Annotated in this window: 56 protein-coding genes and 1 tRNA gene (2 of these 57 running past the window's edge); 27 read left to right on the top strand and 30 right to left on the bottom strand. The window is 55.1% G+C overall.

Translation table 11 applies throughout. The features are described from left to right. On the bottom strand, positions 1-533 hold the 5' portion of the coding sequence (locus H6815_03005) for a hypothetical protein (GenBank protein ID MCB9859396.1). It extends 511 nt beyond the left edge of the window; 533 of the gene's 1,044 nt are visible here — the first part of the coding sequence; the start codon lies at positions 531-533; its stop codon lies beyond the left edge, outside the window. A gap of 562 nt (positions 534-1,095) precedes the next feature. On the opposite strand from H6815_03005, the gene H6815_03000 reads away from it, so the two are divergent. Both H6815_03000 and H6815_02995 read left to right on the top strand, forming a co-directional pair. Further along, positions 1,096-2,871, top strand: coding sequence for a DUF11 domain-containing protein (locus H6815_03000; GenBank protein ID MCB9859395.1), 1,776 nt, complete (start codon positions 1,096-1,098; stop codon positions 2,869-2,871). Between the two features lie 108 nt (positions 2,872-2,979). Further along, the gene (locus H6815_02995) at positions 2,980-3,582 is read left to right on the top strand and encodes a hypothetical protein (protein ID MCB9859394.1); all 603 of its coding nucleotides are present in this window, start codon (positions 2,980-2,982) and stop codon (positions 3,580-3,582) included. On the opposite strand, the gene H6815_02990 is transcribed toward H6815_02995, so the two are convergent. Then, positions 3,574-3,867, bottom strand: a complete 294-nt coding sequence (locus H6815_02990) for a TfoX/Sxy family DNA transformation protein (GenBank protein MCB9859393.1) — start codon at positions 3,865-3,867, stop codon at positions 3,574-3,576. The two genes, H6815_02995 and H6815_02990, sit on opposite strands and share 9 nt — an antisense overlap. 79 nt (positions 3,868-3,946) lie before the next feature. Here H6815_02990 and H6815_02985 point away from each other — a divergent pair, with 79 nt between their 5' ends. The 3 genes from H6815_02985 to H6815_02975 all read left to right on the top strand — a co-directional run bounded on the left by H6815_02985 (position 3,947) and on the right by H6815_02975 (position 5,374). Next, the gene (locus H6815_02985) at positions 3,947-4,324 is read left to right on the top strand and encodes a helix-turn-helix transcriptional regulator (protein MCB9859392.1); all 378 of its coding nucleotides are present in this window, start codon (positions 3,947-3,949) and stop codon (positions 4,322-4,324) included. Further along, entirely contained in the window at positions 4,317-4,853 is a 537-nt protein-coding gene (locus tag H6815_02980; protein ID MCB9859391.1) for an SRPBCC domain-containing protein, read from the top strand. Before H6815_02985 ends, H6815_02980 begins: the two co-directional genes overlap by 8 nt. A 143-nt stretch (positions 4,854-4,996) precedes the next feature. Beyond that, positions 4,997-5,374 (top strand): hypothetical protein, encoded by a 378-nt coding sequence (locus H6815_02975; GenBank protein MCB9859390.1) that lies wholly within the window; start codon positions 4,997-4,999, stop codon positions 5,372-5,374. Positions 5,375-5,419: 45 nt separating this feature from the next. Here the strand turns inward: H6815_02975 and H6815_02970 are convergent, their stop codons facing one another. The 4 genes from H6815_02970 to sucD form a co-directional block, all read right to left on the bottom strand. Next, complete coding sequence (locus H6815_02970; GenBank protein MCB9859389.1) at positions 5,420-6,616, bottom strand: bifunctional methionine sulfoxide reductase B/A protein; 1,197 nt, start codon at positions 6,614-6,616, stop codon at positions 5,420-5,422. Between the two features lie 178 nt (positions 6,617-6,794). Next, entirely contained in the window at positions 6,795-6,950 is a 156-nt protein-coding gene (locus H6815_02965) for a hypothetical protein (protein ID MCB9859388.1), read from the bottom strand. A 291-nt stretch (positions 6,951-7,241) separates the two neighbouring features. Next, a complete protein-coding gene (locus H6815_02960; protein ID MCB9859387.1) occupies positions 7,242-8,240 on the bottom strand; it encodes a hypothetical protein in 999 nt (332 codons plus the stop codon). A 29-nt stretch (positions 8,241-8,269) separates the two neighbouring features. After that, positions 8,270-9,283, bottom strand: coding sequence for a succinate--CoA ligase subunit alpha (sucD, locus tag H6815_02955; GenBank protein MCB9859386.1), 1,014 nt, complete (start codon positions 9,281-9,283; stop codon positions 8,270-8,272). A gap of 176 nt (positions 9,284-9,459) precedes the next feature. On the opposite strand from sucD, the gene H6815_02950 reads away from it, so the two are divergent. Further along, entirely contained in the window at positions 9,460-9,969 is a 510-nt protein-coding gene (locus tag H6815_02950) for a hypothetical protein (GenBank protein MCB9859385.1), read from the top strand. On the opposite strand, the gene H6815_02945 is transcribed toward H6815_02950, so the two are convergent. The 3 genes from H6815_02945 to H6815_02935 all read right to left on the bottom strand — a co-directional run bounded on the left by H6815_02945 (position 9,966) and on the right by H6815_02935 (position 13,085). Beyond that, a complete protein-coding gene (locus tag H6815_02945) occupies positions 9,966-11,186 on the bottom strand; it encodes a hypothetical protein (protein MCB9859384.1) in 1,221 nt (406 codons plus the stop codon). The genes H6815_02950 and H6815_02945 overlap by 4 nt on opposite strands. Further along, positions 11,183-12,616 (bottom strand): O-antigen ligase family protein, encoded by a 1,434-nt coding sequence (locus H6815_02940; GenBank protein MCB9859383.1) that lies wholly within the window; start codon positions 12,614-12,616, stop codon positions 11,183-11,185. Before H6815_02940 ends, H6815_02945 begins: the two co-directional genes overlap by 4 nt. 133 nt (positions 12,617-12,749) lie before the next feature. Next, on the bottom strand, positions 12,750-13,085 hold the full coding sequence (locus tag H6815_02935) for an HU family DNA-binding protein (GenBank protein ID MCB9859382.1): 336 nt from the start codon (positions 13,083-13,085) through the stop codon (positions 12,750-12,752). A 293-nt stretch (positions 13,086-13,378) separates the two neighbouring features. Between H6815_02935 and H6815_02930 the strand changes: the two genes are divergently transcribed. Beyond that, positions 13,379-14,353 carry a hypothetical protein gene (locus tag H6815_02930; GenBank protein ID MCB9859381.1) on the top strand — a complete coding sequence of 325 codons (975 nt, stop codon included), beginning with the start codon at positions 13,379-13,381 and terminating at the stop codon, positions 14,351-14,353. Positions 14,354-14,359: 6 nt separating this feature from the next. Here the strand turns inward: H6815_02930 and H6815_02925 are convergent, their stop codons facing one another. Next, positions 14,360-14,932 carry an HIT domain-containing protein gene (locus H6815_02925; GenBank protein ID MCB9859380.1) on the bottom strand — a complete coding sequence of 191 codons (573 nt, stop codon included), beginning with the start codon at positions 14,930-14,932 and terminating at the stop codon, positions 14,360-14,362. Between the two features lie 129 nt (positions 14,933-15,061). Here H6815_02925 and H6815_02920 point away from each other — a divergent pair, with 129 nt between their 5' ends. After that, positions 15,062-15,613, top strand: a complete 552-nt coding sequence (locus H6815_02920) for a CBS domain-containing protein (protein MCB9859379.1) — start codon at positions 15,062-15,064, stop codon at positions 15,611-15,613. A gap of 1 nt (position 15,614) precedes the next feature. On the opposite strand, the gene H6815_02915 is transcribed toward H6815_02920, so the two are convergent. Further along, positions 15,615-16,328 carry a hypothetical protein gene (locus H6815_02915; GenBank protein ID MCB9859378.1) on the bottom strand — a complete coding sequence of 238 codons (714 nt, stop codon included), beginning with the start codon at positions 16,326-16,328 and terminating at the stop codon, positions 15,615-15,617. 57 nt (positions 16,329-16,385) lie between these two features. Next, a complete protein-coding gene (locus tag H6815_02910) occupies positions 16,386-17,117 on the bottom strand; it encodes a sigma-70 family RNA polymerase sigma factor (GenBank protein MCB9859377.1) in 732 nt (243 codons plus the stop codon). Positions 17,118-17,367: 250 nt separating this feature from the next. Between H6815_02910 and H6815_02905 the strand changes: the two genes are divergently transcribed. Continuing rightward, positions 17,368-18,441, top strand: a complete 1,074-nt coding sequence (locus H6815_02905) for a twin-arginine translocase subunit TatC (protein ID MCB9859376.1) — start codon at positions 17,368-17,370, stop codon at positions 18,439-18,441. 98 nt (positions 18,442-18,539) lie between these two features. Further along, complete coding sequence (locus H6815_02900) at positions 18,540-18,992, top strand: nucleoside deaminase (GenBank protein ID MCB9859375.1); 453 nt, start codon at positions 18,540-18,542, stop codon at positions 18,990-18,992. Here the strand turns inward: H6815_02900 and H6815_02895 are convergent. Together H6815_02895 and H6815_02890 are read right to left on the bottom strand one after the other, a co-directional pair. Continuing rightward, entirely contained in the window at positions 18,984-19,961 is a 978-nt protein-coding gene (locus H6815_02895) for an ROK family protein (GenBank protein MCB9859374.1), read from the bottom strand. The two genes, H6815_02900 and H6815_02895, sit on opposite strands and share 9 nt — an antisense overlap. A gap of 32 nt (positions 19,962-19,993) precedes the next feature. Beyond that, complete coding sequence (locus H6815_02890) at positions 19,994-20,986, bottom strand: hypothetical protein (protein ID MCB9859373.1); 993 nt, start codon at positions 20,984-20,986, stop codon at positions 19,994-19,996. An 87-nt stretch (positions 20,987-21,073) separates the two neighbouring features. Here H6815_02890 and H6815_02885 point away from each other — a divergent pair, with 87 nt between their 5' ends. Then, positions 21,074-22,876: an SLC13 family permease gene (locus H6815_02885; protein ID MCB9859372.1), complete on the top strand. Its 1,803-nt coding sequence runs from the start codon at positions 21,074-21,076 to the stop codon at positions 22,874-22,876. A gap of 16 nt (positions 22,877-22,892) precedes the next feature. Here H6815_02885 and H6815_02880 read toward each other — a convergent pair whose 3' ends face one another. The 4 genes from H6815_02880 to H6815_02865 form a co-directional block, all read right to left on the bottom strand. Continuing rightward, on the bottom strand, positions 22,893-24,467 hold the full coding sequence (locus H6815_02880) for a hypothetical protein (GenBank protein MCB9859371.1): 1,575 nt from the start codon (positions 24,465-24,467) through the stop codon (positions 22,893-22,895). A gap of 189 nt (positions 24,468-24,656) precedes the next feature. Beyond that, positions 24,657-25,463, bottom strand: a complete 807-nt coding sequence (locus H6815_02875) for a hypothetical protein (GenBank protein MCB9859370.1) — start codon at positions 25,461-25,463, stop codon at positions 24,657-24,659. Then, positions 25,460-26,176: an ATP-binding cassette domain-containing protein gene (locus tag H6815_02870; GenBank protein ID MCB9859369.1), complete on the bottom strand. Its 717-nt coding sequence runs from the start codon at positions 26,174-26,176 to the stop codon at positions 25,460-25,462. Before H6815_02870 ends, H6815_02875 begins: the two co-directional genes overlap by 4 nt. Before the next feature lie 71 nt (positions 26,177-26,247). Continuing rightward, on the bottom strand, positions 26,248-26,889 hold the full coding sequence (locus H6815_02865; GenBank protein ID MCB9859368.1) for a sigma-70 family RNA polymerase sigma factor: 642 nt from the start codon (positions 26,887-26,889) through the stop codon (positions 26,248-26,250). A 300-nt stretch (positions 26,890-27,189) separates the two neighbouring features. Between H6815_02865 and H6815_02860 the strand changes: the two genes are divergently transcribed. Next, on the top strand, positions 27,190-28,155 hold the full coding sequence (locus tag H6815_02860) for a helix-turn-helix domain-containing protein (protein MCB9859367.1): 966 nt from the start codon (positions 27,190-27,192) through the stop codon (positions 28,153-28,155). Here H6815_02860 and H6815_02855 read toward each other — a convergent pair. The 7 genes from H6815_02855 to H6815_02825 all read right to left on the bottom strand — a co-directional run bounded on the left by H6815_02855 (position 28,148) and on the right by H6815_02825 (position 34,750). Beyond that, positions 28,148-28,726: a PEP-CTERM sorting domain-containing protein gene (locus H6815_02855; protein MCB9859366.1), complete on the bottom strand. Its 579-nt coding sequence runs from the start codon at positions 28,724-28,726 to the stop codon at positions 28,148-28,150. The genes H6815_02860 and H6815_02855 overlap by 8 nt on opposite strands. A gap of 57 nt (positions 28,727-28,783) precedes the next feature. Continuing rightward, positions 28,784-29,362, bottom strand: coding sequence for a hypothetical protein (locus H6815_02850; protein MCB9859365.1), 579 nt, complete (start codon positions 29,360-29,362; stop codon positions 28,784-28,786). A gap of 75 nt (positions 29,363-29,437) precedes the next feature. Continuing rightward, positions 29,438-30,013 carry a hypothetical protein gene (locus H6815_02845; protein MCB9859364.1) on the bottom strand — a complete coding sequence of 192 codons (576 nt, stop codon included), beginning with the start codon at positions 30,011-30,013 and terminating at the stop codon, positions 29,438-29,440. Positions 30,014-30,070: 57 nt separating this feature from the next. Further along, entirely contained in the window at positions 30,071-30,667 is a 597-nt protein-coding gene (locus H6815_02840) for a PEP-CTERM sorting domain-containing protein (protein ID MCB9859363.1), read from the bottom strand. Next, a complete protein-coding gene (locus tag H6815_02835; GenBank protein MCB9859362.1) occupies positions 30,668-31,897 on the bottom strand; it encodes a PEP-CTERM sorting domain-containing protein in 1,230 nt (409 codons plus the stop codon). 57 nt (positions 31,898-31,954) lie between these two features. After that, complete coding sequence (locus H6815_02830) at positions 31,955-32,554, bottom strand: PEP-CTERM sorting domain-containing protein (protein MCB9859361.1); 600 nt, start codon at positions 32,552-32,554, stop codon at positions 31,955-31,957. 132 nt (positions 32,555-32,686) lie between these two features. Continuing rightward, a complete protein-coding gene (locus H6815_02825) occupies positions 32,687-34,750 on the bottom strand; it encodes an elongation factor G (GenBank protein ID MCB9859360.1) in 2,064 nt (687 codons plus the stop codon). 263 nt (positions 34,751-35,013) lie between these two features. Between H6815_02825 and ilvE the strand changes: the two genes are divergently transcribed. The 4 genes from ilvE (at position 35,014) to H6815_02805 (ending at position 39,668) form a co-directional block, all read left to right on the top strand. Then, a complete protein-coding gene (ilvE, locus tag H6815_02820; protein MCB9859359.1) occupies positions 35,014-35,979 on the top strand; it encodes a branched-chain-amino-acid transaminase in 966 nt (321 codons plus the stop codon). A 130-nt stretch (positions 35,980-36,109) separates the two neighbouring features. Continuing rightward, entirely contained in the window at positions 36,110-38,131 is a 2,022-nt protein-coding gene (locus H6815_02815; protein MCB9859358.1) for a S9 family peptidase, read from the top strand. A gap of 78 nt (positions 38,132-38,209) precedes the next feature. After that, positions 38,210-39,154: a fructosamine kinase family protein gene (locus H6815_02810; GenBank protein MCB9859357.1), complete on the top strand. Its 945-nt coding sequence runs from the start codon at positions 38,210-38,212 to the stop codon at positions 39,152-39,154. 19 nt (positions 39,155-39,173) lie between these two features. Next, positions 39,174-39,668 (top strand): ATP-binding protein, encoded by a 495-nt coding sequence (locus tag H6815_02805; GenBank protein ID MCB9859356.1) that lies wholly within the window; start codon positions 39,174-39,176, stop codon positions 39,666-39,668. 39 nt (positions 39,669-39,707) lie between these two features. Here H6815_02805 and H6815_02800 read toward each other — a convergent pair. Beyond that, a tRNA-His gene (locus H6815_02800) sits at positions 39,708-39,781 on the bottom strand. Positions 39,782-40,066: 285 nt separating this feature from the next. On the opposite strand from H6815_02800, the gene pckA reads away from it, so the two are divergent. The 3 genes from pckA to H6815_02785 all read left to right on the top strand — a co-directional run bounded on the left by pckA (position 40,067) and on the right by H6815_02785 (position 42,996). Beyond that, the gene (pckA, locus tag H6815_02795; protein MCB9859355.1) at positions 40,067-41,662 is read left to right on the top strand and encodes a phosphoenolpyruvate carboxykinase (ATP); all 1,596 of its coding nucleotides are present in this window, start codon (positions 40,067-40,069) and stop codon (positions 41,660-41,662) included. Between the two features lie 73 nt (positions 41,663-41,735). Further along, entirely contained in the window at positions 41,736-42,185 is a 450-nt protein-coding gene (locus H6815_02790; protein ID MCB9859354.1) for a hypothetical protein, read from the top strand. A 22-nt stretch (positions 42,186-42,207) separates the two neighbouring features. Continuing rightward, a complete protein-coding gene (locus H6815_02785) occupies positions 42,208-42,996 on the top strand; it encodes a retroviral-like aspartic protease family protein (protein MCB9859353.1) in 789 nt (262 codons plus the stop codon). Positions 42,997-43,056: 60 nt separating this feature from the next. Here the strand turns inward: H6815_02785 and H6815_02780 are convergent, their stop codons facing one another. After that, the gene (locus H6815_02780; protein ID MCB9859352.1) at positions 43,057-44,931 is read right to left on the bottom strand and encodes a hypothetical protein; all 1,875 of its coding nucleotides are present in this window, start codon (positions 44,929-44,931) and stop codon (positions 43,057-43,059) included. Between the two features lie 286 nt (positions 44,932-45,217). Continuing rightward, complete coding sequence (locus H6815_02775) at positions 45,218-46,258, bottom strand: FAD:protein FMN transferase (protein MCB9859351.1); 1,041 nt, start codon at positions 46,256-46,258, stop codon at positions 45,218-45,220. Between H6815_02775 and H6815_02770 the strand changes: the two genes are divergently transcribed. The 5 genes from H6815_02770 (at position 46,257) to H6815_02750 (ending at position 52,914) form a co-directional block, all read left to right on the top strand. Then, positions 46,257-47,147, top strand: a complete 891-nt coding sequence (locus tag H6815_02770; GenBank protein ID MCB9859350.1) for an SUMF1/EgtB/PvdO family nonheme iron enzyme — start codon at positions 46,257-46,259, stop codon at positions 47,145-47,147. The two genes, H6815_02775 and H6815_02770, sit on opposite strands and share 2 nt — an antisense overlap. 78 nt (positions 47,148-47,225) lie before the next feature. Then, positions 47,226-48,584 (top strand): Gfo/Idh/MocA family oxidoreductase, encoded by a 1,359-nt coding sequence (locus tag H6815_02765; protein MCB9859349.1) that lies wholly within the window; start codon positions 47,226-47,228, stop codon positions 48,582-48,584. Between the two features lie 13 nt (positions 48,585-48,597). Then, positions 48,598-49,605, top strand: coding sequence for a sugar phosphate isomerase/epimerase (locus H6815_02760; GenBank protein ID MCB9859348.1), 1,008 nt, complete (start codon positions 48,598-48,600; stop codon positions 49,603-49,605). A 218-nt stretch (positions 49,606-49,823) separates the two neighbouring features. Further along, entirely contained in the window at positions 49,824-52,220 is a 2,397-nt protein-coding gene (locus H6815_02755) for a VCBS repeat-containing protein (GenBank protein MCB9859347.1), read from the top strand. A 103-nt stretch (positions 52,221-52,323) separates the two neighbouring features. Continuing rightward, entirely contained in the window at positions 52,324-52,914 is a 591-nt protein-coding gene (locus tag H6815_02750; GenBank protein MCB9859346.1) for a hypothetical protein, read from the top strand. Positions 52,915-52,919: 5 nt separating this feature from the next. On the opposite strand, the gene H6815_02745 is transcribed toward H6815_02750, so the two are convergent. Further along, positions 52,920-53,390: a MerC domain-containing protein gene (locus tag H6815_02745; GenBank protein MCB9859345.1), complete on the bottom strand. Its 471-nt coding sequence runs from the start codon at positions 53,388-53,390 to the stop codon at positions 52,920-52,922. 343 nt (positions 53,391-53,733) lie between these two features. On the opposite strand from H6815_02745, the gene H6815_02740 reads away from it, so the two are divergent. From H6815_02740 to H6815_02730, 3 genes are all read left to right on the top strand, one after another. Then, complete coding sequence (locus tag H6815_02740; GenBank protein MCB9859344.1) at positions 53,734-54,924, top strand: transcriptional repressor; 1,191 nt, start codon at positions 53,734-53,736, stop codon at positions 54,922-54,924. A gap of 124 nt (positions 54,925-55,048) precedes the next feature. Further along, a complete protein-coding gene (locus H6815_02735) occupies positions 55,049-55,756 on the top strand; it encodes a hypothetical protein (GenBank protein MCB9859343.1) in 708 nt (235 codons plus the stop codon). Next, a complete protein-coding gene (locus tag H6815_02730; protein ID MCB9859342.1) occupies positions 55,753-56,529 on the top strand; it encodes a hypothetical protein in 777 nt (258 codons plus the stop codon). The genes H6815_02735 and H6815_02730 overlap by 4 nt, the downstream gene beginning before the upstream one ends. A 102-nt stretch (positions 56,530-56,631) precedes the next feature. Here the strand turns inward: H6815_02730 and H6815_02725 are convergent, their stop codons facing one another. Continuing rightward, positions 56,632-57,671, bottom strand: partial view of a methyl-accepting chemotaxis protein gene (locus tag H6815_02725; protein MCB9859341.1) — the 3' portion only. The gene runs 742 nt beyond the window's last position; only the last 1,040 of its 1,782 coding nucleotides appear in the window; its start codon lies beyond the right edge, outside the window; its stop codon occupies positions 56,632-56,634.

The raw sequence follows: 57,671 nt of genomic DNA, 5'->3' as shown, positions 1-57,671 counted from the left end.
CTGGTGCTGTTCAGCACGCAGATGGTGATGTTCGAGTTGCTGCCGCCAAAGTCACTCCAGCTTGTCGTGGTGCCGTTGAAGATATTCTGCAACTGCTCCTGGCTGAAGTTCTGAACGGGGTTTGTGCTGTTGACGATGGGTGTCAGGCCATCCCATGCAAAGAGTGTGAATGACACGTTGCTGGAACTGCCATCAAATGCTGATGAGAATGGGCGATTTGAGAATGCAACCGTTGCCTTGCCAGTGCTTGTCCAGTTGAACCCTTCTGATGTGTTGTTCTGCTTGATGGACACGCTGGATGCACCGGTGCGCTCGAACGCACTGGCGAAGTTTGGTGCATATGTGGTTGCGATGGGGCTCGGCGCGCTGATCACGAACGTGCCGTTCGTATCAAGTCCGCCACCCAGTGCAACCGTTGACGCGAGCATAAAACCGGTAACCATGATCGATCCGTCCTCCGTCTTGGCCTCTTTGCCATTGATGTCGTGCTGAGCGGTGCCGGATGGGCACAGACCACACAGCTGGTTCAGCATTGGGATCGGATCAACGTGGGACAGACCCAAGTGAGTGTTGTAAATGGAACCGAGATCCGCTGTTATCTGGCGTGGAAAGCCGAAAAAACAGCCATACATGCGCGTGGAAAACAAGGGGCAATAACTGACGAAATGAACGAGTGATTCGCTTGATTCTGGCATCACGCTGAAACCAGTGAGCGGTTTTTTCCTTATGGAAAAGCCCCTGGAATCGACGAAACCCCCTTCATTGGCTAGGCTTACAAGTCGTAACGAACGCGCTTCAGCACGGATGGGGGTTGATTTCTTCGGAATCAACAGCGTTCGCGTTTGGTCCAACAATCTGTTATTATGCGTCGATCCTGGTGTGGAATTCATCCTGAGTGCAAGGTGCGCAAAGGCTGAATCCGGGAGAAACCCAGATGTTTGGGGCAGGTTGGTGGTTTGAGTGGGGGGCTGTTGCAGGAGTGTGTATCTCCATGCACCAGATCCTTTGGGTGGGCTCTGCGTTCGCGTAGACCTGACCTTTCCCTCGTGTGGTCGATGGTCTTGCATCGTCAGCAGTTATAAGGAGATAATAAGTATGAAACGTATAGGGGCAACAGGCGCTTCGGCTGTCGTCATGGGAGTTACAGCACTCCTCATGTTCGCCGGATGTGCACAGCAGGGGACGTATACAAACACAGCGGCAGTCGGAACACCGCGAGACGGGATGGCACGCACATCCAACGGTGGCGAGACAAACATTCGTACTGGTTCGACTGTTGCGCGTCCGGTCGTTCGGACAAACACATCGGCTGCGAACACCAGCACAAGCACTGCTTCGAAACCGGCTGCAACAACCACAACAGAGTCAAAGCCTGTTGCAGCAAAGCCTGCCCAGACAAACTCGAACATCAATACCTCACGTCCGACTTCAAACGTGGCAACAAACACGTCACGTCCCACGGTCAATGGCGAAGGCATGGCTCGCGCAGTGCTCGCGTATCCAACTGGCGATGAGCGCACCAGCGCGCTGCTCGTTGAAAAGTTCATGCCTGTTGAGGTTCGCTCAGGCCAGCCGTTCACATACGAGCTGCGTACAACCAACCTCACCAACATGGAACTCCAGAACGTTGTTGTGAATGACGCACCGACTGGTGCTCTCACAATCCGTGAGTCAGAGCCGACATTCAACCGCGACGCGTCGGGTGGAATGGCGTGGGCACTTGGCAACCTTTCGCCGCGTGAAACACGCACCGTTCGCGTGACAGCAGTGGCTGGCGGTACGGGTTCTGTTGGTTCCTGCACCACAGCGTCGTACAACACCTCCATGTGCATGACAACAAACGTGGTCGAGCCCGCACTCGAGTTGACGAAGACCGTCAGTCCCGATGCTGGCACACCGTGCGACACATTTGAAGTTGTCTACCGTGTCTGCAACACGGGTACCGGCACGATCGACAACGTGATCGTTCGTGACCAACTCCCCGCGGGCTTCACAATCGACGGGCGCACCGCCTTTGAGGGCAATGCTGGCTCGATCCCAGCTGGTGAGTGCAGAACCTTCACCGTCGCTGGCAAGGCTTCAGGCTCGGGCTCATACTGCTCGACAGCAACAGCTTCCGGCGAAGGTCTCACAGCTGAATCCGCAAATCCGTGCATCACTGTCCGTCAGCCCGAACTTCAGGTCGCGGTGGACTGCGCTGGTGAGCGTTACTTCGGCGCACCCGCAACATTCAAGGTCGTTGTCCGCAATACAGGTGAAGCACCAGCAGAGAACGTTGTTCTTTCCGCTCCGGTCCCAGCAGGCACGGCATTTGCTTCAGCATCTGATAATGGTCGCGTGACCGGCAACTCCATCGGCTGGAACATCGGTACACTCGCTCCGGGCGCATCCCGCGAGATCAACTTCGGCATCAACCCCAACGGTGCAGAGTCAGTCACCGGCACAGTCCGTGTCTCGGGCGCATGTGCGAACGAAGCAACCGCAACATGCTCGACCAGGTTCCGCGGTATCCCCGCTGTGCTCCTCGAAGTGGTTGACGGTCCAGACCCGGTCCTCGTTGGTGAGCAGACAACCTACGTCATCACTGTGACCAACCAGGGCACAGCCCAGGACAGCGACATCCAGATCCGTGCAACACTGCCCACAGGCGCAGAGTTTGTCTCGGCTGCAGGTGACACACGCGGCACATTCGCCAATGGCACAGTCACCTTTGCTGCACTCCCAGTGCTTGCTCCGAAGCAGCAGGCCCAGTGGCGTATCGTCGTCAAGGCTGCTGGAACGGGCGACGTCCGCTTCCGCGTCGAGATGGACACCAAGGAACTCGACTCCAACGTTGTCGAGACAGAAGCAACCCGCTTCTACAACTTCTGATCGATTGATCAGAACACACGACACGATCGTGTGAAGTGAGAGTTCAGACCCCGGGGATTTCGCTCCCCGGGGTTTTTCGTTGGACACCCCAGTGAACTACACTTGCCCATGGGCTCATTCGAACTGGTTGATACGCCGTTGAGTAACGAGATGGATACCGCCCTTCAGCAAACGCTGAAGGAGGGTGAATCTGTTGTCTGGGCAGGTCCAAGGCTCGCAGCTGCGGCAAAGAAACAGTCGATCACTGCCGTGCTCTTTGGTCTTACTTTTACACTGTTCTCTGCGTTGATTCTGTACTCGCTTTACTCAAGAGCAAGCACAAGTGGGAAGCCGCTGCCGGTTGTTCCAATGCTCATCGTCTTTCCGTTTTTATTTGTTGGGTTGCTGTTTCTCTTCTCGCCAGTCTTGATCAGCCAGCGCACAAAGCGCACGTTCTATGCAGTGACAAACAAGCGAGCACTCGTGATGTATCTGAAAAAGGACGGCGAGACAGTCGTACACGAATACACGCCCGAGCGACTTGGGAATCTCACGGTTCGCACAGGACCACACGGTGCGGGCGATATCATCTTTCAGGTGATCCGCAGGCGCGTGCAGGGCTCGGGTGACTGGCCTGAGCAGCGTATCTTCAAAGGTTTTCTTGGTGTTGCTAACGTGCGCGAGGTTGAGGGGCATCTCAATGCGCTGGTTGCGTCAGTCCCTTCAAACTGATGTCCCGGCTTTTCGTTGCTTCGACCAGTACCACCAGTCGCACTGCTCCGCCGGCAGGTTCGGGTTCTTTGCCTGTGCGATCGCGCACTCAAACACGTCGAGCACGCACATGTCTTGTTGCACGCCGGTCTTTCTGCAGAGCCTGTCGTAGAGCGTCTTCGCGTCCTGCTTTGCCAGATCTTCAACGGTGGTGATGCCGAGCAGATGGAAATCGCCGACGGTTGCTTTCCCGACAGAGCGGAGATCGATGAGGTTGCGGGATGCGGGCTTTGTTGTGGCTTTCATAAAACATAATCCTAACAAAAACTCAAACTCTTTGCAAGGGTTGACAGGGCGGCGAAAATAGGTAACAATATTGTTACTTATGTCGTCCGCGCCACGCCAAAATGAAACCCAGCTTACCGAAATCGACGCGGTCTTTGCTGCGTTTGCCCACCCGGTGCGTCGGCGGATCCTCGATCTGCTCCAGACCTCGCCAGGGATGACCGTCAAAGCGGTCTCATCCCACTTTGACATCTCGCGTATCGCGGTGATGAAGCACATCACGACATTGGAGAACGCAAACCTCGTGCTGTCAGAGCCTCACGGGCGTGAGCGCCGGCTGTTCTTCAACGTCGTGCCCATCCAGATGATCTACGACCGCTGGACCGACCAGTACAGCCAGTTCTGGGCTGGTCATCTCGCGGATATTCAGTTTCGTGTCGAGTCTGCTGCAAACGCAAGGAACACAAAGCATGCCTGACATTACCATCGCCAACGAAGGTCCGACGATCGCCAAGTTCAACGTGAAGATCAAAGGCACGATCGAGGACGTGTGGCGCGAGATCACTCGCACCGATGGCAAGCCCATCCCCGCGTTCTTTAACTCTGTCATGCACGCGAAATCACTCACCCCTGGATCAAAGATCGCGATGCGCACGCCCGATGGCAAGTACACGGGCGTGGTTGGTGAGATTACAGAGTTCGATCCGCCGAAGCGGTTCGCGCACACATTCAAGTTTACAAACTACAACGACCCCGAGTGCGTTGTCGTCTACGACCTTGAGTCAGTGAGTGACGGCGTGTCGTTCACACTGACCATCAGGGATATCCCAGTGAACACCAAGACCGCCAAGCAGATGCTGATGGGCGGCAAGATGATCGTTGGCACGCTCAAGAGTGTCATCGAAACAGGGAAGCCCAGCACGGGGACGCGCATGCTGTTTGTCATGTTCAAGGTCATGGGGTTGTTCACGCCCAAGAAGTGTTTGAGTGAGCACTGGCCCGTGTAGGCGTGTCTGAGAAACGGTCTGCGGTCAGAAAGTCCGCTCCAGAGAGAAACATTGCAAGAAATGGGTGTTGAGTAATATAGCCATATGAATGGTGCGCTGTCGGTGCGCGCATGAAAAGGGAACAAACAACAAAGGAGATCGATATGGCACGAGCAATCATCGGAGTCATCGTCGGGTACGCGATCTGGACATGCATCTGGCTCGGGGGCAATGCCGTCCTGCTTCCCGATGCAGCGAAGGTTGTTGGTGAGGGTCAGTTCTATGGCGATGCTGGTCCGCTCGCTATTGCTCTCGTACTGAGTGTTGTCTGCTCACTTGCTGCGGGTATTGTGACAACATCCATTGCCAGGCCAATGCATCGGATGCGCTGCGGAATCGTGCTCTCCATTGCACTGCTATTGACCGGGATCGGTGTGCAGACAGGGGTGTGGAACCTTATGCCTGCGTGGTATCACATCTCATTTCTGGTGCTGTTGGTACCAATGACACTCGTTGGCGCGAAGTTACGTGGTACGAGGTGAGAAAGAACACAGCCCACGGTTTGCAATCCGTGGACTTGAATATGTTTATCTCGCTGCACGCGCCTTTTCGTCCGCAGTCCACGGATCGGCAATGTGACACGCGCGTCCGGTCTTCGCGATGTAGTCCTGGTGGTACTCCTCGGCAGGCCAGAATGTCTCTGCCTTTTCAATCTGTGTGACAATGGGATTTCGAAGAACACCGGATTCATTCAGTATCTTCACGAACTCCTTGGCAGCATCGCGCTGCTGATCGTTCACGTACCAGATGCCGGAGCGATACTGCTCGCCAACATCCGGACCTTGGCGGTTCAACGTTGTGGGATCATGCATGGTGAAGAATGCCTGCAATAGTCGTGCGTATGTGATCTGCGTTGGGTCGTAGACGACCTTCACTGTCTCGGCGTGGCCTGTGTTGGTGTAGCAGACATCCTTGTACGACGGTGCTTCGGTTTTTCCCTGCATGTAACCGGATTCTGCGGAGATCACGCCGGGGCCAGCCTGAAAGAAGTGCTCTATGCCCCAGAAGCACCCGCCCGCGAAGTACGCGGTCTCAGTTGGTATTGGCTTGCTGCGATCCGGAAACTCCTCGCCCTTCTCGATGAATGTCAATGACGCTGAGTTTAAGCAATGGCGCACGCCAGTTTCGGTTGGACCATCTGGGAACGCGTGTCCGAGGTGTGAGCCGCAACGCGCGCAGTTGATCTCGACGCGCGTCATGCCGTACGACGTATCGACCTTCTTGGCGACGTGCTGCGGATCGAACTCGCGATCGAAGCTCGGCCAGCCTGTGCCCGATGTGAACTTGTGCTCGCTGGAGAACAGTGGAAGTCCACACACCACGCAGACATACGTGCCATCCTTGTGGTTATCAAGCAGATTGCCACAGAACGCAGCTTCGGTTCCAGCGTTCTGTGTGATGCGGTACGTCTCCTCGTCAAGCACAGACGCGAGTTCGGCAACGCGATCTTTGGAGAGTGGCGTAATGTTATATGCACTGCGAGAGACAATGCGTCGCTGGGTTGATGTTTCTGATGTTGTTGTCATGGTCTGGTCTGGTTGTGCATGCAGTGGATCGTGCGGTGATGGCTGCTGTTCCGGCTGGAGCATGTCAAGGAGCACACGCTGCGGTGTCTGGTCGATTCTTTGCTCGCCGGTAGGCAATCCCAGTCCTGCGAAGGCGAGAATGCCAGCCATACCGAGAGCGGTGATGCCTGCAAGCGTTGTGGTGATGTGCGATTTCATAGGAGGTCCAATCAAAGAACGGCACATACTATTCCGTCTGCCAGTTCGTGGGTGCTGATGCATCTGATGAGTGACGCGATCAAACCGTGACATCACTGGATTTTCTTCATGTCACAGAACGTCCCAAAGACTGGGACGTTCTATATAGAGATTCATTCTTTGTCAGGTATTACTGCGTTTATTTGCATCCAGTTGCGAACTCATTGCCGAAGCAGATGTAATCAAAGATATTCAATGGGCCAGAGCCGTCGTAATCGGCGTAGCACGATGCGCCAAGGTGTACAACAAAGCTGCCGATTGGGCCTGATCCATCACACCTCCATCCAGCGATCAACGAACTATCGGATGAGATCGCTGATGCCCTCCATCAGTCCCCCGCTGAGTGCAAAGAAAGGAGGTTGAGCGTTACAAGTGAGTACCAACGCGTATGTACCGACAATAATCAGAGATTCCCGTCCGTGTGCTCGTACCATGGCATTGTTTCTTGCATAATGTGGTTGCCCGCTTCAATGCACCTGCACTCACCACTATTGTAACTCAGATCAACCGCGCATGAGGTGCTAATAGAGATGATCTTCAGTCCGCGGTTGTCCCGAACGACACAACTTTGATGTTCGAACAGTGCTTACTTTGCGAGCACAAGTGTCGCAGCCATTGTGCGCAGTGTGGTGAGCGTGTACCCACGAAAGCGATCGACAAGATGCTCCTCATCGATGGTATTGGAGTCGGCAAGTACACAGTCCTTGATCTCGAACATTGCGCCCGTTTTCTTGGCAGCATCGGCAAGGTCCGACACACGGAGCAGGTTGCATCCGCATGGCACACCATCACGATAAAATCCGAAAGGGACGAGCTCAGGCTTCCACTGCCTGTGGTCTGTAAAGTCAACACGGTTGATCGATATGCCTCCGGGCCGAAGCGATGTCAGATGATTCTGGATCTCATTGTCAAAGCTGCTGACGTGCTCGAAGACAGAGGTCGAAAGGATCATATCAAAGGAAGACGCATAGCTTTGAAAGTCGAGATGTTTGCAGAGCCTGATAGGGCCGAGATTGATCTCGTCCTGATTGATCGCCTCGAACGAGAGTTCAGCAAGCCGTCGTTTGAGAAGTCGAGCATCATTATGCCCTGCGAAGTTGTATGTATCTGGTTGCACATGAATATCGGAGATCAACTCGCGTATCGAGACCGGTGTTGTATCGGGAAACCATCCCGCGGGCTCAAATGCTGTTACTGTCTCCGCACCATTTATGTAGAGCAGGATCGCGATTGATAATGGACTGTACTGTCCAGCACCAAAGTCGAGAACATGTGAACCTCGCAATCCATCAACTGAAAAATAGGACGGGGAGGCTTGAGCGTACCGCTTGATCGATGCGAGTGATTGCGTTGGGCGAAACTTTGAGTAGTCTGCAACACGCATCCACTCGTCAAGACGAACCTTTACCGGCGCGAGCATCTCGTACATCTTTCGGTACGAGTACATCCCGTCAGAGAGAAACTCCGCAAGACATCCCGCGGTTTCTTTATTCAGGATCCCCAAATCGATGAGTTGCTTGATCCCACTTTCGCGTGAAATAGGATAAAACACTTCGCTGAGCGCTCTGAGCACATTGGGTTTCATCTGATCCTCTCAAACATCCTGATGAGTTATTACACTCCCGCGACGACCTCAAGCTTCATGGCCTTTGCCATCGCTTTGCCCATATCAGCGGGGCTCATTGCGACCTCGACACCGGCTGCTTGCAGCGCCTCGATTTTGGAATCTGCTGTGCCGGTGGGCTTCCCGCCCGAGCCGGATTCGATGATCGCGCCAGCATGTCCCATGCGCTTGCCGGGAGGTGCGGTGCGGCCCGCGATGAACGCAGCGCACGGCTTGGTCACGTTTGCCTTGATAAATGCTGCTGCCTCTTCCTCGTCGGTGCCACCGATTTCGCCGATCATCAGAATCGCGTCGGTGTCCGGGTCGTTCTGGAAGAGTGTGATCGCGTCGATGTGGTTCATGCCGCGCACAGGGTCGCCGCCGATACCGATGCACGTCGATTGTGCGAGCCCGACGTTGGATGTCTGCCAGACTGCTTCATATGTGAGTGTGCCGGAACGCGAGACGATGCCAACAGATTTGCCCGTGGTGCACGCAGCTTCTGAGATGTGCGTGTTGATATATCCGGGCATGATACCGATCTTGCATCCCGCGTTTGTATATGGGTTCGATGGTGAATCGCCCTCGCCGGTTTTCGGTCCGGGTGTGATGATGCCGGGGCAGTTCGGACCGATGAGCACGTACGGGTCTTCACCATTCAGACGTGTGTTGGCGTTCAACTCATCAAGCACAGCGCGGACCTTGATCATGTCCTGCACGGGCACGCCCTCGGTAATCGCGCACACCAGTTTCAACCCCGCGTCGAATGCTTCAAGAATCGCGTCGCCAGTGAACGCGGGCGGGACGAATATCATCGTCGCGTGCGCGCCGGTCTCGCGGACAGCCTGATCCACCGTGTTGAAGATGGGCAGACCGTTGGCATCCTTCTGCCCGCCCTTGCCGGGTGTCACGCCGCCGACCATCTTCGTGCCGTAGTTGTAACATCCCTTCGTGTGCACTGCACCGAACGAGCCCGTGATGCCTTGGCAGATGACGCGGGTATCGGCATTGATGAGAACAGCCATGGCACTCTCCTGCAGGAAACAATCGTCGCGGAAACAGCGGATATGAGCGGGTAGGGTACGCACGAAGCCCGGGTTTTCACGGCTTGCGGGCCTGATTCGTATGCTTGTAGGGGCTAAAGAGCCCGATTCGATTGAAATCAAGCCCCATCATCCGGGCTGGCATATGGGGGATCTCCTTGGACACGTCTTCCGACATGATCATCTGCCCCGGTTGCAGCGCGATAGTTGCATTTTCTACCGGCCCAACGCATCAGCACATGGACGCAGCGCCTGCGTGCTGGGCAACATTCACACGTGTGCTCAGTACTGCGTTCGATAGCGCGCCATCACCAGACGTTCGCCAACTTGTGCTTGATGCGTACGCTGTCCAGCATCCAGGACCTGAGTCTGCACAAAGAGCACGAGAGATGCTCGGGCATCTCATCGGATTGCATTGTGCACTGGATCACAATATGTCAGCGAGAGAAATCGTGCAGATGATTCGTGAGTGCAGGAAGATCGCGGGTACGATCTCGTGGATGGCCCCACCCGCGCAGAGAGCATCGCTGACTATCCATGATGTGATCGATGCGCAGACCGAAGCGGACCACCATCAGCGTGTGCGCATCTGGGCGACCAGCGTGTGGAAATCGTGGGATGAGCATCATGAGACGATCGCGCAGATTGTTGGAAGAGTGATGAACTAGATTCGACTAAGAGTGAGTTTCAAGACGTTTCTGAGATAGTGTTCAATAGCAGGCGCTGTCTGGCAGACCGACACATCTGCGGAACCCGGTTTCAGATGCGTTGCTTTGTGCAGGGCACTTGCGATTGCATCTCTCCATGCGCCCGGTTCATGAGCATCGACCAGCACGCCATGATTCTCTGCGAGTTCTCGTCCCGATGCATTCGGGCCCGCGATGATAGATGTGTGCGTGAACGTTGCGTCCGCGAGGAAGCGCCCTAACGGTGCTCGCGGCGGAGCGATGCTCCCCGGATGTAATGCAGCGTGCGACCCCAGCAGCACCAGTTCCATGTGGTTCGTCGGCCCGATCAATCTGACATGATCTGAAATACCGTGCTTGCACGCAAGTGCATCAATGGAACCAGCCATGCTTCCTGTAATGACTAGTATCGGTCTTGCTTCCGGTTCGATCAAGGCAACACCAGCAAACACACTATCAATCGCATTAAGATCGTGCGAGTTGAGCGACATCGCGAGGAGCGTCGCGTCCTGTGCCAGTGAAAGCATGGCCCGAAGCCGTGCTCGTGCCGTTTGTCGCATCTCAACCAGCTCATCACGATTCAATCGTGATGACAACGGGCTGATAAACCCGACTCCTGCGACGCTATCCTTGTCATTACCAATGCGCAATCGTGAACACTGTGTCTTGTGCTCTGCGCCGATCGGCAGCGCATGCAGGATGCGCCCGGCACGATACGCTCGCATCGCTTCTGTGCAAGCGATGGATGCAACAAACTCGCTGCGCTCTCGCGCAAGCTCCATCCCCATCGACAACGGGTTCGGTGACTGGAGTACACGTGTGAGCGCGCCGCGGGGGTCGCGGGCAATCGGCAGCCACACCTGTCCGCACACGGTGGGAGTGAGCGAGATGACAACAGGAGTTTCAATGCCGGATATTTCGGCGTCGTGTCCGATCTGCTGTACGACAGTGCGTGCCCACCACGCGAACGACCGTGCGCGGCCGTCGTTGCGTTTTCGGTTCGGTCTGTGCATTCGGACAGTCAATGAACCTGCCGATTCGATCGATCGCTGCTCCAGTACAGACGTATCCTCAATCGCATCGCATAGAAGGGTGACGTGATGTCCGCGTGCAACCAAAGCGAGAACAAGATCGATTGCCAGTTGCTCCTTGCGCCACTGCTGTGCTCGCACATACTCGACAACTGCGATGATGTTCATGTGTCACCATCCCGCACAGGTTCGTGCTGGCACAGCGCGACAAGTGTGAAGACCCACGCGCTTGTCTGCGCATTGATGTGGATGGAGTCGAACAATCCGGCAACCATGATCGCAAGCAGCGCGCATGCAGGGGCAATCGCATAGATGTGGGACGGCGTAAGCTGCAATCCATTGTTTCTCTGGTTGGGTCCGGGCAGTACACTGAAAGCGTTGCCGATTGCGAACACGATCATGCACGCTCCAGACAAGGCCGACAATATCCCGCCGGTGGCGAGCGTGTGGACGTATGTGTTGTGGGCGTGATTGTGAATGACCCGGTTGACATCGATCTCGGGATCGGACGACTGCGCAAGTTGTGTGCGTGACCACGACGCAAACCCACCCTCGCCGACACCAAGGACTGCATGGTGTGTGAAGCACTGCCATCCCATGACCAGCATGGCCATTCGTGCGCCGGTATCTGTCGAGTAGTTCTGCTGATCGATCGCCTGCGTAATCTCATTTCTGGCAAGCTCATACCGTGCGCTGATCGATGTGCCAAAGAGCATCCACGCAGCGCCACATACGAGCACGATCACTGTTGCAAAGCCTCCAAACACCAGCCATATCCGTCTACCTGCAGCAATCTGGACCAGACGAACGAACACAGCGAGTGCGATCATGCTCAGGACAGCAGCACCCTCTATCCAGGCGCCTCGGCTGCCGGTTGCCATGATCGCAACACACGCGCACAGAATCAGGGTGATTGCGAGCATCCGATTCCTGCCAGTTGTGCATATCGCAATCGGCGCATGGAGACCGAGAGAAGCGACGAGGATCGTTCCCGCGATGACAGGATGCCACCATCCGGAAAACCGATCTTCTGCTCGTATCCAGATTGGGTCATACAGATTGAGTGCCGGACCAATCCAGTTGACAAGTTGTGCCAGCATCCCCAGCGCAACGCCAGCGGACAGTGCGCTGACAAGTGCCCTGCGCTGATCGAGTACAGGCGCGAGCATGGGGATTGCCCACAGCCATCGCAATGACGCGAGATGATCAAGGCCCAGCACGACATCGGGGGACCATGTCAGCGAGAGAAACCGGAACGCTGTCCATGCGATAATGACGAGCGAAATTGGGCTGACAATGGACCACAGCATCAACTTGTAGGTGTGGCGCAAGCCAATGACTGCGCAGATCCAGAGTGGGATGCCAGCAATCTCGACAATCGAGACAGGTGAAGAGACCAGCACCAGGAATACGCAGGAGAGTGCGAGATGAACCTTTGCGTTCAGTGGGTCTCGTGCACGCCATCGAGCTCGCTCTGCCCTGATCTGATCAGAACTGGGCCATACCCGTTGGTTCCATCCTGCTTGCAGTTTCACCGGCGTACCCGCACTCTCGTGCGCAGTAGAGTGGAGGAGTTGGTGCAGGACAGAACGCGACATGCTGAGAGTTTAGGTGTGGATGTGCTGATCAAAAAGCACAACGCGCGTCCGGCTGGGAGGAACGCGCGTTGGCGGTTGGGGTCGAGCGAGCGGAGGCATGGGCCGCGTCAGCCCGATGGTGGGAACTGGTTGATCACATCGCGTGCGCGTGCTCACGAGGTCGTGCAATGATGTGCGGTGCAGGTATTTCCTTCTTCGGCTCCAGTGAATCACGAAGTGCCGGAGCAGCACGGAACGCGCATGTGCGTGACGCCTCAATGGTCATGGGTTCCTTGGTAACCGGATTCACGCCGATGCGTTCTGAGCGGTCTCGACGGATAAACGTGCCGAAGCCGGCGATGGTCACTTTGGCATCGTCACGAACACCGTCACGAATCGCTTCGAAGACGGCTTCAACCGCCTTTGCAGCAGCGGTTTTGGTGGTGTCCATGGACAATGCAACACGGTCAATAAGATCAGTTTTGTTCATGGCAGGTACACTCAAACACTGGCAACGACGTCTGGCCGCCCCTGCGGGAGACACCGCAACCCGGGATAGTGGTTTCACAGCTGATACGCTGCGACAGCACAACCTATCGGCACCAGTATCTCGCAACCACAAAACTTTGTGGTTGTTTTTTTCGGACTTGGGCGGATTCTCGTTCATTCGTCAGCTTTGTTCGCAATATGAATGGTATTTGGCCCATACAACAACACGGCCCACAGTTGCGAATGAATCGATCGCGCCGATACTTGTGTGCTTGGACCTGATGGGAGAACTGCATGGCGGATGACGCAAAGCCGTTGGTCATTCAGACAGAAGATCTGTCTGAGGAGCCTGCGCGATGGCTTGGAGAACGATGCGAGCTCGTGCGATGTTCGCATCTCGATCAGCCGCAGTTTGGCAATCTGCTCGCCCGTGCACAGGGACTTGTTGTGCGCACGTACACGCCGGTTGACGAGCACCTGCTTGATCAGGCACCGCATCTGAAAGTGGTGGGGCGTGCTGGTGTCGCACTTGAGAACATCGATATTGGCGCGTGCAGAAAACGCGGTGTAGAGGTTGTCCATACACCGGGCTCAAACACGCGTGCAGTTGTTGAATACGTCACGTTACTCATGATTGATGCGCTGCGACCGCGTGAATACGTGGCGCACGCAGTGAATCAAGGCGACTGGAATGCAATGCGACAGCGGAACACAACGCATCGCCAGCTCTCGGATATGACGATTGGCATCCTGGGGTTCGGCAAGATCGGAACCGGTGTTGCGCGCGTGGCAAAGGCTCTCGATATGCGTGTGCTCTATAACGATGTGCGTGAGATCACCGAAGATCAGCAGGTCGCTGGATGCGAGTCCGTTTCGCCGGAACAGCTCTTTGCGGATGCCGACATCGTGACGGTGCATATCGACGCACGAAGCTCAAACACCCACTTTGTTCATGCGAAGCTGCTTTCAACGATGAAACAGGATGTGACATTCCTGAACACAAGCCGCGGCTTTGTGCTTGATCCGTTTGCACTTGCTGATGCGATGCTCAAGCGTCCGCAGGCGCAGGCATTAATCGACGTACACGATCCGCATGAGCCTGTTGACGGGAGCTACCCGTTGCTTGATATTGAAAACGTGACACTGCTTCCGCACCTTGCATCATGCACACAGACAGCGAAGACGAACATGTCGTGGGTGGTGCGAGATGTGTGGCGTGTCATCACCGGTGAGCAACCCGAGTGGGCTGCGCCATCGTGGGACACCTGATAGGGGTCATCTGCCCGCTTCAATGACACTTCGGAATCTTGTGTACATTGCTTCGAGCGAGCTTGGTATCACACGAATCTGTCCAACAACACTCATGAAGTTGACATCGCCCGACCAGCGCGGAACAACGTGCGCATGAAGATGAGCTGGCACGCCAGCACCAGCTGCTCGTCCCTGGTTGATGCCGATGTTCACTCCCTGCGGCGACAGTGTTCTGTGCGTGAGATCAACCGCACGATCGACAAGCTGCCAGAGCGATGAACGCTGCGCTGTGTCGTAGTCCAGCAGCGTCGGGCGAGGATCGCCCAGCGCAATAAGCAGATGTCCGTTCGAGTACGGATACCGGTTCAGCAGAATCATCCCCACGGTGGTACGTTCGATCACAAAGTTTCTGGCGTCGTGCTCGGGTGTGCTCCAATAGTCAGAAAGAAACGTGCCCGCGTCTGTTGCGGATTTTGTGTGTGCGGCACTTGTGTCTTCGAGATACTCCATCCGCCATGGTGCTTGGATCGCGGCGGGACCAGGGGTATATTCTTTAGCAGCTTTTCGGACCTGTTTTCCTGTGTGTTCCGTGGTCATGGCAGACTGTACGGCTCGTCGTCAGGTTTTCAGTATGGAATGTCAGGTTTGTCTGGATGCAATGACTGCACACGGGGTCAGGTTGTGTCGATGACAATCCCGAGTATTCGCATCATCCGGACAATCACTATGGCTGACACATCGACTCCCAAGCCAACGTCATTACAGGACAACTCGCACCCCCAGCGTGCAGGCGACATCATGACCGAGCACGTTGTCACCGTGAGTATGGATGACTCACTTCGCGAGATCCGTGAGGTCTTCACCCGGTTCAGGTTCAGGCATGTGCCGGTGGTTGAAGACGGAGTCCTCGTCGGCATCATCTCTGATCGCGACGTGCTCTCCCACGTGAGTCCGTTTGTCGGCTCGTTCTCAGAGCGCGCACAGGATGCGAACTCGCTCAAGCTCAAGGCACATCAGGTCATGACGCGCGAGCCAATGATTGGCGATGTCTCTACGCCGATCGTTGAGATCGGGATGCTCATGCTGCAGTACTCGGTGTCATGCATACCGATCTGCGACGAGGCGGGCATCTGCGTCGGAATTGTGACATCGCGCGATGTCCTTCGGTGGTGTCTGCGTTCTGGATGTGGTGTCAAGCAGGCCCCATCCAAGACAAAGCAGCCGACGGATAATACGCCGACTGCTCCAAAGCCTGATGAGAAGAAATCTGCGGCCTGATTTACAGGGCTGGTGATGGTGCTGCCGGTTCGCGAACCGGTGCTGCACGCAGGCGTTCAAACGGGACCGGATCTGTCGGGACCATCAACCCGGTGTCTGTCTCACCAACGTTGTAGAGATTGTCCAGCACGCGACGCTCCACAATCTGTCGGATGTAAATGACCTCAACCTTGGTGTTGTTTGCGGTGGGGCGTGTTGCAACAAGCATCTGCTCGGGCATCTGATCGAGCACCACTCCCTGCTCCTTGCCCATCTCAATGTACTTGTTGAGTGCCTGCTCGGGGGAATCAAACTTCGGCATGAAGTTTGGTCCGATTCCTGCGGTATGTTCAGGATTTGAGTTGAAGTTTGTGTTGTTCGTCCAGTTGTTTCGTGCGACAACGAACGCGAGCATAATCATAGCGGCCGCGAGCCATCCACCCCACGTGGTCACGTTTGAGACTCTTGCTGCAAACCGCTGATGCATCGCCATCTCGACGGGTGCTTCGATCCGGTCGACGGGGTCAAGCATCATCTCGACCGAGCGCTGTAACTGAGCGTGCTGCATCTGCGACTCGGCGAGTTGCTGCCAGACAGTCTGGTCAACCGATGCGAGATCACGGAGCAGGTTCCAGTCCTCAACACTCGCTTCAGCGTCTATGACGCGCGTGATGAGTGTGTCCAGATCCGGATGCTCTTGCGTGTGGTCTATGTTGGTACGGTCAAACTCGTTCATATCAATCCTGTCAAATCCAGCAGAGATGATGTGATCTCCGCTGCCCAATGAGATGCGCTACCAGTTCGTATCCGTCGATTCTCTGCGTGCGGTGCTCTTCGTGCGATCGTCTGTGCCGCCGATGCCGAATGTGCTGGCACGTTCCCTGAGCATGCGTCTGCCACGGGCAATGCGTGTCTCAACTGTTGTCTCCGGCAAACCGAGCAGGTCGGAGATCATTTTGTAACTCATGCCCTGCACGCAGCGGAGCAGCAAAGGTTCCCGGTATCCTTCCGGAAGCTCGCGTGCGAGATCCAGAAGTGTGTGGGCATCGTGAGATACCTCGGCTCTCTCGCCGATGCGTTCCTGTGGCACACCCATCGATGCGGCAGATTCGAGCGCATTGCCCTGATCCGATCCAACTGCAGCATCAAAGGAGAGTGTTTCACGTTTTCGATGGGTCTTGATCTTGCGGCCAGCCAATCGTGCCTGATTCACCGCAACCGTGCGAAGCCATGGCTTGAGTGCTGACTCGTCACGAAGTTCTCGAACAGACCGAACAAACGTGCAGGCGACCTCCTGCAAAAGATCCTCAAGATCCGTCTCGCGGGGCTTGTGGGCGAGCATGATCGCACCGATCCACCGACGATGGTGGACCCAGACACGTCGCATGGCATCCACGTCGCCACGGATAGCTGCTGTGATATCCGATCGGGGCAGATCTCCCGATGTGGGCCATGACTTCGGTTGTGACGAGGTCTGAGCTATGACACGACTCCTGTTCTGCACAATCTCAGACCATCCGGCCACAACCGATCAAGACGAGGGTGTCTCTGCAATCACAGATGCGCGACTGCCGGATCTCCGGCGTGCTGGAACATCATTTTGCTCTTGGGTTGGAACGCTCCAGCCCATAGAATGTTCAGGCAGATTCTGCCAGGTGACGCAACTGTGACAATCAGATCCATTCACACAATATCGGGCGTTTGGTTGATGCCTATTCTGCCTTCTTGCTGACACCCTGCGGCTGACGCGTATCCTTCCCGCCTCAGCAATACATATGGCAGCCTCTCTTGGGAAAAAACACAAGACCAAACCACGCCCGCGATCGGCAGACGACGGGCGTGTGATGCCACTGGGTGATCATCTGGAAGAGTTGAGAATCAGGCTGATTCTGGGGATTCTCGGTCTGGTTCCCATTCTCGTTGTTGCAATCATTTTCGGCAAATCCATCCTCGCCTGGCTGCTGGTTCCAGCACAGACGCAACTGGCCGATGCCGGGCTTCCGCCGTATCTCCAGGCAACGAGTCCGCTGGAAACATTCTGGGCGTACTTCAAGATCGCATTTGTGACAGCCATCATCATCGGTGCGCCGTGGATTCTGTGGCAGCTCTGGAAGTTCATTGCCCCAGGATTGCACAGGTCCGAGCAGCGGTTTGTATATCTGCTTGCTCCATTGAGTGGCATCCTGACGATCATGTCGGTGCTGTTTCTCTACTACATCATGCTGCCGGTTGTCATGCAGTTCTTCATCTCGTTCGGCATAACGGTTGTCGATTTTCCCGTGGAGAAGACCCATGTCCCGTTCGATATGGTGTTCCCCTCGATTCCCATGCTCCCCGGCGATCCGAGTGATCCCGTGCCGGGCACAATGTGGGTAGACACCGTTTTGCATCAACTCCGATTTGCAATGCCGGATGGTTCCGTGCTAGGGACACCACTGACAAAGGCAACGGGTGTGTTGCAGCAGTATCGTGTGAGTGAGTATCTCAACATGGTGCTGATGATGGCAATGGGATTTGCGCTCGGATTCCAACTTCCCGTGATTGTGTTGCTGCTCGGCTGGACAGGTATCGCGGAACCGTCGTTCCTGAAAAAATATCGCAGGCATATCGCACTCATCCTTGCCATTGTTGGTGCAGCCCTCACGCCGGCAGACCCTGTCTCCATGTTCCTGCTTGCAGTTCCCATGTATATCTTGTTTGAGTTCGGGCTTGTACTTCTGATTATCCTTCCTGCGCAGCGGGTGTCGAAGGGGTTCTCCAGCGAATCGAAGGAGACGGAGGGATACGACGAGCCCGATCTTCCATCAGACTACCAGAACCGTGATACGCAGCATGGTGACTTGCCGTGAGTTTTCTTCGAAAGGTGCTTGGGGCTGGAAGGCATGCAAAGCCTCGCACATCATCAACACGTGAGGTGCTGGATGCCACCGATTTCGATGTGCAGATGATGGGGGCAGCACTGGAAGCAGCGAAGCACGCTGCTGCAATCGGTGAGGTGCCCGTCGGTGCTGTTGTATACGAAACAGCAACACAGCGGGTGGTTGCTACAGCACACAATCGGCGTGAGACCGACAAGGACCCGTGCGCTCACGCGGAGTTGATTGCCATCAGACAGGCATCCCGCGCTGTTGGCGACTGGCGGCTCAACCACTGCACACTTGTCGTGACACTCGAGCCGTGCGCCATGTGCGCTGGCACGATTATCAACGCACGCATCGGGCGCGTCGTCTTTGGGGCAACGGACCCCAAAGCCGGCGCCTGTGGCTCGGTGATGGACATCACTGCAAATACACAGTTGAACCATGCGCCAGTAATTATCGGCGGTGTGCTTTCGGACGAGTCATCTGAACTTCTCAAAGTGTTTTTCAGGGAAAGACGTACACAACGAAAGTTACGATGAACTCTCGCCCAGCGCAGCACCGATGATCCCCGCGTTGTCGAGCAGCTTTGATGTGACGATGCGAACGTCGCGCGTTTTTCTCGGGAATATAAGCGGTCGTGCCCGGTCGGCGATGGGGCCGCTCAGCGCATCTCCCATCGCTTCGCCAAGTCCGCCGCCGATGACGACACAATCAAGGCTCAGCAGCGACACGACGCTTGCGACGGTCCTTGCAATGGTTGTTGTCGCGCGATCGAGAATCTCCCTGACGGCCGGATCTTCCATCGCGTGGGCGCGTGCGATGATATTCGAAGTGATTCGCAGTGTGCGTGGATCAGCGTCATCCTCGTCCGCTTTCTTTCGGAGTAGCTCGTGGATAACAGAGTTTGGATTGTCAGCGATTGCTGCCTGCACCTGGCGTGCGATTGCGCTGCGGGCGCAGTGCGTCTCAAGCGTGCTGCACATGTCCGATCCGAACCCGGCAATGAGCATCTGTCCGATCTCGCCCGCAGTGCCGAACGCTCCGCGATAGAGCGAGCCATTCAGCACAATGCCGCCACCGATACCGGTGCCGACCCACACCACGATCATGGCTTGCGACCCCCTGCCAGCGCCAAACCGGGCTTCCGCGATTGCAGCGCAGTTCACATCATTCTCAAGATGCACCGGCTTGCTAAATCTCTGCGACAACAGTCGTGCAAGTGGCACATCTTTCCAGAACAGATTCTCCGCATCCTGCACCATACCGCTCACCGGATCGACACCGCCGGGCGAACCAATACCGATGCCTGTCAACTCCTCTATCTCAACTTCGGCTTTCTCGCACGCTTTTCGTGCGCATTTCTCGATTCGATCGACAACGCCTTCAAGCCCGACCTCGGGCTTGGTTCTCCGCTTTGATCGCGCGATAACATTTCCCTGAGTGTCAACAACACCCGCCTGGATGTTTGTGCCGCCAAGATCAACCCCGAGATAGTGCTGTGTCGTCATGCGCGTTGCTCGTTTCGTTCATATGCGCGAAATCAGCACAGATTTGCGCCGATGCGTCGTGTGTCTTTCCATAATGCACGGTGTTGCTGTGATATGGCAGCGAATGCAATGTCGTTCAGATCGCGGTGCGCAACAATGGTGCTTCCACTCCCGGTCAGATAGCAGGAGATGCCTTGTCTGCGCATCATGCTCAGCATGGTGCGCAGCTCCGGATGAACATGGCATGCAGCGCCTTCAAGATCGTTCCTGATGGTATGGTAAGAGAAGCTCGGATTGTCAATTTGGCACGGGAGGAGTACGTGCGACTGAGGTGTGATGGCATCGAACGCGTGATACACCTCAGCCGAGTTGCACCCGAATGATGGGATAATCAGCGTGATCGCACCATGCACCCGATCAGTTCGCTCGATTGTCCCGCCGAACCCGGACACTATCGCGGGTCTCGGTGTCGTTTCGAGACAGAGTTGATCAGCATCATGCCTTCCGTGACGCGCCCGATCCATGTCAACAAAGAACGCGACATCGCTGCCGAGTTGGAGCGCGATCTGTTGCAGTGTGTGTTCATTGAGATGCAGATTGCAGAGCAGATTTACGCCGATCAGCACAGCGGCGGCATCACTTGATCCGCCGCCAAGCCCGCCTCCTGCAGGTATGTCTTTGCGAACGACGATCTCAACAGCCAGCGTCTGTCCGGTGTGTGCTTCCAGCGCTCGTAGCGCACGGACTGCAAGATCCGAGTCGATCGGCCATTCGACCGGAGACTCGTGGTTGTCAGTTGAAACCCATGACACTCGATGGTTGATCGGCCCGTGCTGAGGAACGCGGGTCAGAATGATGTCGTCGTGCAGATCAATCGCGTGCATATGTGTGTGGACTCTGTGCCAGCCGGGCTTTTCTGAAGTTGCTGGTTCCGGCTGTCCGACGTGCAGACATAGATTGATCTTGGCGTGTGCTCGAACACGAACCCGCCCCACACGCGAGGCGTACGCTGCTGCTGTTCTGTGCTGCTCACCGGATTCTGGCATTGCCAGAGTGTAACCCGGTTTGTGCCGCATGGATACGAGCAGATATGCCGATGTTCTACCATCTCAAGGAGTCTTCCCGGAACATCCATGCCGTCAGACGCGATCATTACCATCCTTGTTATTCTGCTTGTGCTAGCGCTGCTGGTGCGCGGCCGTTACGGTTCAGACATCATTATCGCAGCGGGCGTTGCACTGCTTATGGTGCTTGGGGTAATGACGCCGCGGGAGTCGATCGCGGGACTTGCCAACGAGGGTGTCGTCACGATTGCTGTGTTGTATGTGGTCATCGCAGGCCTGTCAGAAACGGGTGCAGTGCGGATGCTTGGCAGTTGGATGATGGGGAGGGCAAAGTCACCTGTCAAGGCGCTCACACGAATGGTGGTGCCGATCTCGGCGCTATCGGGCTTTGTGAACAACACCCCGCTTGTTGCGATGTTCATTCCAGCGGTTTCAGACTGGTGCAAAAGAAATCAAGTCAGCCCGTCGCGCATGCTCATTCCGTTGTCGTATGCGGCGATTATGGGTGGGACCATGACGCTCATCGGCACAAGCACAAATCTTGTGGTCTATGGCGCATGGAAGGATGTCTTCCCTGATCGCACGATTGGCATGTTTGACATCGCTTGGGTTGGTTTTCCGTCACTCGTTGTTGGACTGGTCTATCTGCTGACGATCGGGCGCTTGCTGCTGCCCGATCGTGCGCCAGTACTTTCGGTTGGTGATGATGCACGCTCATACCACGTGGAGATGCTGGTTGAGCCAAGTGGCCCCATGGTGGGAAAGACCATCGAGCAGGCGGGTTTGCGCGGGCTGCCGGGCCTGTATCTGTCGGATATCGAACGCGACGGGCACGTGCTAGCAGCTGTTGCGCCGGATCAGATGCTCCTCGCGAACGATCGGCTGCTCTTCGTCGGCGTGCTGGACTCTATCGTCGATCTGAACAAGTTCCGCGGCCTGCAGGCCGGAACAAACCAGGTGCAGAAACTGGCAGAATCAAAGCACCAGCGTCATCTTGTCGAAGCGGTTGTGTCGGATTCGTGCCCGCTCATTGGACGCAATGTGCGAGAGTTCGGGTTCAGATCAAAGTACAACGCGGTTGTGATCGCGGTGGCACGCAACGGCGAGCAGATCAAACGCAAGATCGGCGACATTATTTTTCGTACCGGCGATACGCTGCTGCTCGAAGCGCCGCAAACCTTTGTTGAGACGCAGAGAAACTCGCGAGACTTTCTTCTGGTCAGTGCTGTTGAGGATTCGCAGCCAATTCTCCACGAAAAGGCATGGATTTCGATCGGCATTGTGCTCGCAATGGTGCTCGCGGTGACGTTCGGCTCTGCGTATGGCATCACGATGCTGCATGCAGCTGTCGTTGCTGCTGGGCTGATGCTTGCGACGAGATGCTGCTCAGGTGCTTCTGCGCGCAGGAGCATCAACTGGCAGTTGCTTGTTGTGATTGCGGGTTCACTCGGACTCGGGAAAGCAATGCAGGTATCTGATGCGGACGACCTTATTGCAACCAACTTGATCTCGATCGCTGGAAACAATCCGTACATCGTGCTTGCGCTGCTGTATCTCTCAACGATGCTCCTGACGGAGATCATTACCAACAGTGCTGCAGCGATCCTGAACTTCTCGCTCGCAATGGCGCTTGCGCAGACGCTCGGGCTTGATCCGAAGCCGCTCGCGATGGCAGTGATGATGGCCGCGTCGGCGAGCTTTTCCTCGCCGATCGGATACCAGACCAATCTCATGGTGATGGCACCAGGCGGGTACAGATTCACAGACTATCTTCGTGTCGGTATGCCGCTTAATCTGTTATTCTTCGTTGTTTCAGTGATTGTCATACCAATGCACTGGCCGCTGCGTCTTGCAAATCCATCCACACCGTAATACATCTTGTGATCTCTTACAGATAGTTTCCATTCTTTGTTGTGTAGGGCTTGTCAAGATTGGTAATCATGTACCGCAGCGCGTCAACCTGATGGTCGAATCCGTCCTTTTCCGGCACGATTGCATACGGGTTATCAGCGGGGTAGTGGTACCGCTCGAGCGATTCGATGAGCTTTCTGCATCTTGAGTGGATGCGCAGCTTTGGTTCGCCACCAGCGGGTGTCAGGCGTGCGCGGATGAGTTCGAGCCCGTCATAAAGAGCCAACCGACGCGCGCGGACGGTAAAGCCGTGCTGTTTCAGCAGTGCAATGTCCGTCTTGCCGGTCTGGCTGTTGCGTTGCCCGCCGGCAGGATCGACGCCGATCCATGCCATCGCGGGCAGCGGCCTTGCATGCATCGCTTCAATGTGTGCTGAAAGCGTCAGCCCAGACTCAACATGCTCATCAACAATCCAGAGTACATCGTCCTCATCAAGCCCTCCCCAGAGCACAACGGTCGGCGATCGCATGCCAAAGTCCATGCCGCCGATCCATGTGGCATGTTCAAGCAGCGCGTCATCAATGTAGTCAACAACATGTATCGCGTGGTTGAACTCGGGGAGCACAGCGTCTGTCCGTTTGGGTCGCAGGCACAGCATCTCAGCTTCCCACGTTGCGCGTGAGACGCGAGATCGCATCTTCAGCGCATCATCGATTAGCACGTGCCCGAACCCGGATTTGCGCGTGCGGAGTCTGCTCTGGCAGTCGTCACCGAGAGCGCACGGAGTATCGGGATTCTGCGCACTATCAATACATACCGGATGGTTTCGGCAGTCCGCCATGACATCAAGTGTTCCCCACTTGAAGAGTGAGCGTTTTCCCAGCTTGGCTTCCTCGACGAGCGAGTGCATGACGCCGTGCGGAATGTGCATTGTGCTCAGGCACTCGATTGTTCCATGGACCCATACTTCGCCGCACTGCTTCGATTGCGTAACAAGCTGGGCTGCCTCCCAGACATCGCGATCAAAGAGATCGACCTCGTCGCATCGCAGTTTCTGAACGCGTGTGCCTCGCACAGATGTCTGCGACTGGGAGAGGAGTTCGACAGCCGATCTGTTCTTCAGCTTGACGCGCCTGTCTGAGATTTTGCCATCAAGCATCCATGCGAAGTTCTCCCGATCAAGGAAGCTGCACAGATGGGCGTGCATGCGGCGCGACTGATCGAGTGAACCACCAAGCAGACGGATCTCGATGCCTGGTTTGAACACCATGTCGAGCAGCGTTGCGAGCGCGCCAAGAAAAGTTTTGCCGCCACCACGATTGGCCCAGACAACACAATCGCGTGGCATGCAGGCCTCGCCAGCACACTCCTTGGGTTCTTCAAAGAAGGTGTGGCACAAGTATGCAAAGGGTGGTGTGTGTCCATCGACAAGCACATTTCGCGCGATTTCATAGCCGAGAGACTGATGTATCCAGTGGTGGAGTTCGTCATGCGTTTTCGGGCGATTCGGCCAGACATTCACGTGCGCATCGGTTGGTTGCGATGATGCATCCTGTGAAGATGTGGCTTGCTTTTTCCTTGATTGCGATTTCTTTGCTGACCTCTTCGCCATCCGTGTTTTCACTCCTCTGGTTCGTCCATGTGTTGCGAGGAAGGAGCTCACAAAGCCTACTTGACTTCATTGATGTGCAATGCACTGAGCAGCGCTGCCGCTCTGTTCTTGTGATGCTGCTTCAGCGAAGAAAGCACCAGTGTTCGCTGTTTGCCTGTAAGAAAGAATGTGATCGGAAACAGCTGATCCTCAAGGGGTGTTGGTGGCGCAGGGTGTGGCACTCCCTTGCCCTCGACCGATTGGTTCTTCTTCGTTGCCATGCTGGCTCCTTTTGGCGCTTGGGTATGTGAATGCATACGCGACAGGAGGAGCACAGAGATCGGCTGCTGCAAGACGTGCGATCGTCATGATGCTGTGGCTTTGATGGAGCAGCTTTCTCTTGCCCGCCCATCGCACAAGTTCCCGGCAGACAAACGCACTGGGATGATTGGCATCAATGAACTCGGGAAGTCTGACTGGACTGACACCATAGTGTTCGCACGCGTCGAGCAGGCGTGCGCTTGGTTCGGTGAGTTGCAGGCGGTACTCGGTCATGCCTGCCGAGGCAAAGAAGGGCGATGCGTATCCCATGGCTGCAACTGCTTCGGTTGCCTGAGTTTCCGGGTCGCGAAGATATGTCTGAACAAGCGTGCGTGCAAGTCCAATGCCTCGCCAGCGTGGGTCAATGACAACACGCGAGATACAGCGGAGGTGTGTATTGATACGTCGTGCGTTCTCTTTCTTGGATGTAGTGTTGAAAAAGTGCTGCCATGCAAGTTTTCGCCAGGCACCGTTCAGCGTTGGGCGTGAAACGACTAATACACCAACGATGCTGCGTGCATCAGATCGACTGAACGGGTCTTCAGGGTCGATTGCACGAAGCACACGGGAGCAGGTTGCTGGCCTTCCGGCGCGATAATGCCAGTGCTCCATCGCATCAAAGTCATCGAGTGTACCCCGCTCGATACGAAGTCGATCAATCGGGGATCGCGCAGTGTTGTATTGAGTGTTTTTCATGCGCGGGATCTTCTCCGGCAGGCACCGTGCCTGTTACGGTGTTCAATGTGCGTCAATCCGTTCATCTCAACAATCACAATCCAGTCTGGGTTCAGCATCGCGAGAAGGTCATGATGTGCGCTAGCGCACACCATGCGAGCGCATCTGCTTGCTCGGATCCATCGCGTGATTGATGTCGATACACACGCTGCTGTCGTGCGATCCAACGTAGAGCAGAACTCGTCCGCGATGAGCGTCCCATGCTTGTTCGATGTGCTTGCAACTCCAGCAGCAAGCGCCAGTCTTGCGCGCTGACCGTCGGAGAGTGATCGCGCTGGCGTGCCAAAGAGTGCTGCTTCAGCAAGCCCGGCTCGTGCCATGGTCCGCATTGCCTGCACAAGCGTTTGCGATGAATCAGTGCAATGATTGGCACGCGACCGATGCAGACTTGCAACAACCTCAACTGCTGGAATATCAGAATCTGTAGACGTAATCCATGTTGCGTTTGCTTTTTTCTTCTGTAGAATGTCAAACAGCGAGCGTGCAATGAGCGACTTGCCTGAGCCGCTTGGACCAGTGATGAGCGCAATCTGCCCGAACTTCAGTATCCGATCAATACGCTCTGCTGTCTTGTATGCACAAGCGAGTCTTCGCTGATGATTGCTGTCTCGTGTGTCTGGATCCAGCCCGAATATGGCTTCCGCAAATCGAACGCTCTCGGTGTGTGTTGCCATCGTGTACCCTCGCATCACAACGTGCAAATCACGTGTGGAACCATGTGATGGAGTGTCGTGCGAGTTCTTTGTTAGGCCGACCATGCCTGACGGACGTCGTGTGAGGTATCATCCCTGCCGATGGAACCCGGGCGCGCCTGGAACTGTTGGTGATTCAGATTTGAAACAATCTCATTGATTGCGTCGTAGGTTTTTCTGACCGAGTGCAATGTTTGCCCGCTCTTCTTTGCGGTCGGCCTGAGTGGGAGACCGTGCAGGAAGAGCAGTGTTGCTACTTTCTTTCGACGTGGAGGCCAGTTCTCAGATTCAAGCGCGACGTAAGCAAACGCTGGTGAGAGAATCCGGGTAACGATCCGTCTGACATGCTCTCGTACGGCTTTGTGAGATCTGCCCGACATCCTGGCGATTGAGGCCATGCTCTTTCCTTCGAGATACACAGCATTGACCAGTTCACGATCCTCGATCGGCAGGAATGAGGCTAGATTCCGGATGCGCTCGACCAGATAGGGTGGCGGTGTCCTGCGCAGATCTGTCAGTGTGCTGACATCAAGTCGCCTCGGTGCATGGTCCAACACATTACCAGACTTTCCAGGTTTGCGTCCGGATTGCAGGTTGTTTCCAGTGAGTTGTTGTTTGACTATCTGTGCCGAGGCTCTGGGAGCATCTGCAAATGTCTTCGGCTGAATCCGAACTGCTTTCACCGGTTCATGCATGCACACACCTCCACGCAAATACCATTCATTCCCCTGCCTGCGAGTACCTGAACAGGCATCAAACACAAAAAAACCTCAATAATGGGTATTTTGATTGACAAATGACCCGATATTGTGTTTACTAATCAGTAAACCTCCTCAATGTTTTACCACTCATTGAACGATTTGCAAGGTACGTGTATGGTATTACCCGAAACGAGCGCACAAACACGGGCGATAGACCATGACGGGGGGCGAGTACCCTCCCATAATCCAAACATGAGTGTGGAATATCGTACGTCCAAAGTGCGAACAGGTCATATGTCACAGCAGCCGATCAGTCTGGGACGTGCCATACGCGAGCGGAGGACTGCTCTTGGGTTGAGTCTTGCTGCGCTGGCTGCACGCGTCGGTTGCTCCAAGGGCTATCTGTCAACCATTGAGAACGAGGTCAGATCATCACCGCCCAGCGATGATGTTCTCAGACGGATCGAGCAGGCAATGGGTATGGGCGATGGCGAACTCGTGCGCATCGCAAACTGGCACAAGACTCCCCCTGGCATTAAGCATGAACTGGGGCAGTTGATGTCGCAGATGCAGACGCGAAACGCTGCGGTGCGCAGGCTGGCGGAACTCCTGCGTCCAAAGCCAACAGAGATTTCGGGCGATGCAGAGAACACCAATACCGTCGGCCCGCAGCCTGCAGCCTCGCAGTCGGGCTCTGCAGATCAAGGAGACACAAGCCATAAATCGAAGTTGGATGAAGCGTTCGAGTCCGGCGAACTTCGCAGACTGCTCGATCTGGTTGCTCCTGATCACGCAGAAAAAATTCATGACTCATTGCAGAACGCAATGACACCCGTCCCGATCGCGCTTCCTCTGGAAGTGCCGTTGATCAACAAGGTCAGCGCAGGATACCCAACGGAGTTTACTGATCTTGGATACCCCGCACGGATAGCAGACGAGTACGTGCGCGTGACGGACATCGGCGATCCCGACGCGTTCGCGTGCAGGGTTGTGGGTGATTCGATGGAGCCGGAGTACCGCCAGGGAGATATTGTTGTCTTCTCTCCGATGGCAATGATTGTCAACGGCACAGACTGCTTTGCACGACTTGAACCCGACCATGAATCAACATTCAAACGCGTGTACTTCGAGACCGATGCCAATGGCAACCAGATGATCCGCCTCCAGCCGCTCAACAACATCTACCCGCCGAGGATCCTCCCGCGCGAGATGGTTGCTGGTTTGTACGCAGCTGTGAGTGTCACCCGGAAGCTCAGTTGACCTGTTTCCTTCTGCGTCGCGCTGTCAGTATGCCTGCACCAGCAAACAGCGCAAGTGCTGACGACGGCGCGGGAATGACTTGGATTGTACCAAATCCTTCAATTGGATTTTTTACATGGAAACCAGACGTCGGTGAGTGTGGTACGAGATCAATATAAGAAATTATTGTATCAAGAGAGATTTCTCGTGGTGTAAAATCATTTGTTATCCATTTTACAGATGCAACTTTGATTGGATTGTCGAAGAGAAGAAAGTTTTCCGGGTTGATGCCAAGGATGTAGTCGGGATAAGTTATTGGGCTCCATGATGGCAATGAGCCGGCATAGAGCACCCATGTCGTATTGCTGACAAATCCGGGCTCAGATGCTGAGAGGTCAAACCATGCGCCAAGTAACATCGTAGCCTGTGTATTATCAAAATGGCCATAGATAACGATTGTTGCAACGGGGTTTGTGGGCGATACAACATTTGAGACCGCAATTGACAGTTCGCCGTAGAGTTCGTCAGCTGTAACGACCTGTGTCAAGCAAAGCAGCGGAACCATTATGGAGACTGGGCCATCTCTATTCATACGAATGCTCCTGCAAGCTGCCAGCGGACGTGTCCGTCGGCTGGCAGTGGTGTGGTGTTATCCTCGTCTGCGGTGTGCTGTTAGCATGCCTGCGCCAGCAAGCAGCGCAATTGCTAACGATGGCGCGGGGATGACATGGATGGTCGCCGAGCCATTGGTCAAACTAACCGGGGCTATGCCATTCGTGCTGGAAGAAGTTTGGAACAGTGTAAACCATGTGCTTTCAGTTGATAACGAAACGTCCCTGGTCGTAAAGTCCGACGTTGTCCACTCGGTTTGAAACAGCAGGATTGGAGTGTTGGGGCTTGCAGTTGTTACGTATAACTGTAACGCTGCAACATCATACGAACCAGAACTGGAGAGTACCGGTGGACTATAAGGCCAGCTTCCGGCTGACCAGAGATGGTACTGGGTTACGCCGAATCCTGCTTCGGAACTGTTGAGCAAAAAATATGCTCGCTGGAGAGCATACGCATCACTAAATGTGCCATAAACACCGACTGTGATGCTCTGATTTTGAGGCGACACCGTGCCAGAGACGTCTATGACGAGTGCTCCTGATTGTGCAGATACAAGAGAAACTATCAGAAAGTTTGTCAGCAGGCTGAGCTTGCCAATATCGATGGATTTTGTCATGGAGAGGTCCCCTGTGTTGTTCGTATAAGAACGAAGCTGCCAACGGACATGTCCGTCGGCTGGCAGTGTGTGGTGTTATCTCCGTCTGCGGCGTGCGCCGAGCATGCTTGCACCAGCAAACAGCGCAAGTGCTGACCATGGCGCGGGGATGATCTGGATGGTTGCAGACCCATTGATGGGGTTGGGTATAAGCATGAGATTTCCCATTTGAGGCGCTGTAAATGTAGAGAAATGAAGAATATTGTCGGTCCATAGATTGACCGTCCGAGGTTCAAATGCACTGGCTTCCCATTCTACCGACAGTAATAAATACGGAACTTGTATTGGGCCCTGAGAGGGAAAAGTCTGGCCGGTTTCAACCCCCTCCAGCCAGTTCCCATGGTTCGTTGGCAAATAAGGGCCGCCGAGGGGAGGATTCTGGTATATATATGTGACATCGGCAAAGCTGGGTTCCGATGCGAATAGATCAAAGAGAGCGCCTCCGATGCCATACGACGGAAGTGGCGCGCCTACTTGCGCATAAATACTAACCGTAGCCGTTGGTGTTTGCGGCGTAATTGCATTCGACACTTCAACGAGTAACTCGCCGGATTGTGCACCGGCATGTGCAGTACAGATCGCAGCGATTGTAATGGAAACATACTGTGCCATCCTGTGCCTCCCGCAAGCTGCCAGCGGACGTGTCCGTCGGCTGGCAGTGGTGTGGTGTTATCTTCGTCTGCGTCGTGCGCCGAGCACGCCTGCGCCACCAAGCAGCGCAAGTGCTGACGATGGTGCAGGGATGACTTGGATTTGAAGGACGATGTTGTTGGGTGGTGGTGTGTATACTGGTACCGAACTCGAAGATGCTTCGTAAATGTACCAATAAATTGCACCTAAATGAACACCAACCGCTCGTTCAGTGAAATCACTTGTTTCCCATTCGAAGGACATGATGAGCAGTGGCGATGCAGGATTTGCGGGATGTGATACGGTGTTGCTCTGCCCGACGTCTGCGAGCCAGCCGTTTGTTTGCGGTGTGACCGCAAAGAACCACGATGGCGGAAATCCGGGAATTCCATCATCAGGCAGCAATCTGTAGTGTGGCGCTGCTGCGCCTGATTCGGTTGCCCAGTATCCGAATGACGCGGTGCTGAATGCAAACCACGGCTCGCCGGTAATGGCATACACATCGATATTCACCGATGGTGAAGAGGGTGAAACAATGCCATTGTTTGAGAGAGATGTCGAAAGGCCAACATCACCCAGACACTGTGCTTGGGTGGCAAGGAGTGTCACAAAACTTATGTGTGCGAATATCCTCATTCATTGTCTCCGTCTGCGTCGTGCGCCAAGCAGGCCTGCACCAGCAAACAGCGCAAGTGCTGACGACGGCGCGGGAATGACCTGCAGAGTGATCGTCACGTCCTGGATGCTCGAAAGTGGAATGGACTGTGAGCCGGGTAAGTTTTGATGCAGATACATGGCAAAGTCGACAGTGCTCGTGGAAATTTCAACCGTTCTTGGAGTGAAGTCGGTTGTCCACCACACGAACTCAGCAACCCAGGCGGGGTTCTCTGTCGACGCGGGAGCGCCAGCAGCATGTGGTTGGCTGCAGTGATAGAGCACGCTGTTCGGATCGAGTTGCTCGAAGGCAAAGTGCGAGATCAGATTGCTTCCATACCCAGCAAACGCTCCAATCAGGTTGGAATCGCTGGCGTTTGCAATAACATCGGAATGGGCGAATGCGTAGTACCCGGCGTTTGCATCGTACGTTATGGAGAGTTGCAGGCTCACAGACCAGTGTGTCGGGCTGATCGGCTCGTAACTGTCTGGTTCAAGTGTCCAACAAGCTATGGGGTCGGCAGTTGCCGATGTCGTGCATATCAGAAGAGCTGCACATAGGTATATTTTCTGTGCCATCATGTGACTCCTGCAAGCTGCCAGCGGACGTGTCCGTCGGCTGGCAGTGTGTGGTGTTATACTCCGTCTGCGGCGTGCGCCGAGCATGCTTGCACCAGCAAACAGCGCAAGTGCTGACGATGGCGCGGGGATGATCTGGATGGTTGCAGATCCATTTATTGGGTTTGGTATGAGAGCTGGGTTTGCAATGTGGTGTGAATAAAACGTAGAAAGGTGAAAAATGTTGTCAGTCCATAGATTGACCGTCCGGGGTTCAAATGAGCTGGCTTCCCATTCTACAGACAGCAATAAATACGGCAGCTGTATTGGGGTTGGAAAGGGCAGAGTCTGGCCAGCCTTAATCTCTTCCAACCAGTTTCCATGGTTTGTGGGCAAGAAAGCGCCACCGAAGGGAGGATTTTGGTATATATATGTGACGTCGGCAAAGCCGTGCTCTGATGCGAATAGATCAAAGAAAGCGCCTGCGATGCCATAGGACGGAAGTGGCGCGCCTACTTGCGCATAAATACTAACCGTAGCCGTTGGTGTTTGCGGCGTAATTACATTCGACACTTCAACGAGCAATCCACCTGATTGCGCACCGGCATGTGCAGTACAGATCGCAGCGATTGTAATGGAAACATACTGTGCCATCCTGTGCCTCCCGCAAGCTGCCAGCGGACGTGTCCGTCGGCTGGCAGTGGTGTGGTGTTATCCTCGTCTGCGGCGTACTGTTAGCATGCCTGCACCAGCAAGCAGCGCAAGTGCTGACGATGGCGCGGGGATGATTTGGATCTTCAGCGTTGTTTCCTGCACACTGGAGAGCGGGAGATACGTCGAATTGATCGATGTTGTGGTATCGAACATCCCAAATGTCAGCGAGCTTGTTGAGATCTCCACCGTGCGTGGCGTGAAGTCGGTTGTCTCAAACCAGAATGTGGCGGTCCACGCTGGATTCTCTGTGGAAGCGATGAGAACTGGTGGAACATGTGGGTTCCATGCTTGAAACAACACTGTGCTTTGATTGAGCTGAGTAAAGGCATTATGTGTAATTGTTCCGTTGCTCCCGTATCCGGAGGCACTCCCCAAAAATCTGGAGTCGCTTGCGCCGACCACAACATCTGATTGTCCAAAGCTGTGATACCCGGCGTTTGGATCGTACCAGACGGATAAGCTGATCAGTGCGTTTCCATTTGTTGGACTGATCGGATCTGTGTCAAGGTTCTCAAGTATCCATCCGCCGATAGGGTCAGCTGCCGCTGATGTTGCAGAGACAAAGAGCAAAGCCAATAGTGTTGTTTTCTGTGCCATATTTCTACCAATGAAAAAACGCATTGTCTATACTCAGAATGTACACGATTTCATCAATCTGCCTAAGAAAAAACGTCCGCAACATCAAAGATTGCGGACGCTTCTGTAAATATTGTATAAAGACCGGATGGCTTAGTCGTCATCATGGTGGTGTGGCTTGTAGGCTGCCACAACCTCGGCCTGTACATGCGGCGGTGTGCGCTCATCGTGCGAGTAGTCCATGGTAAATGAGCCGGAACCGCCGGTCATTGATTTGAGCTGATTCGAATAGTTCTGGATTTCAGAGAGCGGCGCCTGAGCGCGCACGATGCACGTGTCGCCATTGACTTCAGAGTCGAGCACGCGTCCGCGCTTGGTAGAAAGATCTCCTGCGATATCTCCCATGTTGTTTGCGGGTGCGGTGATTTCAAGCTCGACAAATGGCTCAAGGAGGACCGGCTTTGCCTTGTTGACAGCATCGACGAACGCGCGAAGTCCAGCCTTGATAAAAGCAACTTCCTTTGAGTCGACCGCGTGGTACTTGCCGTCGTAGACCTCGACGCGCACGTTCTGCATTGGATAGCCCGCGATTGCTCCATCGACGAGCGCCATGCGGACACCCTTCTCGATCGCTGGCATGAACTGCTTGGGGACTGAGCCGCCAACTGTTTTGTTCTCGAACTCGAACCCGGACTCGTGATCATCCGGGAGCGGCTCGACGCGCAGATAGACCTCGCCGAACTCGCCCGAACCGCCGGACTGCTTCTTGTGGCGATGATGACCCTCAGCTTTTGCTGTCACGGTTTCCTTGTATGCAACCTTCGGCGTTTCTGTTTCTACTTGCACACCGAACTGCTTGGCGAGCTTTTCGAAGATGATCTTCAGATGTAACTCACCCATTCCTCGTGCGACGGTCTGCTTTGTTGCTTTGATGCGTTCGACAATGAACGTTGGATCTTCGCCGGTCAGTTTGTGGATGGCAGGGCCGAACTTTGCTTCGTCCTTGTGATTCTTCAGTTCGATGGCCTGGCCGTACATGGGCTTGGGCATCGGCAGCGGTTTGAGATGGATGTGCTCCCCTCCATGTGCGTGGAGAACGCCGTTGAGCGTGATCTCGTCGATCTTTGCAACCGCGCCGATATCGCCGGGACCAAGGACATCGACTTCCTGCTGCTCCTTGCCGTTGAGGCGCACGAGATGGCCGATGCGGATCGGCTTCTTCTCGTCGTTGAAGTAGAGTTCGCTCTTGGCTTTTACTGTGCCCTGATGGACCCGGAAGACGGCAATCTTGCCAACAAATGGATCCGCTGCAACCTTGAACACATGCGCGATGGTCGGCATGTCTGGATCGGCCTTCGGTGGGAGCGGCTGCTCGTTGCCGTCGTCATCGATACGAACAAATGGGCGTGGGTTGCCTTCTGCGGGAGTAGGGCAGTAGTCTTCGAAGATGTGGAGCAGGTCCTTGATGCCAACACCTGTGCGTGCGCTGACAAAGCAGATCGGCACAAGATGGCCCTCGCGCAGTGCCTTTTCGAATGCCTCATGCACCTTCGCTTTGTCGAGTCCTGCTTCACCATTCTCGAAGTAGGCTTCTGTCAGTTCGTCGGAGACTTCGACAACCTGTTCCAGGATCCGTGTGTGCGCTTCTTCGACTGACGAGAAGTCGGGCTTTCCTTCGCCATGATCCTCATCGAAGACGTTGATGACCCTGGATTGGCCGTCGCATGGCAGGTTGATTGGAAGGCATACGTCGCCGAATGTTGAACGGATCTGGTTCACGATGCCGTCAAGATCCGCCTGCGCATCATCAATCTTGTTCACAATGATCATGCGAGGGAGGTTGCGATCTGATGCGATCGGCATGAGCCTGCGACTAGTAAAACCAACGCCCTTGCTTGCGTCGATCACCATCGCGACCATCTCGACTGCTGGCATTGAGGTGATGGCAAAGCCGAGGAAGTCTGTCAAACCTGGTGTGTCGAGAATGTTGACATGCTTGTCATTGTGTTCGAAGTGAATGGGTGTGACCGAGAGTGAGTGCCCGTGTGCCTTTTCTTCGTCCGTCCAATCGGAGACGGTGTTTCCATCTGCCACGTCACCCATGCGACCGATTGCTCCCACCTCCAACAGCAGACGTTCGACGAGAGTTGTCTTGCCGCCGCCGGAGGTACCAACAAGCGTGATGTTGTGGATCGTTGCGGGGTTTGAGGCGGGCATGGTGTGTCTCCGTGTTACTGAGTCGATGGGAGAGCCATCGATTGCGTGAGGGATATGTTCGGACACGTCTCCTGATGGGACGCTCCAATGGGACAGTGTACCAGATGTGGAAGTTCTTTGGTGGCTCTGAGGGGCTGAAAACGCGAGTTGTGTTGAGATTCTGCTTAGCGACGGCGAACCCGTCAGATGGAGCGACGATACCGGGTTGAGCGGAGCAACTGCTCCTATGATGATGGACTGTCATTACAAACAGGAGGCGAACAATGACACAAGTCGATGCAGGCCCGCAAACCAGAACAACCAAGGCTCCGCTGAGACTCTCGCATTGGGATGCCCAGAACGCAAATGTCACAGAAAAGCCGTTCATTTGGATGAACGGTCGCATGGTGTCCAAGCACCAGGCAAACCTCTCTGTCTTTGATCACGGCGTGCTATATGGTGACGGAGTGTTCGAAGGTATTCGCGTGTACAACGGCAAGATCTTCAAACTCGGTCAGCATATGGATCGGTTGTGGAAGAGTGCAAAGGACATCAATCTCACGATTCCAATCACCCGAGAGCAGATGATCCAGATCCAGCGGGAGTGCATCGAAGCCAACGAACTGAGCAACGGGTACATCCGTCTGATTGTGACGCGCGGTGTTGGGACGCTTGGTCTGAATCCCAACTCGTGCCCCGTCCCCGGCATTATCTGCATTGCGGACCAGATCCGCTTGTACCCTGAAGAGTTATATGAGAAGGGCATGCGCGTGATCGTCGCTGAGCGTCGCAAGATCCCCATTGAGTGTCTTGATCCGCGTATTAAGAGCCTCAACTACCTGTGCAACATCCTCGCCAAGTGTGAAGCGCTAAATGAGGGTTTGCTGGAGGTCATCATGCTCTCGACTGAGGGGAAGGTGACCGAGGGGTCGGGCGACAACATTTTTTATGTTCGCAAGGGCGAACTGTTCACTCCACCATGCGATGTGGGTGCACTGGAAGGCATCACCCGCCGGTTTGTCAAGAACGAGCTCTGCCCGATGCTTGGCTTGAAGTGTTCGGAGAAGGTCTTCGGCGTGGATGAACTGGTGAAAGCGGACGAAGTCTTTATGACCGGATCAGCTGCCGAGATCATCGCAATTACCCAGATCGACGATCACGTGATCTCCAAGGGTGAGGGCGAGGTGACGGCGAGGATCAGGGCGAAGTTCCGCGAGATTGTGACCAGTGATCACATCCCGGAAGATTGAATATCAGAATATCTTCTCCCAATACGGTGTTTCACCCGTGCCCCTTCGGTGGTTGCGCACGTGGTACGAACATATCCCTGCAACAACAGAGTGCGTCCCTTATGGTGCGCATATGACGAAGGAGGAACACATGCGATCATTCAGACGAGTCGTTACGATCGGGTTTGCAGTTGGAGCTGGGCTTGGCATGACAGCTGGCGTTGCGACTGCGCAGGATCTGATTCCACGAGATGTCCTTTTCGGGAACCCGGAGCGCGCAGCAGTTCGGATTAGTCCTGACGGCACGCAGCTCTCATGGCTTGCGCCGGTTGAAGGTGTGCTCAATATCTGGGTTGCACCGGTGAACGAACTCCACAACGCAAAGCCGGTGACAAAGGATGACAACCGCGGGATTCGCCAGTACTTCTGGTCGACCGGTGGCACACACATTATCTACCTGCAGGATCGTGGCGGGGATGAGAACTGGCGCGTGTTTTCTGTTGATCTTGCAACAGGGAAAGAGATCTGCCTGACACCAATGGACGGGATTGCAGCGCAGATTCAGCAGGTTTCTCATCTCCATCCCGATGAAATTCTTGTTGGCATCAACAATCGTCAGCCGCAGTTTCATGACATCCATCGCGTGAACATCAAGACCGGCGAGATGTCGCTCGTGCAGCAGAACGACGGATTCCTCGGGTTTGTGACGGACGACGATTACAATGTGCGCAATGCGGTGACATTCACACCGGCTGCTGAGGTCATGGTGTTCAACTCCGATGGTGAAGGCGGCTGGGTTCCTGCGGAGACAATCCCCTCGGAAGACTCGCTGACCACCAACCTGCTCGGATATGACACCTCGGGCAAGCTCATGTACATGCTTGACTCTCGTGATCGCGATACAGCTGCGCTGACCGCGACAAACACTGAGACCGGCGAGACGAAGGTGCTCTTCAGCGACGATCGTGCAGACGCTGGGGCGTTCATCACGCATCCAACAGAGAACAGATTTCTCGCTGCGGGCGCAACGTATATGCGGACTGAGTGGACAGTGCTCGATCCCGCCATTAAGCCGGATCTTGACAAGATTTCTCGTTTGTCCGGTGGCGATTTCAGCGTCACGTCACAGACACTCGATAACAGCGTCTGGATCGTTGCGTTTACAGAATCAGATGGACCGGTGAAGTACTACAAGTACAATCGCACGTCGCAAACCGGTGAGTTCCTGTTCACGAACCGCCCCACGCTTGAAAAGTACGATCTCGCAACGATGCAGTCGCATGAGATCACCTCTCGCGACGGGCTGAAGCTCGTGTCGTATCTGACGCTGCCGGAAAACACAGATACTGATGGCAACGGCGTTCCCGAGCATGCACTCCCAATGGTGCTGCTTGTCCATGGTGGTCCGTGGGCGCGGGATACGTGGGGGTACAACGGATTGCACCAGTTGCTAGCAAACCGTGGGTACGCGGTGCTGAGTGTGAACTACCGTGGTTCGACCGGTTTCGGGAAGCACTTTATTAATGCAGCGGACGGCGAGTGGGCAGCAAAGATGCACGACGATCTTATCGATGCAGTCGATTGGGCCGTGGATCGTGGCGTTGCAGACAAGGACAAGGTTGCAATCATGGGCGGCTCATACGGCGGGTATGCGACGCTGGTTGGTCTGACATTCACGCCGGACAAGTTTGCGTGTGGCGTTGATATCGTTGGGCCATCGAGCCTGATCACGCTTATGCAGAATATCCCGGACTACTGGTATCCGTTCCTGCCGCAGCTTGCCAATCGTGTCGGTAATCCTGCGACAGAAGAGGGACGCAAGCTGCTCAGCGAACGTTCACCACTGAACTATGTCGACAAAATCAGTAAGCCACTGCTGATCGGACAGGGTGCCAACGACCCTCGCGTCAAGCAGGTTGAAGCCGACCAGATCGTTGAGTCCATGAAGCAAAAGAACATCCCCGTGACGTATGTGCTGTATCCTGACGAGGGGCACGGGTTTGCGCGTCCCGAAAACAACAAGAGTTTCTTCGCGGTGACTGAGATATTCCTTTCAGAAGTGCTTGGAGGTCGGTACGAGGAGATCGGTGGCGATTTCCAGGGCGCATCGATTCAGGTACCCGAGGGCGCTCAGCATGTGCCCGGCGTTTCGAGCGCACTCAATATGAAGTAAGGGCAGATTTGACGCTATTCACGCAAGGCCCCGGGATTGAATCCCTGGGCTTTTTGTTTTATCCTGCAACAATCGCACATGCGTGATCCCGTTGTGTCAAACCTAGCTGGTCTTGTCTCGGACGTACTCGGTGTGCGTGCGCATTCAATTCGCAGACTCACAGGCGGGTGTGTTGGCGACGTGTTCTCGCTTGCTGTTGATCCAATAGTCGATGTCATCGAGCGGAATGTTTCTCTCGCGACATCGCTCGCATCCGCGGATCATCAGATCGTTGTCAAGTACGACGCGAACGCGGGGGCGATCGGCAGCACATCGTTCGGTTCACTCGAAACAGAAGCGTTTATGCTGCGCTATCTTGGGGACTACACACAACTGCCTGTGCCGAAGGTGCTGCACAGTTCCGCGATGCTGCTGGTGATGACGAAGCTACCCGGTTCAACCTGTGCAGGCGCACAAGCGCAGCAACACCTTGGCGAACTTGTCGCGCATCTGCACTCGATCACATCAGATCGGTGTGGGTTCGAGCGAGACACATTGATCGGGCCGCTCGTTCAGCCAAACCCTGACACAGACGCGTGGATTCCGTTCTTTGCCGAGCATCGCTTGTCGTATATGGCGTGTCTTGCAACAAATGCGAACCAGATGCCATCGTCCATTGCGCATCGCGTCGATCGTTTGTGCAACAAACTCGACAATCTGCTGAATGAGCCAGAAAAGCCGTCATTGCTGCACGGCGATCTGTGGTCTGGCAACGTACTGGCAGATGAATCGCACGTGACAGGCATCATCGACCCTGCGATCAGCTACGGGCATCACGAGTGCGATCTCGCGTACATGACGTTGTTCGGGTGCTTCGGCGAATCGTTCTTTGCTGCGTATCGTGACAACATGCCTATCGAGCCGGGGTTTGAGCGCGATCGCAGACCGATCTATCAACTCTGGCCGTTGCTCGTGCACGTGCGGTTGTTCGGCGGGAGCTATGTGAGCAGCGTTGATCAGTCGTTGCGACGATTTGGTGTGTGAGAGCTGGAAAGAGGTTTTCGTGTCAACAGTTCACATGATCGTCGGCAACACCGGCGCTGGCAAGACAACGTATGCGATAGATCTTGCGCAGCAGCGCAACTGCATCCGCTACTCGATCGATGAGTGGATGGAATCATTGTTTGAGGCTGACAAGTCAGATGCGCCAACGTACGAATGGATGCTTGAGCGCGTGAACAGGATTCAGCATCAGATGCTGAAGATGGTCGCACAGCACATCAGGTGCAAGCAGGATGTGATCCTTGATCTCGGATTTTTTACAAAGAAACAACGGAACGTGGTGCGCAGCAGTATCGCATCGAATCATGGAAATGTGCGCATGCACTATCTTGATATTGATGCTGCAATACGATGGGAGCGCGTGCAGAAACGCAACACGGAGCAAGGTGAGACATACGCGCTGCAGGTGACGCGCGAGGTGTTCGATTTCTGCGAGACGCTGTTCGAGGTTCCGGGTGAGACAGAACTGGAAGGTGCGTTGATCGTCAGGGTCTAGATGTGGTTCGAACGCTGCTATGAAAAAAGGCGGGAAAAGGGTGGCTGACGGGACTCGAACCCGCGACCCCCAGGATCACAACCTGGTGCTCTAACCAGCTGAGCTACAGCCACCATCCTGCCAGCAGGAAACCTGCCGGGCCGCAACGATAGAGACCACACACGTCTGCTTCAAACTGAAGAGCCGGATCGTGCGCCATCCTGCGGATGTGTTGTACGCCGAAATGTGCGGTATCATGGGTCCGATGATCGGTTTGATGTGCCCGACCAAACCGCAAACACGCTTGCACATCGGTGTTTGTAGTTCCTAGCATGCCGATTCGTGCCGATGGAAGTGGTCAGCACGACGGGCAAAAGCCCACATTCCGCCAGTATCAGGACAAACAGGGAGTCAGGACAATGTCCCAGATGGCAGCTGCCGAGTTGAACCTTGCACCGAATCGAACCTACCGCAATCTCTCTTCGGCGGTGCTGATCGAGCACGCGATCGCAGCGGGCGAGGGCAGGCTCGCGGCAAACGGCGCACTTGTCTGCACGACCGGCGACCGCACGGGGCGCTCTCCCAACGACAAGTATCTCGAAGACACCGCCGAGGTGCACGACAAGATCTGGTGGGGCAAAGTCAACCGCCCGATCACACCGGACAACTTCGACTTTGTGCATCAACTCGCGGTCGAGCATCTGAACAAGCAGGACAAGCTGTACACATTCGAGGGATTCGCTGGCGCAGATCCGACGCATCGTCTTGGTGTTCGTGTTGTGACAGAGCAGGCGTGGCACTCGCTCTTTGCATCCACACTGTTCATCAAGCAGGGATCTCAAGCAGCTGGCGGCTCGACCGACTGGAACCATGACTGGACTGTCATCAACGCTGGTCGCCGCCGTCTGTCATCAGAAGAGCAGGCAAAGCTCGGCGTGTCATCGCCCATGATCATCGCGCAGAGCCTGACAAAGAAGATCGTGGTCATCCTCGGCACCGAGTACGCTGGCGAGATGAAGAAGAGCATCTTCTACGCGATGAACTTCGACATGCCCGAGGTCGGCGTGTTCCCCATGCACTGCTCCGCGAACGTTGCGAAGAGCGACCCGAACAACGTCTCGCTCTTCTTCGGTCTTTCAGGTACGGGCAAGACAACACTCAGCGCCGATCCTGATCGTGCGCTGATCGGCGATGACGAGCATGGCTGGTCGGATACGGGCGTGTTCAACTTTGAGGGTGGGTGCTACGCCAAGTGCATCAAACTCACACCCGAGGGCGAGCCGCAGATCTATTCAGCGATTCGTTTCGGCTCGGTGTTCGAGAATGTTGTCATCGACAAGGATTCACGCCTTCCCGATTACGACGACGGCTCACTCACCGAGAACACCCGTGTGACATATCCCGTCGATTTCATTGATGGCGCGGTGATCCCGTCTGTTGGCGGTCATCCGAAGAACGTGGTGTTCCTGACAGCGGACGCATTCGGCGTCATGCCGCCCGTGTCCAAGCTCACACCCGAGCAGGCGATGTACTACTTCATCAACGGGTACACGTCGAAGCTCGCGGGCACAGAAGCGGGTGTGAAGGAGCCGCAGCCGAACTTCTCGCCATGCTTTGGCGGGCCGTTCCTCCCGCGTCAGCCGTCCGAGTACGCAGCGATGCTCGCGAACAAGATCAAGACGCACAACGCCAACGTCTGGCTGCTCAACACTGGTTGGACGGGCGGGCCGTACGGCACGGGGTCACGCTTCAGCCTGAAGTACACTCGCGCCATGGTCAGCGCGATTCTATCGGGCAAGCTCGCGAGCGCGCAGTACGAGGAGCATCCGATCTTCGGTCTGCACATTCCAAAGGCTGTTGATGGCGTGCCAAGCGAGGTGCTCAACCCGCGCAACACATGGAAGGATGGCAGCGCCTACGACGCGCAGGCAAAGAAGCTTGCCGAGATGTTTCGTAACAACGACAAGGGCTTTGAGATGACCGATGCGGTGCGCAACGCCGGACCGAAGGGCTGAAATCATTGAGATTTGAATCGATCAGGCACGGACCGGAGCTTTCAGGTCCGTGTTTTCTTGTATCATACTGATAATGCAGGACTTTGTAGACCAACTGGGGAGTGCGATCTCACCGGGAATCGGTGGGTGGTTGATGATGGCAGCGATCTTCGTCGTGTCTATGCCGTGGGCGTTCCTGTCTTTCAGGGCTGAATACTCGTCGGATGATGCCCATCATTTTCGAGTTGCATTGATGGTGCTGGTGATTCATTTCTTTGTTACAGCTGTTGTGTTTGCGTTGTCTGCGTTGTGGATCGTGTATGCCTTGCAGCAGAACTCGGCTAAATCGTTCCCGCTTGAGGTGTTGTTCGATCGAAGTCGAGGTGAGTGTCTTCTTTGGGCGGCGCCGATTGTGTGGGTTGTGATGGATGTATTTCTTCTGAAACGATTTCTGAACAGAAAAAAGATACGCGAGAAGTGGAAGCGAGACGTGCGTGAAATGTACGAGCAAGCAGGCGAAACATACTACGAGGATATTCACTAGTTGTGCAGGGATAAAAGACAGAATGCGTTCGATCTCCCTTGAGATTCATTTCGACGACGATTCCCGTGAGACTGCAGAAGTGTATGTTGATGGCTTGGTCAACAATGTTCCGAGACGGTTCTTATTCGACACGGGGTGTGCGCGAACTACGCTGAAACACGACGACTTTTCGTTACAGTTCCCATCGACGGGTGAGGAAGAGTCTGGCGGCGTGTTTGGCAGAGCGCGGTACGATATCATCAACGTGGGTTCACTCATCGTTGGGCCAATTCAGCAGAACAGAGCTGTTGTTTCGCGTGCGAAGCAGGGTGAGCTCGACCGCAATCTGCTGGGTATGGACATGCTGCGGGACTATTGTCTGCGGTTTGCATTTGACGAGTCACGCGTAGAACTGCTGGATACAGCGCTATCAGCTTCGCATCCCCTGATGAACACGACGAACGATATTCCGTGCATCGATGTGCAGGCTAAAGACACGCGTGTTGGTGCGATCTGGGACACGGGCGCAAGCATCACGCTTGTCGATGCTGATTTTGTGAAGGATCATCCCAACATGTTCAAGCTGATCGGATCAGACATTGGCACAGATTCGTCCGGCAGACAGTCCGAGACGCCGATGTACCTGATGAAACCGGTGACAATCGGTGGGCATCAGTTTGATGCGCACAAGGTGGTGAGCCTGTCACTGACAAAGCTGAGGGATGCTGCGAGCATTCCGGTTGTGTTCATTCTTGGATACTCGACGCTGCGTCAGGCGCGATGGGTGCTTGATTTTCCTGCGAAGCGGTGGGGGATTGAACGGATGCAGTAAACAAAGACGGGCCGAAGCACTGCTCCGACCCGTCGCGAAATGATCGAAACGAGAGTGACGTTATGGACATCCGGCAGCGTACTCGTTGCCGAAGCAGATGTAGTCGAAGATGTTCAACGCACCATTGCCGTCGCAGTCTGCCCACATCAGTCCGGACGCATACGCGTTCCCGAAACAGATGTAATCGAATATGTTCAACGTGCCGTTGCCATCACAGTCAGCAAAGCATGGAGCTTCGGGGCATCCTGCAGGGCCGCAGAACAGTGTGAACTCTGCGATGCGTGAGTACGCGTTGCCGCCGACAGCGCCGGGGTCATCGATTTCCCATTGCATGTAGATCTTTGTGCCGTTGAGTGTCGCTTCAAAGGGAATCGGCCAGTGGAATGTGCTGTATCCGTTGCCAGCGCCGGACTCTTCGAGCGTAAACGGTCCGTAGATTGTTTGGGCGTTCAGGATGTTCCCCGTCGGCGCGATGGTTGAGAACAGCACACGCGCCGTTGCGCCGCCGAGCGCATTGCGAACACCAACTTTGAACTGTTCGTTGCCAATATTGGGTGGAACGTTTGTGATGAGCTGCGGGACCAGTCCGCCCGATCCTGCACGTGGTGCCATGAGCAGATTGGTGTGCGACATCGGTGCGAATGAGTACAGATCAAGCTCATCGAACGGGAACTCGGCGTTTGCAACACGAGGGTCGAGCAGACCCGTGAGCAGGAACTCTTCGAGCAACCCGCCCGCTGGTGGTGGCGGGATTGTGACAGCAGCCATCAGCGGATCCTGATTCTGCGGGAACTGGTTCGCGGGGTTTGCATAGAACGTGACCACCTGCATCATGTTGGTGAACTCGCCCGTGTGCATGAAACTGCCACGGAGTCCCATGTTGCGAAGACCTGGTGTCTTGAACTTGCGATTGTCGCCTGGGTTGCCGGTGACCTGCTGGCGCCCGCTGTCGTCTCCGGGCGGACGCAGACCAATATTGTGGAAGTCGTTGTCTGTGAACAACGGAGCTGGGTGGCACAGAGTGCAGTTGGAGTTCTGGAAGATGTTCCAGCCCTGGATCTGGTTCGGTGTCATCCCATTTGGGTTTCCGCCGATGAACTCATCCCAAGGAGATTGATCTGATATGAGCGTGCGTTCGTATGTTGCGATCGCAAACGCGATGCGCGTTGCGGTGATCTGCTTGTCACCAAACGCCATCTCGAACAGGTCAGCATAGTTTGTATATGTACCGATGGCAGTCGCGACATCGGGCTGGAGATTCGTTGCCAGCGCAAGCGGCGAAGCGTTCCGCAGCTTTGCAGCGATCATGTTCCAGTCACGATCGGCGTGCGACATTTCCGCGGTGGATTGTGGCGGTCCGACCGCCTGGCTCTCGAGCGATCCTCCATCCGCGATCACCTGTGCGCCGGTAACCGGATCGGTAAAGATCGATGATGCGCGGCCGTCCCAGAATGATTCAAAGTTAAATGCCGCATTAATCATTGATGGTGCGGTTCGTCCCGTGACCTGTCGGTTCAGGTTGTAGTTGGGATGGCGTTCGTAGTCGTCATTTGCATCACAGTTGATAACACCGGGCGATGCGAAGGTGTCATCAGGTGTCATAAAGATGCTGTCGATACCCGGATTTGGCTGGCGCCGGAGGTCTGTGCCCGCATCGCCGGGAAGATGGCACGTTGCACATGCCATTGTGTTGTCGCTGGAAAGCTGCTCATCCCAGAAGAGGATCTTGCCAAGAATGCGTTTTTCTTCTGTGATTGGATTCTCAGCGGGGACAAGCATCACGGGAAATCCGTCGATCTCGCTTTCGCCTGGAGAGGTCGGTCTACGTGTATCGTCCGGGCCGAAAGCCATCAGTGATATTGCAAGCCCAGCACCGAAAATACAACCAGTTGCAGCGTTTCTGCGCTGCAGATGTCCTCGTTTTTCGTTTTTCACAGCATCCTCTCCGAGATAACTCAGCTGTTGCTTTGATCGACACTCAACACAACAGACAAACAACGGGCGCGCACACGCACGTTATCCCTCCACTGCCTGTTTCACGATGCAACTCCAAAGCTCCGAAACGCCACTTCCCCAATCACACTGAGTGGCTTTTCAATCAAGCAGGAATGCACGTGCTGAACGTCAGAATATACACCGTATTGCAGTGTGCGGGTCCAATCCTGCAGGAAAGTTGCTGGATTGGGTTCGGGTTAGTCGTGTTGTCCGATTGATAATCGTCTTATGGGGCCGAACCAACCCTGATTTGATAGATTCCCCCGTCTGCATTGATCCGGTCGTACTGAAGAAAACGGACACCAGTTGCATCGCCCGCACATGATTGCAACTGACTCGCGTTCTCATTTGCGATCACACAGGCTGCGGTTGCCCATGCGTCGGCTGCTGCACAGGTCGTTGCGATCACACACGCTCCGAATGAGCCGGTTGTTGCGTGCCCCGAGTTCGGCGAAACAATGTGTGAGTACTCGATACCATCCACTCGCATGTGCTGGTAGACACTCCCGCTGGTTGCGATGGCGCAGTGTGTCAGTATGAACTCATCATCCGGCGCAGTATTGACACCTGTTGTGACCGCTACGCGCCATCCCGCTGCATCCGGTGGCGCACCTCCAATGGCAATATCTCCTGACGCATCGACAAGGGCTTGGGAAATACCTGCGCGTTTCATCTCATGCAGTGCCATGTCCGCAGCATATCCCTTCGCGACTCCACCGAGATCAAGCATCATGCCGGGCTTTGCAAGCGTGACGGTGCATGTCGACTCGTTGATTGTCAGAAGATCCATGCCAACGAGTTGTTGTGCGTTCGCGAGCGCCTGATCGTCGACCCTTGTACTGCCTTTGTTGATGGCGTCACGCCAGAGATGCGAGACTGGGCCGACAGTGCAATCGAACGCGCCATCGGACTCCTCTGATACGTGCCGGGAGACGAGCAGCAGCTCCAGAAGATGTTTGCTTACCGGAACGGGGCCTGTGCCTGCGCGCGCACACAACTGCATGAGTTCGGAGTCCTTTCGCCAGTCAGAAGCAATCTCGTCGATTTGAGCAAATGCAGCGAACCCGGCGCGTGCAACCGACTTCGCCTGACCCTCATTTTCAGCGTACAGAACGATTCTGACTGCGACACCCATGTGAATCTGCGTAAACTGGTACCGTTGCAGCGGTGTGCGGGATGCGGCCTGCATCACGTTCGAACGAGTGGCGCAGCCGAACTGCGCAGCGCCAAGGAGGATCAGCAGGATGCATCCAACGGACCGGATCATGACACAATCATTCGCCGTGTGCGCGCTGGCAGCAGGTGCATATGCACAAATCGCTCATGAACCGCTGCTGCCCTATGTCGAAACAGTTCCGAACACGGTTGTCGAGTTTTCGATGGTGCCAGTGGCATCCGGTATGGTAACACTAACGACACGTGACAATGAAACGATGATGTTCAATGTCGATCCATTCTGGGTTGCGTCAACAGAGACAACATGGGATCTGTATGACATTTATGTGTACAAGCTCGATGGCGACGTCGGCAACGAGATCACCGCGAACAAGGACCAGCAAGCGAGTGGCACATCGACCGCATCAGCAGATGCGATCTCCCGCCCGACAAAGCCGTACCTTCCGCCTGATCGCGGGTTCGGTCACGCGGGGTATCCAGCGATGAGCATTACCTATGAGGGTGCGACGAACTTCTGCAAGTGGCTCAGTGTGCGCACCGGCAAGCATTATCGTTTGCCAACAGAGGCGGAATGGGCACTTGTCGCAGATCGTGCGAAGAAACCCGTTGGTGTGAACACGGAGATCGGTATCGAGGTGACAGGCTGGAACAAGGGCAACTGCAACTTCACGACGCATCCGGTTGCGCAAATCGATAAGCGTGAGCCCGGCGTGTATGACATCTTCGGGAATGTTGCCGAGTGGGTGACTGGCGCCGATGGGATGCCAGTCGCTGCAGGCGGAAGCTATGTAGATGCGCAGGCGGATATTGGTCCGAACGCGCGCGTGTACCAGACCAGCGCGTGGAACCAGTCGGATCCACAGTTTCCGAAAAGCCAGTGGTGGCTAGCCGACTGCTCATTTGTCGGGTTCCGCGTCGTGTGCGATCCAACGCCTGTAAAACCATCGGAAGAAACCCCGGGCACGCCGGATGCGAAGTGATTTGACTGCGTGATGTGCTTGGATGGTGTATATTGATACCCGAACAACCGCTGATTCTGCTGATACAAAGGACGCGCAATGATTGAAGAATCTCATACGAACGTACTATCTTCTGTTTCCCGGCGGGAAGTGCTCGGCGCAGCAGCCGGGGTTGCGATTGGGTCGACACTTGCTGGAGCAACCGCTGCGAAACTGGCTGGGTTTGCACCAGTGTCGCACCGTGAGACACTGCGGGTTGGGCTCATCGGATGTGGCGGGCGTGGAACTGGCGCAGCAATCCAGGCGATCAGCGCAGATCCGAATAACGAGTTGTACGCAATGGCGGACCTTTGGCAGGATCGCATTGACGGCAGACTCAAAGGTATTACCGGCGAGATTGAGCGCCGTGTGAAGACACGCGAAGCAAAGCCCGGCGCGGTCGAGCAGATCAAGGTGGACCCGTCACGCAGATTTACCGGATTCGATGGGTATAAGAAAGTCATCGACTCGTGCGATGTTGTGCTGCTGACAACACCTCCTGTTTTCAGACCGATGCATCTTCGTGCAGCGGTGGAAGCGGGCAAGCACATTTTCTGTGAGAAGCCGGTTGCGGTTGATGCGCCGGGTATCCGGCACGTGCTGGAATCGGCGCGCATTGCAAAGGAGAAGAACCTCTCGCTGATGAGTGGGTTCTGCTGGCGCCATCAGTTGCAGGTCGCAGAAACATTCGAGAAACTGCTTGCCGGCGGTATTGGGAATGTCCACACGGTGCAGTCAACCTACAACACGTCGGGCTGGAATCCGCCGGTCGAGCGTCAGCCGGGCTGGTCGGATACCGAGTTTCAGCTGCGCAACTGGCAGTACTTTACCGCGCTCTCGGGCGACCACATTGTCGAGCAGGCGATCCACGCGATCGACTGGATCGCATGGGCATTCGGTGATGTGCCGCCGATCAGTTGTGTCGGTGTTGGTGGTCGCATGACACGTCCGGAGACACCTGCATCTGGAAACGTGTGGGACAGCTTCGGAATCACGTACAACTTTGATGGCGGGCGGCGCGGATACCACATGTGCCGTCATTGGCCTAATACACCGGGCGACAATACCGCATATATACTCGGATCGAAGGGTGCATGCACAATGGATCCGTGGGCAGCAAAGCATGTTATCGAAGGAGAAACGCCGTGGTCGGGTCTCATGCCGAGCAACGACATGTATCAGGCTGAACACGACACACTGTTCAAGGCGATACGATCGAACAACCGCTTCGACGACTCGCAGCGCATGACAAACACGACGATGATGGCGATCATGGCGCGCATGGCAAGCTACACGGGCCAGATCGTGACATGGGATCAGGCGATGGGGAGTGTTGAGGACCTCAATCCTGGCAACTGGGGCTGGAATGACAGGCCAGACGCGATTGTCGCTATTCCTGGGCAAACAAAGCTCATGTAACGAAAGGCTGCTGATGACGTACGAACTTGATCGTCGCTCATTTCTCACGCAGTCGATCGCTGCGACAGCGCTCGGTGCAGGTGTAGCCTCTGCATCAAGTGCTGGTTCGGTTGCGCTGCCAGAGCGCGCGGGCTATCCTACGCCAGTGCATTCAAAGCGTGTTGAAGGTACTTCCCGCACTGTGCTGAAGTCCTTGAAAGTCGGCATGATCGGTGTCGGCACAACGATCGAGGAGAAGTTTGCAGCTGCTCGCGATGCGGGCTTTGACGGTGTCGAGCTTGACTCGCCCGGCAATATCAAGGTCGATGAGGTGCGCAGCGCGATGGAGAAGACCGGCATCCGTGTGCCTGGGGTTGTGAACTCAACGCACTGGTCAAAGCCGTTCTCTCATCCCGACGAGAGTGTGCGCTCCGAAATGCGCGAGTCATTGAAACAATCGATCCGGGACTGCGCCGCAGTGGGTGGTACAACGGTGCTGCTCGTACCCGGCGTTGTGAATAAGGATGTGCTGTATGAGGATGCGTGGACGCGATCGCAGTCTGAGATCAAGGGGCTGCTTCGGTACGCACAGGAGCACAATATCACCATCGCACTTGAGAATGTCTGGAACAACTTTCTGCTGAGCCCGATCGAAGCACGCGCGTATATGGAGTTCATGGAGTCCAACAACATTGGTTGGTACATGGATGTTGGCAACATCGTGCGCTATGGCTGGCCCGAGCATTGGATCCGCGCGCTCGGCAGACGCATCGTAAAAGTCGACGTGAAGGCGTATTCGCGGACACGTGCGGATAAGGAAGGCAAGTGGGCCGGTTTCAATGTTGAGATCGGGCAGGCAAAGGACGAATCGCATGATTTCGCCGACGAATGCGGATGGCCCAATGTCATGCGAGCACTGGATGAGATCGGCTATGGCGTTTCGCCAGATCGGCCGGGGTGGTACAGTGCGGAAGTTGGCGGTGGCGACATGGAGCGCCTGCGTTTTATCTCCCAGCGGATGACAGAGGTTCTCCACACTTGAGCACATGTATGCGAACATCTGTTCGGTTGAGTTGATGGGGACGTGACCTGAGCGTCAATACAGGACGATCTTATTGGTCAACACGGTCTGAACAACACTTTATCGTCGTCTTGACTGTTCCGTGTTGCATCGTGCTCTGCAATACGAGAAAATACGTACTGTGGGAAAGGGGTAGGGCGTTCGCTGCTCGGGCGAATCGTTCAAGAGGAGAGTGCGCCATGACGTTTTCAGATCGTTTCGATCGGGTACGCCGTTCCGTTACGCGTGTTCTATCCAGAAGTGCGGTGTGCGCAGCGATCGCTGGTGCGGTCCTGTCAGCGTCTTCTGCGAATGCAACGTGGTCCATTGTGATTGTCAACACACGAACTGGTGAAGTGGCGGTTGGTTCTGCAACGTGTCTGAGCAACTTCGATCTGCGCGCCGCTAGTCCGATGATTGTCCCGGGGTATGGTGCTGGTGCCGCACAGTCCTTTGTTGAGAACACCGGTTTCACGCGTGTCATTCTGCGCGATGCAGCAATAGAAGGACTGAGCGCGCAGGAGGTCTTTGACAAGCTCGCGCAGATCGACACAGGACATCAGACCCGCCAGTACGGATACGCGAATGTCTTTGGCGAAGTCGGCAACTTCTCCGGCGATCAGGCGAACGAATGGAAGGGTGGTGTGACTGGTCAGATCGGTGACATTGTCTATAGCGTGCAGGGGAACATCCTGACCGGAGAGCCGGTCGTCACAGCAGCTGCTGCAGCGATTGAGCAGACGGATGGGAGTATTGCTGACCGACTTATGGCCGGGATGCAAGCTGCGCGATCGATGGGTGGCGATGGTCGGTGCTCATGCTCGAGTTCAGCGCCGATGTCGTGCGGCTCTCCACCGGCGAGCTTTGTGCGCAGCGCATCGACAGGATACATGATGGTTGCTCGCGCTGGCGACACGGTTGGTTGCAACGGGTTGTGGCCGCTTCCTCCTGGAGCAGCATCGTTCGGGCTTGCCCTTGCTGACTTCAATAATGACGGTCTGCTCGATATGGTTGCGCCGAGTCCTGCTGCACAGTCGCTTGCGATGCATGTGTTCTTCAACACGACACAGCCGCACAGTCCTGTTGTGACAATGGAGACACCGGCAATCTCACTTCCGGTTGGTCAGGGGGCACGCGAGGTTGCAACAGCAGACTTCAACAGCGACGGCAACATGGACATTGTGTGTACGCTGCCAGATTCTGATGCTGTCGGAGTGTTCTTCGGCAACGGCAACGAGTCATTCAGTGCGATGACTACCTTTGCGACGCTCGATGGTCCGATGGATATTTGCGTTGGCGACTTTGATGGCATCAATGGGCCGGACATCGCGGTTGGCCATCCTGGTCTTGGTGCGGTGAGTGTGCTGATGAACAATGGGAACGGATCGTTTGGATTGCCCTCGCTGCTTCCGGCACCGAACCATCAGAATATCGTCGCTGCAGATATCGATGGTGATAGTGACCTTGATATTCTGCATAACGACAAAGCAAGCCTCGGCGTGCGCATCCTTTCAAACAACGGAAACGGCGGCTTCGCTCAGGGGGCATTGATTTCGGGTGGAATACAGGTCGACGACCTTGCGGTTGGCGATTTCGACGGTTCGGGAGAACCCGATGTTGCAATGATCAGCATCACACAACGGAATGTTGTGCTTTCCTTGCAGGAAGCCGGCGCGTTCCAGCAAGGTACGCCAATGAGTATGCCAACCAGTTCTGTACAGGATATCGCTGTTGGTGACATCAATGGTGATGGGAACCTCGATGCGGTTGTTGTTGGCGCGGGCATCCCAGATGCAATGTTCCTGTATGGTGACGGGAATGGCAATCTCAACTTGGAGACGTCGAACCCGCGACTGCGAGTCTTTCGTGTCGAACTCGCAGACATGGATAACGATGGTGATAATGACATTGTTGGAAACACACCAGCGAGGATTGGTCTTGCGGTTGCCGACAACGTCAACGGCACCTTTGCACAGGGAGACGGATGCGCGACCGGCTCGTACTACCTGAATCTGAACTCGATCGATTCGACGACCGGCCCCGACATTGTTGAGACGCTCCAGACACAGTTTGATGACTGGAAAGACTCGCTGGTCGGACGGCCCGACGCGATCAGAACGACGGTTGAGTTCGAGCCGCCGGTGCTGAATGCTTCAACGGGGTCCGGTGCGGTGATGACGATCAACGTGAAGGATGCAAACAGCGTACCCGTGCTCTCGACAACACTGAACATCACCATTGAGCACGCGCCGACCAGCGCCATGATCACGACCGCGAGCAACCCGTTCCCGCTCGCGCCCGGTGTGTACAAATCGCTCATTTCCACAACAGGTGGCGTCGGAACGGACGAGTTTATTGTGACAATCGATGATGGGATCGGTCTGATTGTACTGATGCCAAACCCGAAGATCGTGATCGATCTGCCGATCTGCTACGCCGATTGCGACAGCAGCGGCACACTCAATATCTTCGATTACATCTGTTTCGGGAACGCGTACTCGACAAACGATCCACGGGCAGACTGTGATCAGAACGGTGTGCTGAACATCTTTGACTACATCTGCTTCGGGAATGCGTACGCTGCGGGATGTCCATAGTTTCCAGTTTTTCTGACGCAAATCTTGGACTTTCATGTATACTGCGCACAGTTCCAGTTTGCTCGACAATGGGGCACACTTACCAAAGTTGTCGGAGGTTACCATGTCGATAGAGCGTTACGGTCCGTTTGTGTTTGTTGTGCTTGCAGCAGCAAGTGCGAGCCTTGCTGGTCCAGTTGGGACAGACAGTTATGTAGCAGTGTTGAACTACAGTGATCCGTCGGGCTTTGTGACACCGACCAATCCAACGGTCGAACTCGAACTCTGGGTTACATTCATTCAGAATCCCGGTGATCGGTTTGCGGGCGCAGACCTTGATGTCCTGGCTGGTGATGGACAATGGTCATTCATTGATGAGGGGATGCTTGATCCTCCGTTCACCTCTGTTGGCGGTGTTGGATCGCCGACTCTCTCACTTATTGCCGGCCAGATCCACTACCCGCCTCAGGTCATCGGAAATCCAGTGAATCCGATCCATATCGCGACGTTGTCATGGACAACGACAGACTTCACAAGTCGATCAGTGAATATCACCACATTCACACGAGCATTGAAGAAATATATTGAGTTTGGAGAGAATATGACTATTTTCGCTCCCGAACTCTCGGGTGTGTCTATCAGTGTTATTCCCGCGCCAGCATCTGTAGGAACATTTGCAGGGATTGGTATTCTGGCGCTGCGTCGTCGTCGTTAGGGTGTCTACTTCGCTTTGCAGCCGCACTTTGCAAGGCGCAAGTTTGCGATGTGCGCAACAATCAGAAAAAGGCTTCCCGTAATCGTGACAGCAGACTCTGAGAGGATGCTGTCGTGGTGGTCGTGTTGTTCAGTGATCTCTGTATGCGGTGCTGACGCATCGTGGTCATGCAGAGTGACGCTCTCATTTTCCACATGATGATGGTGTGCAATACCCGGTGTGAGTATTGCAACCAGAATCAGTGTGATACCGACAGCAGCAATCAGAGGGATCCACAGACGTCGATGGTGTCTGTACCCCATTGCGAATGCAACAACAGCAAGTGGAACAACCAAAGCAGCGATAATCCAGTGTGTTGCTGTGCCGCCCCAGGCTTTGCCAAACATCGGCCAGATTGAGAGCAGCACTGGTGTCAGCACGCAGTGGATTGCACACAATCCGGAGACGCATACGCCAGCTTTGTCGAGGGTTGTCATGCCAGCGTGAGCGCATTGTGCTTCCGAAGTTGCAACGTGCATGTGGTCATGAGCGCACGCGCATGCATGACCACAGCATGCGCCATCCGATGCGTTGTGTTGATGCGTGTGCGGTGAACCCACGAGTGAACTGCCTGCAATGTGCCGGAACCGGCGTGGCGATGTGAACTGAGCCCAACAGTACAACCCTCGGCACAACGTTTGATGGCGTGCTGAGTGATGCGAATGGAATCTGAGACAATCTTATTGTCAATGTCTTGACAATGTCAACAGAATCCTGTATCTTCTTGTCAATCGATTGACGATTGCATGCTGGTCTGCCACATGGAGCCAATGCTGACACATGACCCAGAGACGAAATACAAAGCAGCAGGATGCCATCTGGCGCGCTCTGGAGCACGCTGGCAGGCCTTTGTCGGTCGATGAGCTGACCACAGCAGCACAGAAGGAACTTCCAACGCTGTCCAGCAGATCTGTGTATCGCGCCATCCGCAGATGGGAGGAAGAGCAGCAGATCGCGCCTGTGACAGTTCCTGATCAGCCACCCCGATATGAACTCGCATCGGTTGCAGCGAACCACCACCATCACTTTCTGTGTCAGTCGTGCGATCGGATGTTCGATATCACCGGCTGCCCCGGAGGGTTGAAGTCGCTGTTGCCGGATGGGTTCGAACTGACTTCCCATGAGATTACGTTGAGGGGACGATGCGACGACTGTGTCTCGCGGAGGCGCGCGGGATTTACACTTATCGAGTTGCTCGTTGTGATTGCGATCATCGCGACGCTTATTGGTATTCTGCTTCCCGCGCTGGGCGGTGCGAGAGATGCTGCTCGCACGGTGAAGTGTCTTTCGAACATGCGCAGTCTTGAGCTGGCGCAGTCGCTGTACTCGTACGACAACAAGGGGAAGCTGGTTGATGCGGGATTGAGCCACGGCGGGTTGGGACAACTGAGCAATGCGTGGCCGATTCTGTTGCGCGAATATTCCGGCGGGGCGTTGATCACACAATCACCGGTAGACACAAGCACCTACTGGCCGATCAAACAGGGTGGAAACTCGCAGGATCTGTCGTTGCAGGAGGCGCTGGATCTGCAGTTGCAGGGAAACCTTCCCGCCAACGCAACAGTTGCACGATGGACAAGCTATGGGTTGAACTCCTATACCACCCACAGCCTCGCTCCCTCTGTGCAGGACACATACGACAATATCAACAAGGTGTTCAACCCCGGCGCAACGGTCCACTTTCTGATGATGACATTCGGCGATGAATCTGCCGCAGCACAGTTTGCAAAGGCAGACCATGTCCATGCGGAAGGGTGGAGCGATGGTCCCGGTGGCAGCGAGAATGCGTACAAACTTGCTGCGCTCGAGATGGAGATCGGCGCACATTCCGGGAAACAACGAACAAAGCACAGCAGTCGATCAAAGTCGAACTATGTGTTCCTTGATGGGCACGCAAGCACACTCACATTTGCGGAGGTGTATACGGATCCAGAGCGCAACGCGTTCAATCCACGTGTTGCACATGAGTAGATTGTTTCGATCGATGGTGGGCTGAGCATGGGCACGTTCAGCGCGGGAAGTTGTGATGTGTTATCACGACGGGCTATCGGTTTGTCCTTGCATCGGGTAAAGACCGCCCGGAGGAGATCTGAACATGAAAGAGAAGAGAATCAGAATAGGTGCTGTATGTGCGCTTGGCGTTTGCGTGTCGAGTGCATTCGCGCAGCTGGATCATGGTGCTGATATTGGCTTGACAATCGAGAATAACCAGTTGCTGATCGGTGAGGTTGTTGTTCTGCCTTCTGGTCAGGAGATTGTTGTTCCCGGAGAACGTGTCTTTGGCGCGGACTTTGCTCAGGTTGGATCATTTGTGACAGTTGATGAGCCCGGTCTGTTTGGAGAGGCAGGCGTATTTCCGGCTGCAACACTTCGATTTGATGTTGCGGCGTCTGTGCTTGCATGGGATGGCTCAGCATTTTTATCTCCCAGTGCTTCGACGATGAACATTGAGTATGGGCCACTCAGTGTGACAACAGGTGGAGGGCCCGTGCCAGGGTTTGGGTTCGATGTTGGACCTGCCGGATTTGATGAGCACTACGAGTTCTTTCTCAACTCGCCCGCATCAAGTGGTATCTATTTGCTTGAGATGACATTCGAGTTGGAGAACACAGGGTACGGGGTGACCGACAGCGCGTTCATTGTGTTTAACTGGGGATTGTCTGAACTGGAACACGATGCGGCCATTGAATGGGTAGAGAGCAATCTGGTTCCGTCACCGGGGTCAATGGCGATATGTGCAGTTGCACCCCTCTTCTTGCGTCGTCGTCGCACTCATGCAACCAGAGGAAAGGCTACACCATGACACGTGTAAATATTGCAACCGGGATTATCTCGTTCTTTGTCTGCGCACAAGCGATTGCTCAAGTGCATGTGACAGACATCATCATTCGAAACACCGGGGGGGTGATAGAGACCGGCCTCGTAGACACTGGGGGGATGATTCTCTACGGTGAGCGTGTGTTCCTTGGGGTCTTTGGTGAACTTCCAAACTGGACAAATGACCCGGGGTTTGATTCTGAGTCTGCAGCCCTGCCTTCGGGAACAACACTGTATCTCGACATTGTTGATGCGGCGAGAGAGTGGGATGGCAGTGAGTTCGTCACGATCCCCGAGGAGCGGATCCAAGTTACAAAGTCAGGAAACTCTGTGCTTTCGCCGACAACGTCACAGACAGTGTCAGGCCCGGTGCTCGGAAGCGCAAACGCGGCTGGTGTGTTTCATCATCACGCGTCGTATGAGTTGCTGACTCCGGCTGATACAGGCATCTATTTGCTCTCGTTGCAGCTCCGCGATCAAGCGGGGGTGCTTTCCACCAGCGACACGTTCTGGATTGTGTTCAACCAGAACGAAGATCCAATGGTGCAGCAGGACGCAGCACTCTGGGTGCAGATGAACCTTGCATCAACATGCTATGGAGACTGCGATGGCAACGGGACACTGAACGTGTTTGATTACATCTGCTTTGGGAACATCTACGCGTCTGGTGATCCCGGAGCTGATTGCGACGGTAACGGCACACTCAATGTGTTTGATTACATCTGCTTCGGAAACGCGTATGCAACGGGATGCCCGTGAATGCTGTGCAATAAATCCGGGATTTGAGTTGCAGGAATACGACAAGGGCTGGAAACCGTACAGGTCTCCAGCCCTTGTATTGCGCACAGTATTCACACGGACTCAGACCTTGAAGCGACCTACCAGATTCTGCAGCTTCTCAGCCTGTGATGCGAGGGCAGCTGCAGACTCGGCCGACTGCTGGGCTGCACTTGCGGATTCACGCGATACACCATCGATACCGGCGAGGTTGCGTGAGATTTCTTCGCACGCCGATGTCTGCTGATCAGCTGCTGCGGAGATGGACTGGACCATCTCGCTCAATGTGACTGAGCCTCTCACGATGGTTGCGAGCGCTTCACCTGCAGAGCCTGCCAGTTCGACACCGCGTGAGACGCGCTCGTTGCTGGACTCGATCTGACCCGCTGCAGTTGATGTTTCGGACTGGATCTCGCGGATGCTCGATGCAACCTCTTCGGTTGCCTGGCGTGTGCGTTCTGCAAGTTTGCGCACTTCGTCAGCCACGACCGCGAATCCGCGACCATGCTCACCGGCACGTGCAGCCTCGATCGCAGCATTCAGCGCGAGCAGGTTTGTCTGTTCTGCGATATCGGAGATGACATTGATGATCTCACCGATCTGCTCGCCACGCTCGCCGAGTGCGGACACGATGCGTGCCGACTCGCCGACCTGTGTGGAGATGGACTTTACTTCGGAAACGGTCTGCTCGACGACACCTGCACCACGCTTGGCTTCATCACCGGATTCTGCCGATGCGTGCGCAGCCTTGGCGGTCTTGTCTGCAACCTCGCGGGCTGATTCGGTCATTTCCTCAACGCCGGCGCTGATGCGTTCGGTTTGGCGCTGCTGATCAGCAAGCCCAGCAGAGATTTCCTCGGCTCCAGCAGCGATCTGCATGGAACTGGAAGTCACAATCTTGGTGGTTTCCTGCACATCGCAGATCACACCCTGCAGGTTGTCAAGGAACTGGTCAAAGTACTTGGCAAGACTACCAATCTCGTCGCCACGATTGATGTTGACGCGTTTAGTCAGATCGCCATCGCCTGTTGCGACATCCTTGACGCGATCAATGAGTGTGTTGATGGGCTTGCCGAGCATAAATCGCAATGCGACGAAGAACCCGATACCACCCAGCACGACAA

The organism is Phycisphaeraceae bacterium (genome assembly GCA_020639155.1).
In the GTDB taxonomy this organism is placed as follows: domain Bacteria; phylum Planctomycetota; class Phycisphaerae; order Phycisphaerales; family UBA1924; genus JACKHF01.
This window is presented reverse-complemented; position numbering and strand designations above follow the sequence as displayed.

Coding starts and splice junctions, on each gene's coding strand:
- H6815_03000 (MCB9859395.1), top strand. CDS start 1,096: ATGAAACGTATAGGGGCAACAGGCGCTTCGGCTGTCGTCATGGGAGTT.
- H6815_02995 (MCB9859394.1), top strand. CDS start 2,980: ATGGGCTCATTCGAACTGGTTGATACGCCGTTGAGTAACGAGATGGAT.
- H6815_02990 (MCB9859393.1), bottom strand. CDS start 3,867: ATGAAAGCCACAACAAAGCCCGCATCCCGCAACCTCATCGATCTCCGC.
- H6815_02985 (MCB9859392.1), top strand. CDS start 3,947: ATGTCGTCCGCGCCACGCCAAAATGAAACCCAGCTTACCGAAATCGAC.
- H6815_02980 (MCB9859391.1), top strand. CDS start 4,317: ATGCCTGACATTACCATCGCCAACGAAGGTCCGACGATCGCCAAGTTC.
- H6815_02975 (MCB9859390.1), top strand. CDS start 4,997: ATGGCACGAGCAATCATCGGAGTCATCGTCGGGTACGCGATCTGGACA.
- H6815_02970 (MCB9859389.1), bottom strand. CDS start 6,616: ATGAAATCGCACATCACCACAACGCTTGCAGGCATCACCGCTCTCGGT.
- H6815_02960 (MCB9859387.1), bottom strand. CDS start 8,240: ATGAAACCCAATGTGCTCAGAGCGCTCAGCGAAGTGTTTTATCCTATT.
- sucD (MCB9859386.1), bottom strand. CDS start 9,283: ATGGCTGTTCTCATCAATGCCGATACCCGCGTCATCTGCCAAGGCATC.
- H6815_02945 (MCB9859384.1), bottom strand. CDS start 11,186: ATGAACATCATCGCAGTTGTCGAGTATGTGCGAGCACAGCAGTGGCGC.
- H6815_02940 (MCB9859383.1), bottom strand. CDS start 12,616: ATGTCGCGTTCTGTCCTGCACCAACTCCTCCACTCTACTGCGCACGAG.
- H6815_02935 (MCB9859382.1), bottom strand. CDS start 13,085: ATGAACAAAACTGATCTTATTGACCGTGTTGCATTGTCCATGGACACC.
- H6815_02930 (MCB9859381.1), top strand. CDS start 13,379: ATGGCGGATGACGCAAAGCCGTTGGTCATTCAGACAGAAGATCTGTCT.
- H6815_02925 (MCB9859380.1), bottom strand. CDS start 14,932: ATGACCACGGAACACACAGGAAAACAGGTCCGAAAAGCTGCTAAAGAA.
- H6815_02920 (MCB9859379.1), top strand. CDS start 15,062: ATGGCTGACACATCGACTCCCAAGCCAACGTCATTACAGGACAACTCG.
- H6815_02915 (MCB9859378.1), bottom strand. CDS start 16,328: ATGAACGAGTTTGACCGTACCAACATAGACCACACGCAAGAGCATCCG.
- H6815_02905 (MCB9859376.1), top strand. CDS start 17,368: ATGGCAGCCTCTCTTGGGAAAAAACACAAGACCAAACCACGCCCGCGA.
- H6815_02900 (MCB9859375.1), top strand. CDS start 18,540: ATGGGGGCAGCACTGGAAGCAGCGAAGCACGCTGCTGCAATCGGTGAG.
- H6815_02895 (MCB9859374.1), bottom strand. CDS start 19,961: ATGACGACACAGCACTATCTCGGGGTTGATCTTGGCGGCACAAACATC.
- H6815_02890 (MCB9859373.1), bottom strand. CDS start 20,986: ATGCCAGAATCCGGTGAGCAGCACAGAACAGCAGCAGCGTACGCCTCG.
- H6815_02885 (MCB9859372.1), top strand. CDS start 21,074: ATGCCGTCAGACGCGATCATTACCATCCTTGTTATTCTGCTTGTGCTA.
- H6815_02880 (MCB9859371.1), bottom strand. CDS start 24,467: ATGGCGAAGAGGTCAGCAAAGAAATCGCAATCAAGGAAAAAGCAAGCC.
- H6815_02875 (MCB9859370.1), bottom strand. CDS start 25,463: ATGAAAAACACTCAATACAACACTGCGCGATCCCCGATTGATCGACTT.
- H6815_02870 (MCB9859369.1), bottom strand. CDS start 26,176: ATGGCAACACACACCGAGAGCGTTCGATTTGCGGAAGCCATATTCGGG.
- H6815_02865 (MCB9859368.1), bottom strand. CDS start 26,889: ATGCATGAACCGGTGAAAGCAGTTCGGATTCAGCCGAAGACATTTGCA.
- H6815_02860 (MCB9859367.1), top strand. CDS start 27,190: ATGTCACAGCAGCCGATCAGTCTGGGACGTGCCATACGCGAGCGGAGG.
- H6815_02855 (MCB9859366.1), bottom strand. CDS start 28,726: ATGAATAGAGATGGCCCAGTCTCCATAATGGTTCCGCTGCTTTGCTTG.
- H6815_02850 (MCB9859365.1), bottom strand. CDS start 29,362: ATGACAAAATCCATCGATATTGGCAAGCTCAGCCTGCTGACAAACTTT.
- H6815_02845 (MCB9859364.1), bottom strand. CDS start 30,013: ATGGCACAGTATGTTTCCATTACAATCGCTGCGATCTGTACTGCACAT.
- H6815_02840 (MCB9859363.1), bottom strand. CDS start 30,667: ATGAGGATATTCGCACACATAAGTTTTGTGACACTCCTTGCCACCCAA.
- H6815_02835 (MCB9859362.1), bottom strand. CDS start 31,897: ATGGCACAGTATGTTTCCATTACAATCGCTGCGATCTGTACTGCACAT.
- H6815_02830 (MCB9859361.1), bottom strand. CDS start 32,554: ATGGCACAGAAAACAACACTATTGGCTTTGCTCTTTGTCTCTGCAACA.
- H6815_02825 (MCB9859360.1), bottom strand. CDS start 34,750: ATGCCCGCCTCAAACCCCGCAACGATCCACAACATCACGCTTGTTGGT.
- ilvE (MCB9859359.1), top strand. CDS start 35,014: ATGACACAAGTCGATGCAGGCCCGCAAACCAGAACAACCAAGGCTCCG.
- H6815_02815 (MCB9859358.1), top strand. CDS start 36,110: ATGCGATCATTCAGACGAGTCGTTACGATCGGGTTTGCAGTTGGAGCT.
- H6815_02810 (MCB9859357.1), top strand. CDS start 38,210: ATGCGTGATCCCGTTGTGTCAAACCTAGCTGGTCTTGTCTCGGACGTA.
- pckA (MCB9859355.1), top strand. CDS start 40,067: ATGTCCCAGATGGCAGCTGCCGAGTTGAACCTTGCACCGAATCGAACC.
- H6815_02790 (MCB9859354.1), top strand. CDS start 41,736: ATGCAGGACTTTGTAGACCAACTGGGGAGTGCGATCTCACCGGGAATC.
- H6815_02785 (MCB9859353.1), top strand. CDS start 42,208: ATGCGTTCGATCTCCCTTGAGATTCATTTCGACGACGATTCCCGTGAG.
- H6815_02770 (MCB9859350.1), top strand. CDS start 46,257: ATGACACAATCATTCGCCGTGTGCGCGCTGGCAGCAGGTGCATATGCA.
- H6815_02775 (MCB9859351.1), bottom strand. CDS start 46,258: ATGATCCGGTCCGTTGGATGCATCCTGCTGATCCTCCTTGGCGCTGCG.
- H6815_02765 (MCB9859349.1), top strand. CDS start 47,226: ATGATTGAAGAATCTCATACGAACGTACTATCTTCTGTTTCCCGGCGG.
- H6815_02760 (MCB9859348.1), top strand. CDS start 48,598: ATGACGTACGAACTTGATCGTCGCTCATTTCTCACGCAGTCGATCGCT.
- H6815_02755 (MCB9859347.1), top strand. CDS start 49,824: ATGACGTTTTCAGATCGTTTCGATCGGGTACGCCGTTCCGTTACGCGT.
- H6815_02750 (MCB9859346.1), top strand. CDS start 52,324: ATGTCGATAGAGCGTTACGGTCCGTTTGTGTTTGTTGTGCTTGCAGCA.
- H6815_02745 (MCB9859345.1), bottom strand. CDS start 53,390: ATGACAACCCTCGACAAAGCTGGCGTATGCGTCTCCGGATTGTGTGCA.
- H6815_02740 (MCB9859344.1), top strand. CDS start 53,734: ATGACCCAGAGACGAAATACAAAGCAGCAGGATGCCATCTGGCGCGCT.
- H6815_02735 (MCB9859343.1), top strand. CDS start 55,049: ATGAAAGAGAAGAGAATCAGAATAGGTGCTGTATGTGCGCTTGGCGTT.
- H6815_02730 (MCB9859342.1), top strand. CDS start 55,753: ATGACACGTGTAAATATTGCAACCGGGATTATCTCGTTCTTTGTCTGC.